Annotated in this window: 55 protein-coding genes, 1 other RNA gene and 1 pseudogene (2 of these 57 running past the window's edge); 31 read left to right on the forward strand and 26 right to left on the reverse strand. The window is 66.1% G+C overall.

Annotated features, from left to right (window positions below):
- From cobC to DSM43276_RS08540, 6 genes are all read left to right on the forward strand, one after another.
- Positions 1-105: the 3' end of an Rv2231c family histidinol phosphate aminotransferase CobC gene (gene cobC / locus DSM43276_RS08515; protein ID WP_078329274.1), read on the forward strand. Its footprint begins 912 nt before the window's first position; the window shows 105 of its 1,017 coding nt (coding positions 913-1,017); the start codon falls outside the window, past its left edge; its stop codon occupies positions 103-105.
- A complete protein-coding gene (locus DSM43276_RS08520; RefSeq protein WP_078329273.1) occupies positions 105-1,256 on the forward strand; it encodes a Nif3-like dinuclear metal center hexameric protein in 1,152 nt (383 codons plus the stop codon). The genes cobC and DSM43276_RS08520 overlap by 1 nt, the downstream gene beginning before the upstream one ends.
- A complete protein-coding gene (locus DSM43276_RS08525; RefSeq protein ID WP_078329272.1) occupies positions 1,253-1,975 on the forward strand; it encodes a zinc ribbon domain-containing protein in 723 nt (240 codons plus the stop codon). Before DSM43276_RS08520 ends, DSM43276_RS08525 begins: the two co-directional genes overlap by 4 nt.
- Complete coding sequence (locus tag DSM43276_RS08530) at positions 1,972-3,102, forward strand: bifunctional RNase H/acid phosphatase (RefSeq protein ID WP_078329271.1); 1,131 nt, start codon at positions 1,972-1,974, stop codon at positions 3,100-3,102. Before DSM43276_RS08525 ends, DSM43276_RS08530 begins: the two co-directional genes overlap by 4 nt.
- A 9-nt stretch (positions 3,103-3,111) precedes the next feature.
- The gene (locus DSM43276_RS08535; RefSeq protein WP_078329270.1) at positions 3,112-3,915 is read left to right on the forward strand and encodes a HugZ family pyridoxamine 5'-phosphate oxidase; all 804 of its coding nucleotides are present in this window, start codon (positions 3,112-3,114) and stop codon (positions 3,913-3,915) included.
- A gap of 124 nt (positions 3,916-4,039) precedes the next feature.
- A complete protein-coding gene (locus tag DSM43276_RS08540; RefSeq protein WP_078329269.1) occupies positions 4,040-5,209 on the forward strand; it encodes an HNH endonuclease in 1,170 nt (389 codons plus the stop codon).
- On the opposite strand, the gene DSM43276_RS08545 is transcribed toward DSM43276_RS08540, so the two are convergent.
- From DSM43276_RS08545 to DSM43276_RS08570, 6 genes are read right to left on the reverse strand one after another with little or no spacing between them, the layout of a single operon-like run.
- The gene (locus DSM43276_RS08545) at positions 5,157-5,486 is read right to left on the reverse strand and encodes a hypothetical protein (RefSeq protein WP_078329268.1); all 330 of its coding nucleotides are present in this window, start codon (positions 5,484-5,486) and stop codon (positions 5,157-5,159) included. The genes DSM43276_RS08540 and DSM43276_RS08545 overlap by 53 nt on opposite strands.
- A complete protein-coding gene (locus DSM43276_RS08550) occupies positions 5,483-6,712 on the reverse strand; it encodes a DUF58 domain-containing protein (RefSeq protein WP_078329267.1) in 1,230 nt (409 codons plus the stop codon). The genes DSM43276_RS08545 and DSM43276_RS08550 overlap by 4 nt, the downstream gene beginning before the upstream one ends.
- Positions 6,709-7,671, reverse strand: a complete 963-nt coding sequence (locus DSM43276_RS08555; RefSeq protein ID WP_078329266.1) for an AAA family ATPase — start codon at positions 7,669-7,671, stop codon at positions 6,709-6,711. The genes DSM43276_RS08550 and DSM43276_RS08555 overlap by 4 nt, the downstream gene beginning before the upstream one ends.
- Complete coding sequence (locus DSM43276_RS08560; RefSeq protein WP_078329265.1) at positions 7,668-8,153, reverse strand: hypothetical protein; 486 nt, start codon at positions 8,151-8,153, stop codon at positions 7,668-7,670. Before DSM43276_RS08560 ends, DSM43276_RS08555 begins: the two co-directional genes overlap by 4 nt.
- Entirely contained in the window at positions 8,150-9,073 is a 924-nt protein-coding gene (locus DSM43276_RS08565; protein WP_078329264.1) for a DUF4129 domain-containing protein, read from the reverse strand. The genes DSM43276_RS08560 and DSM43276_RS08565 overlap by 4 nt, the downstream gene beginning before the upstream one ends.
- Positions 9,074-9,116: 43 nt before the next feature.
- Positions 9,117-9,500: a VOC family protein gene (locus DSM43276_RS08570; RefSeq protein ID WP_078329263.1), complete on the reverse strand. Its 384-nt coding sequence runs from the start codon at positions 9,498-9,500 to the stop codon at positions 9,117-9,119.
- A 37-nt stretch (positions 9,501-9,537) separates the two neighbouring features.
- Here DSM43276_RS08570 and rnpB point away from each other — a divergent pair.
- Together rnpB and DSM43276_RS08580 are read left to right on the forward strand one after the other, a co-directional pair.
- Positions 9,538-9,958: RNase P RNA component class A (rnpB, locus tag DSM43276_RS08575), an RNA gene on the forward strand.
- 27 nt (positions 9,959-9,985) lie between these two features.
- Entirely contained in the window at positions 9,986-11,410 is a 1,425-nt protein-coding gene (locus DSM43276_RS08580; RefSeq protein ID WP_078329262.1) for an RNB domain-containing ribonuclease, read from the forward strand.
- Here the strand turns inward: DSM43276_RS08580 and DSM43276_RS08585 are convergent, their stop codons facing one another.
- Positions 11,411-12,898, reverse strand: a complete 1,488-nt coding sequence (locus DSM43276_RS08585) for a CYTH and CHAD domain-containing protein (RefSeq protein ID WP_078329261.1) — start codon at positions 12,896-12,898, stop codon at positions 11,411-11,413.
- 271 nt (positions 12,899-13,169) lie between these two features.
- On the opposite strand from DSM43276_RS08585, the gene DSM43276_RS08590 reads away from it, so the two are divergent.
- Positions 13,170-15,002, forward strand: coding sequence for a fatty acyl-AMP ligase (locus tag DSM43276_RS08590; protein WP_078329260.1), 1,833 nt, complete (start codon positions 13,170-13,172; stop codon positions 15,000-15,002).
- A 4-nt stretch (positions 15,003-15,006) separates the two neighbouring features.
- On the opposite strand, the gene panB is transcribed toward DSM43276_RS08590, so the two are convergent.
- Positions 15,007-15,852, reverse strand: coding sequence for a 3-methyl-2-oxobutanoate hydroxymethyltransferase (gene panB, locus DSM43276_RS08595; RefSeq protein WP_078329259.1), 846 nt, complete (start codon positions 15,850-15,852; stop codon positions 15,007-15,009).
- A gap of 173 nt (positions 15,853-16,025) precedes the next feature.
- Between panB and DSM43276_RS08600 the strand changes: the two genes are divergently transcribed.
- From DSM43276_RS08600 to DSM43276_RS08640, 9 genes are all read left to right on the forward strand, one after another.
- A complete protein-coding gene (locus DSM43276_RS08600) occupies positions 16,026-17,399 on the forward strand; it encodes a WS/DGAT/MGAT family O-acyltransferase (protein WP_078329258.1) in 1,374 nt (457 codons plus the stop codon).
- Between the two features lie 25 nt (positions 17,400-17,424).
- A complete protein-coding gene (locus tag DSM43276_RS08605; protein ID WP_169053097.1) occupies positions 17,425-18,942 on the forward strand; it encodes an alpha/beta hydrolase in 1,518 nt (505 codons plus the stop codon).
- A 35-nt stretch (positions 18,943-18,977) separates the two neighbouring features.
- On the forward strand, positions 18,978-20,507 hold the full coding sequence (locus DSM43276_RS08610; protein WP_078329256.1) for an alpha/beta hydrolase: 1,530 nt from the start codon (positions 18,978-18,980) through the stop codon (positions 20,505-20,507).
- Positions 20,508-20,548: 41 nt separating this feature from the next.
- Positions 20,549-21,889 carry a type I glutamate--ammonia ligase gene (glnA, locus tag DSM43276_RS08615; protein ID WP_078329255.1) on the forward strand — a complete coding sequence of 447 codons (1,341 nt, stop codon included), beginning with the start codon at positions 20,549-20,551 and terminating at the stop codon, positions 21,887-21,889.
- Between the two features lie 33 nt (positions 21,890-21,922).
- Positions 21,923-24,904, forward strand: a complete 2,982-nt coding sequence (locus tag DSM43276_RS08620) for a bifunctional [glutamine synthetase] adenylyltransferase/[glutamine synthetase]-adenylyl-L-tyrosine phosphorylase (RefSeq protein WP_078329254.1) — start codon at positions 21,923-21,925, stop codon at positions 24,902-24,904.
- Positions 24,905-24,958: 54 nt separating this feature from the next.
- A complete protein-coding gene (locus DSM43276_RS08625; protein ID WP_078329253.1) occupies positions 24,959-25,291 on the forward strand; it encodes a hemophore-related protein in 333 nt (110 codons plus the stop codon).
- Positions 25,292-25,435: 144 nt separating this feature from the next.
- A complete protein-coding gene (locus DSM43276_RS08630) occupies positions 25,436-25,993 on the forward strand; it encodes a hemophore-related protein (protein ID WP_078329252.1) in 558 nt (185 codons plus the stop codon).
- Positions 25,994-26,028: 35 nt separating this feature from the next.
- Positions 26,029-26,739, forward strand: a complete 711-nt coding sequence (locus DSM43276_RS08635) for a response regulator transcription factor (RefSeq protein WP_078326486.1) — start codon at positions 26,029-26,031, stop codon at positions 26,737-26,739.
- Complete coding sequence (locus DSM43276_RS08640) at positions 26,736-28,025, forward strand: sensor histidine kinase (protein WP_078329251.1); 1,290 nt, start codon at positions 26,736-26,738, stop codon at positions 28,023-28,025. Before DSM43276_RS08635 ends, DSM43276_RS08640 begins: the two co-directional genes overlap by 4 nt.
- 9 nt (positions 28,026-28,034) lie before the next feature.
- On the opposite strand, the gene DSM43276_RS08645 is transcribed toward DSM43276_RS08640, so the two are convergent.
- Positions 28,035-28,538 (reverse strand): nuclear transport factor 2 family protein, encoded by a 504-nt coding sequence (locus tag DSM43276_RS08645; protein WP_078329250.1) that lies wholly within the window; start codon positions 28,536-28,538, stop codon positions 28,035-28,037.
- 52 nt (positions 28,539-28,590) lie between these two features.
- Here DSM43276_RS08645 and DSM43276_RS08650 point away from each other — a divergent pair, with 52 nt between their 5' ends.
- Positions 28,591-29,529: an endonuclease/exonuclease/phosphatase family protein gene (locus DSM43276_RS08650; RefSeq protein ID WP_078329249.1), complete on the forward strand. Its 939-nt coding sequence runs from the start codon at positions 28,591-28,593 to the stop codon at positions 29,527-29,529.
- Here DSM43276_RS08650 and DSM43276_RS08655 read toward each other — a convergent pair.
- The 3 genes from DSM43276_RS08655 to glnA (DSM43276_RS08665) all read right to left on the reverse strand — a co-directional run bounded on the left by DSM43276_RS08655 (position 29,516) and on the right by glnA (DSM43276_RS08665) (position 31,988).
- Positions 29,516-29,935: a DoxX family protein gene (locus DSM43276_RS08655; protein ID WP_078329248.1), complete on the reverse strand. Its 420-nt coding sequence runs from the start codon at positions 29,933-29,935 to the stop codon at positions 29,516-29,518. The genes DSM43276_RS08650 and DSM43276_RS08655 overlap by 14 nt on opposite strands.
- A gap of 34 nt (positions 29,936-29,969) precedes the next feature.
- Positions 29,970-30,380, reverse strand: a complete 411-nt coding sequence (locus DSM43276_RS08660; protein ID WP_078329247.1) for a DoxX family protein — start codon at positions 30,378-30,380, stop codon at positions 29,970-29,972.
- A 171-nt stretch (positions 30,381-30,551) separates the two neighbouring features.
- Positions 30,552-31,988, reverse strand: coding sequence for a type I glutamate--ammonia ligase (gene glnA, locus DSM43276_RS08665; RefSeq protein WP_078301401.1), 1,437 nt, complete (start codon positions 31,986-31,988; stop codon positions 30,552-30,554).
- A gap of 144 nt (positions 31,989-32,132) precedes the next feature.
- On the opposite strand from glnA (DSM43276_RS08665), the gene DSM43276_RS08670 reads away from it, so the two are divergent.
- The 4 genes from DSM43276_RS08670 (at position 32,133) to DSM43276_RS08685 (ending at position 36,230) form a co-directional block, all read left to right on the forward strand.
- The gene (locus tag DSM43276_RS08670; RefSeq protein WP_078329246.1) at positions 32,133-32,597 is read left to right on the forward strand and encodes an RDD family protein; all 465 of its coding nucleotides are present in this window, start codon (positions 32,133-32,135) and stop codon (positions 32,595-32,597) included.
- Between the two features lie 32 nt (positions 32,598-32,629).
- Complete coding sequence (locus DSM43276_RS08675; RefSeq protein WP_078329245.1) at positions 32,630-34,024, forward strand: MFS transporter; 1,395 nt, start codon at positions 32,630-32,632, stop codon at positions 34,022-34,024.
- 90 nt (positions 34,025-34,114) lie between these two features.
- Positions 34,115-34,951 (forward strand): GNAT family N-acetyltransferase, encoded by an 837-nt coding sequence (locus DSM43276_RS08680; RefSeq protein ID WP_078329244.1) that lies wholly within the window; start codon positions 34,115-34,117, stop codon positions 34,949-34,951.
- A gap of 16 nt (positions 34,952-34,967) precedes the next feature.
- Positions 34,968-36,230 carry a lysine N(6)-hydroxylase/L-ornithine N(5)-oxygenase family protein gene (locus tag DSM43276_RS08685; protein WP_078329243.1) on the forward strand — a complete coding sequence of 421 codons (1,263 nt, stop codon included), beginning with the start codon at positions 34,968-34,970 and terminating at the stop codon, positions 36,228-36,230.
- Here the strand turns inward: DSM43276_RS08685 and DSM43276_RS08690 are convergent.
- Positions 36,113-36,637: a TetR/AcrR family transcriptional regulator gene (locus DSM43276_RS08690; RefSeq protein WP_234803004.1), complete on the reverse strand. Its 525-nt coding sequence runs from the start codon at positions 36,635-36,637 to the stop codon at positions 36,113-36,115. The two genes, DSM43276_RS08685 and DSM43276_RS08690, sit on opposite strands and share 118 nt — an antisense overlap.
- Here DSM43276_RS08690 and DSM43276_RS23800 point away from each other — a divergent pair.
- Positions 36,522-36,758: pseudogene (locus tag DSM43276_RS23800) on the forward strand (hypothetical protein); the annotation flags it as partial. The gene DSM43276_RS08690 and the pseudogene DSM43276_RS23800 sit on opposite strands and share 116 nt — an antisense overlap.
- A 167-nt stretch (positions 36,759-36,925) precedes the next feature.
- Entirely contained in the window at positions 36,926-38,155 is a 1,230-nt protein-coding gene (locus DSM43276_RS08695) for a cytochrome P450 (RefSeq protein WP_078329241.1), read from the forward strand.
- Here the strand turns inward: DSM43276_RS08695 and DSM43276_RS08700 are convergent.
- From DSM43276_RS08700 to sucB, 5 genes are read right to left on the reverse strand one after another with little or no spacing between them, the layout of a single operon-like run.
- Complete coding sequence (locus tag DSM43276_RS08700) at positions 38,142-38,894, reverse strand: DUF4191 domain-containing protein (protein WP_078326475.1); 753 nt, start codon at positions 38,892-38,894, stop codon at positions 38,142-38,144. The two genes, DSM43276_RS08695 and DSM43276_RS08700, sit on opposite strands and share 14 nt — an antisense overlap.
- A gap of 16 nt (positions 38,895-38,910) precedes the next feature.
- On the reverse strand, positions 38,911-39,903 hold the full coding sequence (gene lipA / locus DSM43276_RS08705; protein ID WP_078326474.1) for a lipoyl synthase: 993 nt from the start codon (positions 39,901-39,903) through the stop codon (positions 38,911-38,913).
- A complete protein-coding gene (lipB, locus tag DSM43276_RS08710) occupies positions 39,900-40,595 on the reverse strand; it encodes a lipoyl(octanoyl) transferase LipB (protein WP_078329240.1) in 696 nt (231 codons plus the stop codon). The genes lipA and lipB overlap by 4 nt, the downstream gene beginning before the upstream one ends.
- Before the next feature lie 4 nt (positions 40,596-40,599).
- A complete protein-coding gene (locus tag DSM43276_RS08715) occupies positions 40,600-41,502 on the reverse strand; it encodes a TIGR01777 family oxidoreductase (RefSeq protein ID WP_078329239.1) in 903 nt (300 codons plus the stop codon).
- A gap of 3 nt (positions 41,503-41,505) precedes the next feature.
- Positions 41,506-43,236, reverse strand: coding sequence for a 2-oxoglutarate dehydrogenase, E2 component, dihydrolipoamide succinyltransferase (gene sucB / locus DSM43276_RS08720; protein ID WP_078329290.1), 1,731 nt, complete (start codon positions 43,234-43,236; stop codon positions 41,506-41,508).
- A 135-nt stretch (positions 43,237-43,371) separates the two neighbouring features.
- On the opposite strand from sucB, the gene DSM43276_RS08725 reads away from it, so the two are divergent.
- Entirely contained in the window at positions 43,372-43,602 is a 231-nt protein-coding gene (locus DSM43276_RS08725; protein ID WP_078329238.1) for a DUF167 domain-containing protein, read from the forward strand.
- Here DSM43276_RS08725 and DSM43276_RS08730 read toward each other — a convergent pair.
- Positions 43,599-44,222 carry a TetR/AcrR family transcriptional regulator gene (locus DSM43276_RS08730; protein WP_078329237.1) on the reverse strand — a complete coding sequence of 208 codons (624 nt, stop codon included), beginning with the start codon at positions 44,220-44,222 and terminating at the stop codon, positions 43,599-43,601. The genes DSM43276_RS08725 and DSM43276_RS08730 overlap by 4 nt on opposite strands.
- Complete coding sequence (locus tag DSM43276_RS08735) at positions 44,219-45,238, reverse strand: NAD-dependent epimerase/dehydratase family protein (RefSeq protein WP_078329236.1); 1,020 nt, start codon at positions 45,236-45,238, stop codon at positions 44,219-44,221. The genes DSM43276_RS08730 and DSM43276_RS08735 overlap by 4 nt, the downstream gene beginning before the upstream one ends.
- Positions 45,239-45,352: 114 nt before the next feature.
- Here DSM43276_RS08735 and DSM43276_RS08740 point away from each other — a divergent pair, with 114 nt between their 5' ends.
- Complete coding sequence (locus DSM43276_RS08740) at positions 45,353-45,694, forward strand: oxidoreductase (protein WP_078326470.1); 342 nt, start codon at positions 45,353-45,355, stop codon at positions 45,692-45,694.
- Between the two features lie 6 nt (positions 45,695-45,700).
- Here the strand turns inward: DSM43276_RS08740 and DSM43276_RS08745 are convergent, their stop codons facing one another.
- Complete coding sequence (locus tag DSM43276_RS08745; protein WP_078329235.1) at positions 45,701-47,209, reverse strand: leucyl aminopeptidase; 1,509 nt, start codon at positions 47,207-47,209, stop codon at positions 45,701-45,703.
- A gap of 50 nt (positions 47,210-47,259) precedes the next feature.
- Between DSM43276_RS08745 and gcvT the strand changes: the two genes are divergently transcribed.
- Together gcvT and DSM43276_RS08755 are read left to right on the forward strand one after the other, a co-directional pair.
- Positions 47,260-48,354 (forward strand): glycine cleavage system aminomethyltransferase GcvT, encoded by a 1,095-nt coding sequence (gene gcvT, locus DSM43276_RS08750; RefSeq protein ID WP_078329289.1) that lies wholly within the window; start codon positions 47,260-47,262, stop codon positions 48,352-48,354.
- 42 nt (positions 48,355-48,396) lie between these two features.
- Positions 48,397-49,500 (forward strand): branched-chain amino acid aminotransferase, encoded by a 1,104-nt coding sequence (locus DSM43276_RS08755; RefSeq protein ID WP_078329234.1) that lies wholly within the window; start codon positions 48,397-48,399, stop codon positions 49,498-49,500.
- On the opposite strand, the gene DSM43276_RS08760 is transcribed toward DSM43276_RS08755, so the two are convergent.
- From DSM43276_RS08760 to DSM43276_RS08780, 5 genes are all read right to left on the reverse strand, one after another.
- On the reverse strand, positions 49,497-51,209 hold the full coding sequence (locus tag DSM43276_RS08760) for a metallophosphoesterase family protein (RefSeq protein WP_078329233.1): 1,713 nt from the start codon (positions 51,207-51,209) through the stop codon (positions 49,497-49,499). The two genes, DSM43276_RS08755 and DSM43276_RS08760, sit on opposite strands and share 4 nt — an antisense overlap.
- A gap of 88 nt (positions 51,210-51,297) precedes the next feature.
- The gene (locus tag DSM43276_RS08765) at positions 51,298-52,056 is read right to left on the reverse strand and encodes an adenosylcobinamide-GDP ribazoletransferase (protein ID WP_078329232.1); all 759 of its coding nucleotides are present in this window, start codon (positions 52,054-52,056) and stop codon (positions 51,298-51,300) included.
- The gene (gene cobT / locus DSM43276_RS08770) at positions 52,053-53,117 is read right to left on the reverse strand and encodes a nicotinate-nucleotide--dimethylbenzimidazole phosphoribosyltransferase (protein WP_078329231.1); all 1,065 of its coding nucleotides are present in this window, start codon (positions 53,115-53,117) and stop codon (positions 52,053-52,055) included. The genes DSM43276_RS08765 and cobT overlap by 4 nt, the downstream gene beginning before the upstream one ends.
- Positions 53,114-53,653: a bifunctional adenosylcobinamide kinase/adenosylcobinamide-phosphate guanylyltransferase gene (locus DSM43276_RS08775; protein WP_078329230.1), complete on the reverse strand. Its 540-nt coding sequence runs from the start codon at positions 53,651-53,653 to the stop codon at positions 53,114-53,116. The genes cobT and DSM43276_RS08775 overlap by 4 nt, the downstream gene beginning before the upstream one ends.
- 7 nt (positions 53,654-53,660) lie before the next feature.
- Positions 53,661-54,335 carry a DUF3043 domain-containing protein gene (locus DSM43276_RS08780; RefSeq protein WP_078326463.1) on the reverse strand — a complete coding sequence of 225 codons (675 nt, stop codon included), beginning with the start codon at positions 54,333-54,335 and terminating at the stop codon, positions 53,661-53,663.
- Between the two features lie 22 nt (positions 54,336-54,357).
- On the opposite strand from DSM43276_RS08780, the gene DSM43276_RS08785 reads away from it, so the two are divergent.
- Both DSM43276_RS08785 and DSM43276_RS08790 read left to right on the forward strand, forming a co-directional pair.
- Positions 54,358-55,419: a glycerate kinase family protein gene (locus DSM43276_RS08785; RefSeq protein WP_078329229.1), complete on the forward strand. Its 1,062-nt coding sequence runs from the start codon at positions 54,358-54,360 to the stop codon at positions 55,417-55,419.
- 102 nt (positions 55,420-55,521) lie between these two features.
- A protein-coding gene (locus DSM43276_RS08790) for a HesB/IscA family protein (protein ID WP_078329228.1) crosses the window boundary here: on the forward strand, positions 55,522-55,560 show its start. The gene runs 327 nt beyond the window's last position; only the first 39 of its 366 coding nucleotides appear in the window; it begins with the start codon at positions 55,522-55,524; the stop codon falls past the right edge of the window.

The raw sequence follows: 55,560 nt of genomic DNA on the forward strand, positions 1-55,560 counted from the left end.
GTCCGCCGCTGCGACACCTTCGTGGGGCTGGGCGGAGATTATCTGCGGGTGGCGGTGCGACCCGAATGGCCGGAGCTGGTGCAAGCGATGAAGGAGATTCTGTAGTGGGTGTGCGGCTCGCGGACATCATCGGTGTGCTTGACGCGGCGTATCCGCCCGCCCTCGCCGAATCGTGGGACTCGGTGGGCTTGGTCTGCGGTGACCCCGAACAGCAGATCGACGCGGTGACCGTCGCCGTCGACGCCACAACGTCGGTGCTCGACGAGATGGACAGTGCTGGTTCGCATGCCGGCTCGCATCTGCTGTTGGCGCACCACCCGCTGCTGCTGCGCGGGGTGGACACCGTGGCGGCCAGTACGCCGAAGGGTGCGCTGATCCATCGCCTCATCCGTTCGGGCGGTGCGTTGTTCACGGCGCATACCAACGCCGACTCGGCGAGCCCCGGTGTGTCCGACGCTCTCGCCGAAGCCCTTGGGCTGCAGGTGACCTCGGTGCTCTCCCCGCAGTTCGCCGACTACGACAAATGGGTGGTGTTTGTGCCCACCGAATCCGCGGAGGTGGTGCGCCGCGCCATGTTCGACGCGGGCGCCGGACAGCTCGGTGCCTACTCGGACTGCTCGTGGAGCGCCACCGGTACCGGGCAGTTCCGCCCGCTGGAGGGTTCGGACCCCACAATCGGCGTGCACGGTGTCGTGGAGCAGGTTGTCGAGGACAGGGTGGAGATGGTCGCCCCATCCCCGCTACGCTGCGCGCTGTTCGCGGCGATTCACGCAGCTCATCCCTATGAAGTGCCGGCCATCGATGTGCTGCCCATGGCGCCGGTGCCGGCGGGCACCGGTCTGGGGCGTGTGGGTGTGCTGCCCGAACCTGAGCTCCTCCGTGACTTCGTATCGCGCGTCGGAGCCGCCCTGCCGGAAACGGTGTGGGGAACCCGGGCCGCCGGTGATCCGGATGCGCTGATTCAGACCGTCGCAGTCTGCGGTGGTGCGGGTGATTCGCTGTTGAGCGCCGCGGTCGGATCCGGGGTCGACGCGTACGTCACCGCCGATCTGCGGCACCATCCCGCCGACGAGCATGCCCGGGCAAGTAGCGTTGCACTTGTCGACGTCGCCCACTGGGCCAGCGAGTTCCCGTGGTGCGCGCAGGCAGCGCGGGTGCTCGACACCGAATTCGGGGAGAAGCTGACGACACGCGTCTCACCCGTTCGCACAGACCCTTGGACCCTGGGTGGTCCAGAGAAAGAAGAACGAGCATGAAAGCCGATGTGGCACAACAGCGTCTCCTGGTAGATCTGGCGTCCGTGGATGCCGAATTGACGCGCCTTACGCACCGGCGCGCGAATCCGCCGGAACGCCAGGAACACGGGGAGTTGCAAGCGCAGCAGCGGAAGATTCTCGGCGACGTGAGCGCACTCGGTCTCGCGCTGGAAGACCTGGACGTTCAGGTGGCGAAGCTGGACACCGAGGTGACCGCCGTGCGTCAACGGGAGGATCGCGACCGTTCCCTGCTGGCCTCGGGCAGCGTGAACCCGAAGGAACTCGTCGATATTCAGCATGAGCTCGACACCCTGGAGCGCCGCCAGTCCAGCCTCGAGGACTCCGAGCTGGAGCTGATGGAGCGTCGCGAGGAGCTCCAGGCCCAACAGGCTTCGTCTCAGGCCAGTGCCGACAAGATCGCCGAACGGATAGCGGAAATCGAGCGGCTCCAGCGTGCGATTTCCATCGACACCGATGCCGAGGAGAACCAGATTCGGCAGCGTCGTGACGGCCTGTCGTCCTCCATCGAGGGATCGCTGCTGGAAGCCTACGAACGGCAGCGCCGCTCGGGAGGTCCGGGGGCGGGGTTATTGCAAGGCAACAAGTGCGGTGCGTGCCGTATCGAGTTGGACCGCGGTGAGCTGTCCCGGATCTCGGCCGCCGCCGCCGACGAGGTGCTGCGGTGCCCCGAGTGCAGTGCGATCCTGGTGCGCCTGTGAGAGTTCTTGTCGAAGCCGATGGTGGTTCGCGCGGTAACCCCGGGCTGGCCGGATATGGCGCAGTGGTGTTCGCCCCGGATCATGAGACGGTGTTGGGGGAGGCCTGCGAGGCGATCGGTCATGCCACCAACAATGTGGCCGAATACCGTGGTCTGATAGCGGGATTGGCGGAGGCGGCGCGGCTGGGTGCCACTGCGGTAAGCGTATCGATGGACTCCAAACTCGTCGTCGAGCAGATGTCCGGCCGATGGAAGGTCAAACATCCCGACCTCATCACGCTGTACCGGCAGGCCGTCACCGCCGCGATGCAGTTCGAAACCGTCGACTACAAGTGGATTCCGCGGGAACGCAATAAGCACGCCGACCGGCTGGCCAACGAGGCGATGGACCGCGCCAGTGGCATCGAACCCAAGGCTCCAAAGAAGCCCAAGGAAACCAAAGAAACCAAAGAAGCCAAGGAAGCCAAGGAGCCCAAGCCTGCCGACACTGCGCCGGGCTGGACCGGCGCGCGCGGCAAGCCCACCCGAATGCTGTTGCTTCGCCACGGGCAGACCGAACTTTCGGTGCAGCGGCGTTACTCCGGGCGCGGGAATCCCGAGCTGACCGAACTGGGCCGCGATCAGGCTGCGAGGGCGGCGCGTTACCTCGCGAGCCGCGGCGGCATCGCGGCCGTCGTCAGCTCGCCGCTGGGCCGAGCCAAGCAGACCGCCACCGCGGCTGCCGACGCACTGGGAGTGCCCCTGATCGTCGATGACGATCTGATCGAAACCGACTTCGGCACGTGGGAGGGGCTGACGTTTTCCGAGGCTTCCCAGCGTGATCCGCAGCTACACGCCCAGTGGCTCAGCGATACGTCGGTGACTCCGCCGGAGGGGGAGAGCTTCGATACCGTGCACCACCGGGTGCGCCGTGCCCGCAATCGGATCATCGCCGAGTACGGCGACGCAACGGTTTTGGTGGTATCCCATGTGACGCCCATCAAGACGCTGCTGCGCCTGGCGCTGGATGCGGGACCGGGCCTGCTGTATCGGCTGCACCTGGATCTGGCCTCGCTGAGCATCGCCGAGTTCTACTCGGACGGGCCCGCGTCGGTGCGACTCGTCAATGAGACGTCATACCTGACTTAGGCTGTCGCCATGGCTTCTCGCGATCACGGCGATCCGGGCGATGCGCCCACCATTGCCCCACCCCTGGCAGATGTCGCCAACCCGGCTCGGCCGTCGGCCGCGGAGGAGGCCAGAACGGTCGCGGCGTCGACGAACATCGCGACACTGGCCAGCCTATCGGCTGAGGGAGAGCCATGGGCTTCGCTGGTCACCTACGGTTTGCTGGGTGGGTCGCCGGTGCTGTGCGTATCGAAGATGGCCGAGCACGGACGCAACCTGATACGCGACCCCCGAGCGAGCGTTTCCATCGTGGCGCCCGACGCCCCCGAGGATCCCTTGGCCAATACGCGGATCACCCTCGCCGGGAAGGTCCGCCGCCCCAGTGCGGAGGAGCTGCCGGCGGCTCGGGAGGCGCACATCGCGGCGGTGCCCGCGGCCCGCTATTACATTGACTACAGCGATTTCTCCGTCTGGATCCTGGATGTCGAACGTGTGCGCTGGGTGGGCGGTTACGGGCGCATGGACTCAGCCAGCGGCGCCGATTATGACTCGGCCGCACCAGATCCCGTCTCGACCAAGGCTGATCGGGCGGTCACTCACCTCAACGACGATCACGGGCAGGCGTTGCTTGCGATGGCGCAACGACTGGGTGGGTACCCGGACGCCACCGCGGCTCGTTGTGAAGGGGCAGACCGATACGGGCTGGATATCCGGGTGAGCACGCCACGGGGCTGGTCCGTGACCCGAGTCGGCTACGTCGACCCGATCGATTCGATCGATGAGCTCCGGGGTGCGACCGTGCAGCTGGCACGGCTGGCCGACCCGGGCGCTTAGCGCACGCAGGCTTGAAACTCCACTAATCGAGAAGATTGTGGATAACTCGGATCGTGATCGAATAGCTGTGGACAACAACAGAAGTCAACGCTACTCGAACTGATGTTCGAGTAGCGTTAATGAGGTGGTCCCGACAGATTCAGCCGCCCGCGCGGCGCGGCTCGTCGAAAGAATCGCCGAGCTGGAGCGAGTGAAGGCTGCCGCCGCGGCGGAGCAGGCACATGCCGCGGTGCTGCTTGATCGCGCACGCCGCGAGGACGAGGCCGCCAACGGTGTGCCTCGACGACGGCAAGGGGCGGGCGTCGCCACCGAGATCGCCTTGGCGCGGCAAGATTCGCCGGCCCGTGGCGGTCGTCATCTCGGCTTCGCGAAGGCGCTGGTGAACGAAATGCCCCACACGCTTGCGGCATTGGTGTGCGGCGCGCTGAATGAATGGCGCGCGACGATTCTGGTGCGCGAAACCGCATACCTTGCCGTCGAGGATCGGCAGAAGATCGACGTCGAGATATGCGCGGATCCGTCTCGGCTGCGCGGGATGGGCGACGCCCGGCTCACGGCGGAGGCGAAACGTCTGGCGTATCGACTCGATGCGGAGGCCGTGGTGCGCCGCGCATGCCGGGCCGAGAACGAACGTCGGGTATCCATCCGTCCCGCGCCAGACACCATGACGTACCTGACGGCGTTACTTCCGGTGAAACAGGGGGTGGCGGTCTACGCGGCTCTCAAGCGAGCCGCCGACGCGTCGATGGATCCCGTTCGTGGCCAAGGGCAGATCATGGCCGACACCCTCGTGGAGCGGGTGGCCGGAGTGCCATCCGCCGAGGCTGTTCCTCTGGGCGTGAACATCACGATCTCCGATGAGGCGCTACTGGGCGGAGGTATCGAGCCCGCGATGATCGCGGGTCACGGACCCGTCCCGGCCGCAGTGGCGCGCAGGCTCATATCCGACGGGGTCAGCGCCGGTGCGAAGGTCTTGGTGCGGCGGTTGTATCGACGCTTCGGTACGGGCGCACTGGTGGGCGCGGAGTCGCGAAGTCGGTTGTTTTCCAAGGGATTAGCGGAGCTGATCGACCTGCGTGACCAAACGTGTCGGACGCCGTACTGCGATGCCCCGATCCGCCACCACGACCACATCGTGGGCAGTGCACGAGGCGGCGCTACGTCGTTCGATAACGGTCAGGGTCTCTGCGAGCGATGCAATTACGTGAAGGAGTCGCCAGGGTGGAGGCATACCGTCGTAGTCACGACGCCGACCGGGTCGGTCTATCACTCGACGGCCCCTCCGCTCCTCTGAACAAAGGCCACAGGGCGAGAACATAAATGGTGACAACAGCGACCGGAGCGACGAAGGGCAGCCAGGACGACAGTCCGGTGGGTATCGCCGTTGCCAGTAGAGCCGCGGAACCGAACAGCAGTGCGGGAAGGACTTCGGATGGCCAATGCCGGTTGTACGCGGCCGACAGAGATATCACGGCGGCCAGGCCGGAGAGCATCGCGACCAACGGGGACGTATCGGCACGCGCCAAGACGCCGATGACGAACAGCACGCCGACGATCACACCCGCTTTCATCGGCGTCGTCTTACTCGCGGGCGCTGCGGCATCAGGTGCATCGCGTGGTTGAGTCCCGAGTCGTGATTCCAACCAATCACGTCGACCCCCGTCACGGAGATATTGCGATACATCCGTGAACGTTCCAACCGCCACCAGCGGGCAACGATTGGATCGGGTTCTTCACGGAAGGGCGAGCGATCGAGCACATCGACCACCAGGACCGGGTGCCCACGCCGCCGAAGGTCGGTAAGCGCGAGACCAAAATCGGCGTTCATCAGCGTGGAAAACGCCACCACGATCGCGTTGGGCGGCATCGCGGCGCGCGGCGCCAGCGCGCTACTGCTGTGTGAATGCCATTCCCCGGCATCCAGAACGGCGTCAAGCAGGCGATAAAACTGATGGCGGCCGATATCGGGGGCAAGCCAGCGTGGAGCACTGCCCAACAGGACCACGCCCGCCCGATCTCCACGCTGCAACACCGACTGCACCAGCTGGGCCGCGCCGCGTGCGGATCGCTCCGTTGCCGTTGTCGCCGGGCCCGACGGCTGCGGATAGGTGTCGATCAGAACGACAACATCGGCGGCCCGATCGGTCAGCCGGTCGGTGACGTGCAACCTTCCCCGCCGCGCGCTGACCCGCCAATTGACTGTTCGCAGTGAGTCACCCGGGACGTACTCACGGATATCCGCGTACTCGACGCCCGGTCCGTGGTGTCGCGTCAGGTGTGTGCCGATCCGGTCGGGTAGGTCGGCGGGCGGCAGCCTGACGTCTTGTGGGTCTGCCAACGGGTAGACGCGCAGCTCCGCCGTGGGCAGCGTCACCGGAGCGCCAGCCCACAGGCCGGACGTCGACACCGTGTGAACCTGAACCGCAATGGTGTATCGGCCCCAGCGTTCCGCTGACACCCGCATGGTGATCTGGTTTGGCGCCGTTGCCTTGTCCATCTCGACGTGCAGACCATCCATGGGCGCCGGGAGCAGCCGACAGACCACGGCTGGCTCTGCCGATTCGACGGACGTGGTGATGGTGACCGTCTCAGACTCCAAGCACCGTAACGGTTCTGACTCACCGGAAACCCATACTCGACCGCCCTGGGGACGTCTGGAGGCACCGACGAGTACGCCGATGAAGGGTGCCGCGAATACCACCAGCTGCCACCGGCCCGTCACCAACGCAAGCGTCAACGCGGTGCCGGCGCAGGCAGCCAGCGCCGATGTCAGCGGGGACGCGCGCCAACTGATCATCCGGATGCTCGCGGTACCGGTAGCCGGTGCAGCAGCTCGTCGACTACATGCGCGCCGGTGATACGGCGTACCCACATCTCGGGACGCAGACTGATCCGGTGTGCGATGGCGGGCACCGCGAGCGCTTTGACGTCCTCGGGTATCACAAAGTCGCGGCCGAGCAGCATGGCCCGAGCCCGCGACATCTGCACCAGGTCGAGCTCGGCGCGCGGACTGGCACCGACCTCGACATGTGAGTGGGCGCGCGTCGCGGCGGCCAGCGCGACAATGTAGCGAAGAACATCCGGATGCACCGAGACGTTTTCCACCGCTTCCCGCATCATCACAAGGTCTTCGGAGGCGATCACCTGCGACACCGTCGGCTGGGCTGACCCGCGGCTCAATCGCCGCTGCAGCATTTCGATCTCGAGGTCCTCGCTCAGATATCCCAATTGCAGCCGGATCGCGAACCGGTCCAGCTGGGCCTCCGGTAGTGGATACGTTCCCTCATACTCAATGGGATTGTCCGTTGCCAGTACCACGAATGGTGCTGGCAGTCTGCGAGTTTCACCGTCGATGCTGACCTGTCCCTCCGCCATCGCCTCCAGCAGCGCCGATTGCGTCTTGGGTGGAGTTCGGTTGATCTCATCGGCCAGTAGGAGATTCGTGAAGATCGGCCCGGTCCGGAACTCGAAAAGTCCGGAAGACATGTCGTAGACCGTGGAGCCCAGCAGATCGGCGGGCAGTAGATCGGGGGTGAACTGCACCCGGACGAAGTCGAGCCCCAGCGCGGCGGCGAATGACCGGGCGATCAGTGTCTTGCCCAGGCCCGGTAGATCCTCGATGAGGACATGCCCGCGTGCGAGTATCGTCAGCAGAATCAGTTGTAGTGCACCACGTTTTCCGACAACAACCCGTTCGATCTCGCTCAGCACCGCATCCGCGTACTGGGTCGCGACGGCAACCGGAAGTGTGGTCACATCTGCTCCAATCGTTCAAGTATCGATTGCAGTACGTCGCGGCCTGGCGCGGGCTCGGCGCGGTCCTCATGCGACGCGCCGTTCGGGTCGACCCAAGGCCACAGCTCGGGGCCGAACATCATGCGGCCGGTCGCGGCAAGCGCGGCCCGATCCTTTGACTGTCGATGACCTGCCGCCGTCTCGAAATCGGCTGCTATCAGCGGCCGCAGATGTCGATCCCAGTCTCCGCGGGTCCGTTCGGCCCAACTGATCCTCGCCTCGGCGCGGGCAAGCCATCGGTGCAACGTCTCGTCCGCCGGAAGGCCGGCCGGGGGCAACGCCCTCGGTTCAGGCGGACTTCGCAGCTGTCGCCAGAGTAGGTACAGGGCGACGGCGACCACCGCGCCGGTGATCGGGAGCGTGAGGGAGCGCAGCGGACTGGCAGCCACACAGGCTTCAGCCAAGATCACCACCAGCAGCACGGCCGGCACGAACCATTTCATCGCCTACTCCGAAGGTCGTCCAATACGTTCTGCAGCCATCGCACGGCGGACTCGCGATCGGTCTGAGTCATCTGGTGTGGGCTAAAACGAGCCTCGGAGAAGAGCGAGACGAGCTCAGTACCCGCCTGCGAGTGGAGGGCGCCGATATGGACCGCCCGCTGCAAGACTTCCGACGGGGTATCCGAGGCAAGTGGCGCCGCCTCGGGCGCCGTCGTGAGTCCCTGCTCCATGGCCGCGTAGCAGGCAATGATCGACGCGCGCGGATCTCGGCCCGGTTCGGCGACCTCGGCGAGGCCGAGTTCAACGAGATGGGCGAGGGACCCGGATGTCGCTTCGGCGCCTTCGGATTCCGCGGATTGGTCGCCAGTGGCATCCAAGGAGTCCGGAATGTCGCGCCTCAGCACGAAGATCGTGACGGCGATGCCGATCAACACCACGCCGAGGATCACGATGGGCGCGCCGGATTCTTCCCGTCCTGGTGTGTTGCCCGGCGTTCTATGGGGCGCGGCCTCGTCGGCCGGCCGCGGTTCGGAGGTGCCCGGGGCAGGCTCGCGCACCGGGGAATCACCCGTGGGCCTGGTCAGGTAGAGCGACATCCACACCGCACTCACCAGGAGGAGAACACTGGCGGCGGCGATGAGCGCCTCGCGCCGGGTCAATCCCCGTAACCGCAAATACGACGGGCTTTCGCTCCCCACTGGCATTCCGGGGCGCCGCCGACGCAGGCTCAATAGGATGAGAATGGCTACGACACCACACAGCAAGAGCTGCAAGGCTATTGAACGAGGCTCAGCGCGAGGTTCCTCGGGCCGGGGGAGAATCGCTGGGTCCGGCAGATAGCTGCGCAGTGCGACAACCAGCAGCGCGACGAGGACAATGAGCCCGGCCGCTCGAACGAACAGCTTGTTTGCACTGTTCATGCCTCATCGTCACATGTGGACGGCCGTTCGCGTCAGTAGACGGTCATGAATAGGTGCCCTCGGGGATGAGGTTGGTGATGCAGAACGGGTGGCCGGCCGGATCGATCAGCACCCGCCATCCGCCCGGATTCGGCTGGGTTTCGGCCTTGGTCGCTCCGAGGCCCAGGATGCGCGCTTCTTCGGCGTCCAGGTCCGCCGCCGCGAGCTCGAGGTGTAGCTGTTTCGGTACGACACCGGCCGGCCACTGGGGCGGCTGATGGTCTGCCACGCGCTGAAAGGTCAGCAGTACGGCGGCGCCCTTCAACGCGGCCATATCGGGACTCTCGAAAAGTAACTCCAGGTCAAGGACCTGCTGGTAGAACCGAGCCAGTGCTGCCGGATCCGAACAGTCGATCGATATCGCGCCCAGTCGAGCCGTTGTCGTCATGGAGACGAGCTTGTCACGAGTACGATGACCGCGCGGACGAGTTGGCCGGGCGGCTGCGGGCCGTGGGAGAAATCCCGCGGTTCGAGGAAAGTCCGGACTTCACAGAGCAGGGTGATTGCTAACGGCAATCCGAGGTGACTCGCGGGACAGTGCCACAGAAAACAGACCGCCACCACTGAGTCTTTCGGGAATCAGCGGTGGTAAGGGTGAAACGGTGCGGTAAGAGCGCACCAGCGGACCGGGTGACCGGTCCGGCTCGGTAAACCCCACCCGAAGCAAGGCCAAAAGGCTGTGCTTGCACAGCTGCGGAAGTGTTCGAGGGCTGCTCGCCCGAGCTTCCGGGTAGGCCGCTTGAGGTACCCGGCGACGGTGTGCCCAGATGGATGGTCGCCGCTGCGCGGCCGCGGCAAGCCCGCGGCTGCGTGGAACAGGATCCGGCTTACAGGCCAACTCGTCCGCCTCCCGACCTGGATTAGTCTGGATTGGTGACGTTGAAGCGCTTGGTCGCCCGTGACCTCAGCTTCGACGGCATCCGTGCGGAGTTCGCGCTCCCCACCGAATTCGGTCCCGACGCGCAGCGCGACGCCGCCCGGGCCGTCGATCATCACCACGGGGAACGCATCGACCGCACCGATTTGGAGTTGGTCACCATCGACCCGCCCGGATCGCGCGATCTGGATCAGGCCGTACACCTGGAACGCACCGGCAGCGGTTACCTGCTGCACTACGCCATCGCCGACGTCGCCGCGCAGATCGAACCCGGCAGTGCCCTGGACGGCGAAGCCCGCACGCGCGGTGAGACCATCTATTTGCCCGACGGTTCGGTGCCGCTGCACCCCTTGGTGTTCTCCGAGGGATCGGCGAGCTTGTTGCCCAACGAGGTTCGGCCGGCCGCGCTATGGCGCATCGAAACCGATGGCGATACCAACCCGGTCAGCTGGAGCGTTCAGCGTGCCCAGGTGAAATCCATACGGCAGCTGACCTATCGGGAGGCCCAGGACGCGGCGGATGCCGGTGACCCGCATCCCTCGATCGCGGTGCTGCCTGAATTCGGGCGCAAGAGAAGAGATCTCGGGTTGGCCAGGGGAGCCATCGAGTTGAACCTGCCCGCGCAGGAAGTAGTGCGCGGCCCGAGTGGTGACTGGGAGCTCGGCATCGAGGCACGCACCGAAACCGACGGCTGGAACGCGCAGATATCGCTGCTCACCGGGATCTGCGCGGCGCAGATCATGCTCGACGGCGGCATCGGCATCCTCCGCACCCTGCCGCCCGCGGACGGCGATGTGCGCCGATGGATCCGTCGCACCGCCGATGCGCTGGGGCTGCCCTGGGCAAGTGATACCCCGATCGGCGCGCAGCTGGCCGCGCTGGACCCCTGCACTACAACAACATTGGCGATGATGACCCAGGCGACCACGCTCCTGCGGGGCGCTTCCTACTTGGTCTTCGACGGAGAACGCCCGGACGACCAGGTGGCGGGGCATGCGGGTATCGCCGCTCCCTACGCGCACGTGACCGCACCGCTGCGCCGGCTGGGCGACCGGTTCGCCACCGAAATCTGCCTGGCGCTGTCGGCGGGCACGCCGGTGCCGCAGTGGGCACGCGACGGCTTGGCAGGCGTCAGATCGTCGCTGCTGACCTCGAATGCGTTGGCCAACAAGGTGGAGCAGGCGTGTGTGGACCTCACCGAGGCCACCGTGCTTGCCCCACAGAAGGGTCAGACCTTCGATTCGGCAGTGCTACGGGGCGCCGAGAAGAAGCGAGCCGCCGAGGTTTTCGTGACAGATCCGCCGATTCTTGCCCGCTGCGAGGGCAATCCGCCTGAGGGGCAGCGCGCCAAACTTACGCTGCGTGAAGCGAATCCGGATACCCGGACCGTGCTGTTCGGCTTCCCGGCCGACGGCAGCTGACTACTTCTTGTGCCGCACGGCCTGACGGAGCGCCTTGAGTGTTGCCTCGACCTGGTGGCGTGCGGTCTCGGCGGCGTCGTGCTCACGCTGGTACAGCACCCCGTACGTGAAGGTGTCCTCGCCGGCGGTGTGCGCCTCGGCCGCCTGCGTGGCCAGGTACGCGCGACTTACCGTGCTGTCCTGATGCTCACCCAACAGCTCCTGGATGTCCTTGGCCGCTTGCGAGACTCGCTTGGCCCCCTCGGCGCTGGCCACATAGCGCAACCGCTTGGCCGACTTGCGGATCCGATGCAGGGCCTCATCGCGATACTCGCCCTCGGCGCGCGCAGCCGCCCGCGCCGCACGGCGCACCTTGCGGTACGCGGCATCAAGCGTTCCGCCCTCGTCCGAGTGGTGGGTGTCCGATGGCGGCCCGGCGGAAGCGACCAGCGCGTCCAGGGAATCGAGCAGCCGAAAGTAGCGATGACTGCGCATGGCCGCGAACGAGCGGCGTAACCCATTGTCGTAGTGCTGTCTGGCCGCATCCACCAGACGTTCGTGCACCGGGCCCCGGATGAGTGGTTCGGGAAGCTCGGTCAGCGCCGCGGCGTAGCGCTGCGCCAGCACCTCGGCATCACGCGCCCCCCCGAGGATGTTGGCCAGCAGACGGAGCTCGTCGAGTGGCTCGGTGTTCGTGTCCACGCCGAAGCGCTCCGGATTGGACTGCAACAGACTGCGGATCCGCCGAATCGTGACGCGCATCTGGTGCACCGAATCATCGGTATCCACCCTTACCGCGCGGTCCCAGCCGAGCAGCTGATCCAGCTGCTCCAGGAGGGCGCGTTGGATCGGATCCTTACCGGAGGGGCGTGCGCGCTCGGGCACATCAAGAACGCGAGCCAATTTGGAGCCGTGCCCGGCAGGGGCGGCCCCGGCGTCCAGCAGGCGAGCGGTGACCCGGTCGAACAGTGCGGTGTCGCCGAATGCCGATAGCTCCAGCTCCCATTCCCGCCAGCTCTGCACGGCGCCTTCCTCGCCGGAGTCCTGGCCGGTCAGCCGAGTGGCGGTCACCTGGTCATCGCAGAATTCGGCGAGCTGCTCACCCTCGGTGCCGATCAGCGTGGACAGAGTGCGCACAGTGCTGATGCGGGCCACCGGAGCCAGCACGTCCTCGCGCACCACCGCGAGCACGGTGTCCCGGAGCTCCTCCGGGACCACCAGGGAATCGGCTTCCTCGCCTTCGTCGAGGGGGAGTCGCAGCTCGGTTCGGGTGTCCGGCCCCGCGGGCAACTTCAGATGCCATCCCGCGTCCGTGCCGCCCGTGCGACGCCGCAACGTGATGCGCTGGTAGGCCAGCCGTTGATCGGGCGTGTCAAAGTACACCGCGTCCAATTCTTGCTGGGGTTGCTGCTCCACATGCGCGACAGCGGAAATCCCGTCGAATGATGGATTGATGGTCGCGTCGGTGACGTCGAACTTCCGCTCGACCTCGACGTGCTGAGATGGCATGAGGGGTGTGCCCTGACGGTCGAAGGGACGGGATGCTCGGCGTGCGCGGGCTTGGGCGAGTATGAGACACGGTGCCACATTCAGGTAAACAATGGTCACGACTTGTCACGGGGTAATCTAAGATTCTCTTAGGATTCTCATAAGGTTGGGGTATCGGATTGGGCAGCCGTATTCGTTTCGCACCGCGTGTGGTGCCGAGTGTTGGTGTTGTGTGGTCGGTATCGTCCCCTTATGGGGCGCCAGCCGTATCCACAGCTAGACCGAGGTCGACATGAAGTTACGTGTTGAGGAGTACTTGGACGGCAAAGGTGCGATCACCTTGCCAGACGGTTACACCGTCAACTACTACCTAGAACGTGCCGTGGCCGAGCTGGGCGACACCTTGGCGTACCGGTACCTGGACTTCAACGCCAACTCCGACGGCGAACCCAACGATCTCAACTGGACACAGCTTGGCCAGCGCTCTCAGGCAGTCGCGGCCCGTCTTCAGCAAGTCACCAAGCCCGGCGATCGGGTCGCGATCCTTGCCCCGCAGGGTATCGACTACGTAGTCGGTTTCTATGCCGCCATCGAGGCCGGGAACATCGCTGTTCCATTGTTTGCTCCGGAGCTTCCCGGCCACTCCGAACGACTCGATTCGGTGCTCACCGATGCGCAGCCGACCGTGGTCCTGACCAACAATGCCGCCGCCGAGTCTGTCAGCCGATTCGTCCGCGGCCTGCCCCGGGAACGGCGGCCCCGTGTGGTCGCCGTCGACAGCGTGCCCGATTCGGTGGCCGCCACCTACGTCAAGGTGACCCCGGATACCGACGACATCGCGTACCTGCAATACACCTCGGGATCCACTCGGGTGCCCGCCGGTGTCGAGATCACCCACCGCGCGGTGATGACCAACGTGCTGCAGATGATCATTTCGGTGGGTCTGGACGACGATATCCGCAGCGTCAGCTGGCTGCCGCTGTACCACGACATGGGTCTGCTGATGATCGTGTTCCCGCTGTGCGGCGGCCGGATCACCCTGATGTCTCCGGTGTCGTTCGTACGTAGGCCAGGGCGGTGGATCAAGGAACTTGCCGCCGAGGCGCACCTGGGCCGAACCTTCGCCGCCGCACCGAACTTCGCCTTCGAGCTGGCTGCCGAGCGTGGCCTGCCCAAGGACGGCGAGGAGCTCGACCTCAGCAATGTCGTGGGTCTGATCAATGGATCCGAGCCGGTCAGCATCTCCTCCATTCGCAAGTTCAATGGCGCTTTCGGGCCCTATGGGCTGCCGCCGACCACCATCAAGCCCTCCTACGGCATGGCCGAGGCGACGCTGTTCGTCTCCACCATCGATGCCGAGGCCGAGGCCTCGGTGGTGTATCTCGACCGTGCACAGCTCGGCGACGGGCGTGCCGTACGGGTCGGAGCCGACCACGAGAACGCGGTCCCGCAGGTGTCCTGCGGCAAGATTTCGCGCAGCCAGTGGGCGGTCATCGTCAACCCGAACGCGGACACCGAATTGCCCGACGGTGAAGTCGGCGAGATCTGGTTGCACGGCGACAACATCGGCCGCGGCTATTGGGGCAGGCCCAAGGAAACTGACTTCTCGTTCCGCAACAAGCTGCAGGCCCGGCTCGATCAAGGCAGCCATGCCGGAGGTACCGAGCCCGGTGCCACCTGGTTCCGCACCGGAGACCTGGGCGTCTACCTGGATGGTGAGCTCTTCATCACCGGAAGGGTCAAGGACCTGGTCATCATCGACGGCCGCAACCACTACCCGCAGGACATCGAGGCCACCGTCGAGGAGGCCTCACCCGCGGTGCGGCATGGTTTTGTGGCAGCCTTCTCGACGCCCGCGAGCGAGCTGCCGGCCGGCGTCGATCGTGGCAACGGCACGGGGGAGCGGTTGGTCATCGTGGCCGAGCGCGCTGCCGGCGCGGGCCGTGCCGAACCGGAACCCATCATCGATGCCATTCGCGCGGCCGTCTCGCGGCGGCATAACTTGCCTATCGCGGATGTGCAGCTGGTTCAGGCCGGTGCGATTCCGCGTACCACCAGCGGAAAGCTTGCACGCCGAGCCTGCCGCCAGGAATACCTGGACAACAAGCTCGGCGTGCGCGCCTGAGCTATCAGTAGCTGTGTTCGGGAGCGGGGAACACCCCGCGAGCCACCTCATCGGCATACTGCTCGGCGGCCTTGCGTAGCTCCGCGCCGACCTGACCGAACTGCTTGACGAACTTGGCGGTCTTGCCGCTGGTCATTCCGGCCATGTCCTGCCACACCAACACCTGGGCGTCGCATTCCCGCCCCGCGCCGATACCGACAGTGGGGATGGTGAGCTTGCCGGTGATCTGCGTCGCCAGGTCGGCGGGCACCATCTCCATCACCACGGCGATGGCTCCGGCCTCCTGGACCGCGATGGCATCGTGGATGAGCTGTGCGGCGGCATCGTCGCGCCCCTGAACTCGATACCCGCCAAGGCCGTTCACGCTCTGTGGGGTGAACCCGATGTGTGCCACCACCGGAATCCCGGCAGCGGTCAGCATGGCGATCTGATCGGCAACTCGTTCTCCGCCTTCGAGTTTGACGGCGTGCGTGCCGGCTTCCTTCATGAAGCGGGTGGCACTGGCGAGAGCCTGAGCGGCCCCGCCTTCGTACGAGCCGAACGGCAGGTCGGCGACCACCAGCGCCTCTGGTGCGCCGCGAACCACGCCGCGCACCAACGGAATCAGCTCGTCAATGGTGATCGGCACGGTGGTGTCATATCCGTAGACCACGTTCGCGGCCGAATCTCCGACCAGCAGAACGGGAATCCCGGCGTCGTTGAACACACGCGCGGTGGAGTAGTCGTACGCGGTAAGCATTGACCACTTGTGCCCCTCGGCCTTCCACTTCTGCAAGTGGTGCACGCGGGTCTTGGTGCGAGGCTTGGAGGAAGTCTCGGAAGCAGCGCCGTACAAAGCAGATTCGGACATCAGTGTCGCCTTCGTTTATCTCCTCAAGGCCCGTTCGGGTCCCTGGGTTACCAACGATGTTCAGTCTGCCACCGGGCGGCGATGAGATGAATATCCGAACGCGTGGACTTGGTCACACCTGGGTCGCCGCATTTGGGCACGGGGGGCTACCCGGCTCGCCTAGCATCTGCGGCATGCAGCGGCTTTCCGGACTTGACGCCAGTTTTCTCTATCTCGAAACACCCACCCAACCCATGCACGTGTGCGGGGTACTGGAATTAGACACCACAACCATTCCCGGTGGCTACTCGTTCGAGAAACTGCGGACCAAGCTGGTCGAGCGCGTCGAGGGAATCTCGTCCTTCACGGAGAAGCTCGCCGACAGCCGCCTGAACCTGGACCACCCGGTGTGGGTCGACGACGACGACTTCGACATCGACCGGCACCTGCATCACGTCGGGCTGCCCGCGCCCGGAGGCAAGGCCGAGATCGCCGACATGTGCGGACACATCGCCTCGCTGCCCTTGGATCGCGCCCGGCCGCTGTGGGAAATGTGGGTCATCGAGACAGGCGACACGAACCGCCTGGTGGTCATGACCAAGATGCATCACGCCTCGGTCGACGGTGTCACCGGCGCCAACCTGATGTCGGCGCTCTGTGGTGTGGAACCCGATGCCGAAGCACCCGAACCCGCCCCGGGTGTCGGCGGCGCCAACAGCCTGGAGATCGCCGTTACCGGAGCCCTCAAATGGGCCTCGCGGCCGCTGAAGTTCGCCAAGCTGCTGCCCTCGACTCTCGGAGTCATCCCGGCCTGGCTGGAACGCTCCAAGCGCGGCGAGGCCATGACGGCGCCGTTCTCGGCGCCGCGGACCTCGTTCAACTCCACCATCACCAGCCGCCGCAACGTCGGCTACGCCCAACTGGACCTGGAGGATGTTCGCGCGGTCAAGAACCGCTTCGGCGTCAAGGTCAACGATGTCGTGATGGCCATCTGCGCCGGCGCGCTGCGCAAGTACCTGGACGATCGCGGTGAGCTTCCGGAGAGCTCCTTGGTGGCCATGGTTCCGGTGTCGGTGCATGAGAAGTCCGATCGCCCGGGCCGTAATCAGGTGTCGGGAATGTTCTCCCGCCTGGAGACCAATATTGAAGATCCAGTGGACCGTCTGTTGGCCATCGCCGAGGCCAACAACATCGCGAAGGAACACACGGCCGTGTTGGGCGCGACGCTGCTGCAGGACTGGAGTCAGTTCGCGGCGCCCGCGGTGTTCGGCACCGCGATGCGGGTCTACTCGCGCATCCGGCTGGCCGACCGCCATCCGGTGATCCACAACCTGGTGGTCTCCAATGTGCCGGGACCCCAAGTGCCGCTGTACTTCTTAGGCGCCCAGGTCGTTGGGATGTACCCGCTGGGACCGATCTTCCACGGCGCCGCGCTCACCGTCACGGTGATGTCGCTGGACGGCAAACTCAACGTGGGCCTGATCTCCTGCCCCGATCTGATGCCCGATCTGTCCACGCTGACCGACGATTTCGGCGTGGCGCTCCAGGAGCTGAAGGCCCGGATCTAGTCTCTTCTGGCACCATGGCTGAATGATGTTTCGTGGTCGGCGGGTTGCTGCCGTATTGGCTCTTGCCTCGGTGGTAGCCGTCGTCTCTGGTTGTGTGCGGTCAGTTGAAGGTCAGGCGACGGCGGCGCGACCGTCGGAAACCGCCCTCAGTTGGGGGGACTGTGACGGCTTCACGCCGGAAAACACGACGGTGCCCGCGAGCACGGTGTGCTCGGAGCTCGAGGTGCCTGTCGACTACGCCAAACCCGACGGCGCCAAGGCGCGCCTGGCGATCATCAAGTACCCGGCAAAGGGCAACAAGATCGGGTCGCTGCTGATGAACCCCGGCGGGCCGGGCCAATCGGGCATCGAGGCCGCGACCGCCATCGTCAAGCAGGTGCCCAAGGAGATCCGCGACAGCTTCGACTTCATCGGATTCGACCCGCGTGGTGTGGGATCGTCCACCCCGGCCGTCGAATGCAACTCGGACCAAGACGTGGACCGCTTGCGCGCGCAGAACGACACCGACTACAGCCCCGAGGGTGTCGCCCGCATGGAGCAGGACTCCAAGGACTTCGTGAAGCGCTGCGTCGACAAGGTGGGGCTGGAGTTCCTCGCCAATGTCGGCACCGTGAACGTGGCCAAGGATATGGATCGGCTTCGTGCCGCACTCGGTGACGACAAGCTGACCTACCTGGGCTACTCGTACGGCACCCGGATCGGCACCACGTACGCCGAGCAGTTCCCCCAAAATGTGCGGGCCCTCATCCTCGATGGGGTGATCGACCCCAATGCCGATCCCACCCAGGCCGATATCGACCAGATCGCTGGATTCCAAAAGGCTTTCGACAACTATGCGGCCGACTGCGCCAAGAGCCCGAGCTGCCCGCTGGGTACCGATCCCGCGCAGGCGACCGCGCGTTATCGGGCCATGATCGATCCGTTGGTCGAGCATCCGGCCAAGACCAAGGACGGCCGCGGCCTGTCCCACGGTGATGCCATCATCGGCACCATCATGGTGATGTACTCGCCCACGCTGTGGGAGGCGTTCACCAAGGCGCTACGCCAGCTCAGCGAGGGATCGGGTGACATCCTGCAGTTGCTCGCCGACGCGTACATGAAGCGCGACGAAGAGGGGCATTACAGCCACGCGCAGGACGCGCAGACCGCCATCAACTGTGTGGACGAACCGCCACAGACGGACCGCGCCAAGACCGTTGAGAAGGACCGGCGCATCCGTGAGGTGGCCCCGTTCCAGGACTTCGGCGCATTCACCGGCAATGCGCCGCTGGGGGTGTGCGCGTTCTGGCCGGTACCGCCGACGAGCAAGCCGCACCCCATCAACGTGCCTGGCCTGCCCAAGTTGCTGGTGGTGTCCACCACCTTTGATCCGGCGACCCCGTACCAGGCGGGCGTTGAGCTGGCCAAACAGCTCGGCGGCGGCCTGCTTACCTACGAGGGGACCAAGCACACCATCGTGTTCGACGGGAATCAGTGCGTCGACAAAGCGGCGGAGACATATCTCATCAAGGTCACGACTCCGGCCGAAGGCGCCCGCTGCTGATCCCTTTTGGCATCCGACATGGCACGATGTGGCCCATGATGCGGATGCGCCGAGCGTTGCCGGTGATTCTTTTGATGTTCTCGGCGGCCCTTCCTGCCATCCCTGCGGCCGCCGCGCCGCTGCCGGCACCGAGCCCGTCGTTGCAGGCGTTCTACGACCAGAAGGTCACCTGGGGCAGTTGCGACGGCTTCGTCGGTGACACCAGCCGCATCCCGACGGCCCGGTGCGCCAAGGTGAAGGTGCCCGTCAGCTACGACAAGCTGATGGGTGCGGTGGCAGAGCTCGCCGTCCTCAAGGTGCCCGCCACCGGCAAGCGCATCGGCGCACTGCTGGTCAACCCGGGCGGGCCCGGGGGATCGGGCGTGGACCTCGCGGCCGGTATGGGCGCCAAGCTCGGCGACAGCGCGGTCGGGCAGAGCTTCGACATCGTCGGGTTCGATCCGCGCGGTGTCGGCGGCTCGACCCCGACCCTGCGGTGCCGCACCGACGCCCAGTTCGACGCCTTCCGTAAGGAGCCTCTAGCCGACTACAGCCAGGCCGGGGTCGCCCACATCGAGGACGTGTACCGCCAGTACGTCAACGACTGCGCTAGCCGGATGGGGCTGGACTTCCTTGCCAATGCCGGAACCGCCTCGGCGGCAAGGGATATGGATATCGTCAGAGCGGCAGTCGGCGACAACAAGCTGAACTACCTGGGTTACTCCTACGGCACCGAACTCGGCACCCAGTACGCCGAGTACTTCCCGCAGAATGTGCGCACGATGGTCCTGGACGGCGCGATTGACCCGACCATCGATCCGGTGGAATCCAACGTCCGGCAGATGACCGGCTTCCAGGTGGCGTTCAACGACTACGCGGCCGACTGCGCCAAGGACCCCAAGTGCCCATTGGGCACCGACCCGTCGCAGGCCGTGAAGCGTTTCCACCAACTGATCGATCCGTTGGTCGCCAAGCCCGCGAAGACCAACGACCCGCGTGGCCTGGGCTACCAGGATGCCATCACCGGCACCATCCAGGCGATGTACACACCCCGGTACTGGAAGTACCTGACCTCCGGGTTGGCCGGCTTGGTCGATGGCAGCGGACCCGACGACCTGCTGTGGCTGGCCGACCAGTACCAGGAGCGCGACGACCAGGGGCACTACGACAACCTGCAGGACGCCTTCAATTCGATTCGATGCGTCGACGGGCCGACCCCGCGGGACTCCGCCCCCTGGGTGGTCGCCGACAAACGACTGCGCGAGCAGGCGCCGTTCTCGAGCTATGGCACGTTCACCGGATACGCCCCGCGCGATTTGTGCGCCTTCTGGCCGGTGGCGCCGACGTCGGCACCGCACACCCCGTCGACTCCCGGACTGCCGCCGGTGGTGGTCATCTCCACGACCCACGACCCGGCAACCCCCTATGAGGCGGGTGTGGCGCTGGCGCAGCAATTGAACGGATCGCTCATCAGCTACGAGGGCACCCAGCACACCGTCGCGTTCAACGGAGAGGCATGTGTCGACGAGGCGGTTACGCGTTACTTCGTCGACGGCACCGTGCCTCCCCGGGACGTGCGGTGCTGAGCATCCGTGCCCGTGTACGCCGGATGTAATAGCCTCTGACCATGGATCGTCAGAAGGAATTCGTGCTGCGCACGCTGGAAGAACGCGATATCCGTTTTGTCCGGCTGTGGTTCACCGATGTGCTCGGCTACCTCAAGAGCGTGTCCATCGCGCCGGCCGAACTCGAAGGCGCCTTCGAGGAGGGCATCGGCTTCGACGGATCCTCCATCGAGGGCTTCGCCCGTGTCTCCGAATCGGACACCGTCGCCCACCCCGACCCGTCGACATTCCAGGTGCTGCCCTGGACCACCAGTGCCGGCAAGCACCACTCCGCGCGCATGTTCTGCGATATCAAGCTGCCGGACGGATCGCCGTCCTGGTCGGATCCGCGGCATGTGCTGCGTCGCCAGCTCGCCAAGGCAAGCGATTTGGGCTTCTCCTGCTACGTGCACCCGGAGATCGAGTTCTTCCTGCTGAAGAACTTGCCCGACGACGGTTCGGCGCCAATCCCGGCCGATGACGCGGGGTACTTCGACCAGGCCGTGCACGAGGCGGCACCGAACTTCCGTCGGCACGCCATCGATGCGCTCGAATCCATGGGCATCTCCGTGGAATTCAGCCACCACGAGGGCGCGCCCGGCCAGCAGGAGATCGACCTGCGCTACGCCGACGCCCTTTCCATGGCGGACAACGTGATGACCTTCCGCAATGTGGTCAAGGAAGTGGCAATCATCGACGGCGTGCATGCCACGTTCATGCCCAAGCCGTACAGCGAGCACCCCGGTAGTGCGATGCACACCCACATGAGCCTGTTCGAGGGCGATACCAACGCATTCCACAACCCCGACGACCCGCTGCAGCTCTCCAGCGTCGGTAAGTCGTTCATCGCGGGAATCCTGGAGCACGCCAACGAGATCAGCGCTGTCACCAACCAGTGGGTGAACTCCTACAAGCGCCTGGTGCACGGCGGCGAGGCGCCGACGGCGGCATCGTGGGGCGCGGCCAACCGCTCGGCGCTGGTGCGGGTTCCGATGTACACGCCCAACAAGTCGTCCTCGCGCCGCATCGAGGTGCGCAGCCCCGACTCGGCCTGCAATCCCTATCTGACGTACGCGGTGCTGCTGGCCGCCGGATTGCGCGGCGTGGAGCAGGGATACACGCTGGGGCCCGAGGCCGAGGACGATGTGTGGCAGCTGACTGCCGCGGAGCGTCAGGCCATGGGTTACAAGGAGCTGCCCAGCACGCTGGAGAATGCGCTCATCGCCATGGAGCGTTCCGAGCTGGTCGCCGAAGCCCTGGGAGAGCATGTCTTCGACTTCTTCCTCCGGAACAAGCGGGCCGAGTGGGCGCGCTACCGCAGCAATGTGACCCCGTTCGAGCTGCGGGCCTACTTGGGTCTCTGATGAGCCGTTCGCGCGAAGAACATTGGGTCTGAGGTGACTCGAGCCTCCACCGAGCGTTCGAAGGTTCCCAGTGTCGGGAGGCTGGGGCTTGTCGATGCGCGGGCCGCGTCGCTGCTCGAAGAGCTGGGTTGGACCACCGAGGCGCACGTCCCGCTGTTGTGGTCGTTGTCGAGGTCGCCCGATGCGGACGCCGCGCTGCTCACCCTGATCCGGCTGCACGAGGAGATGGACGCCGACTGGGCGGCGCTGGATCGGGAGCTGAGCGCGGACACTGCCCTGCGTGGGCGGCTGTTGTCGGTGATCGGGTCTTCGTTGGCACTCGGCGATCACCTGGTAGCGCATCCGGACCGATGGCAGCTGCTGGTCGGGGATATTGAGCTTGAGTCCAAAGAGGCTCTGCAAGAACGATTCTTGACGGCCGTCGGCGCAGTCGGGGGACGCGCCTCGGTATCCGAGGGCACTGCGATCTCGGCGTTGCGTGACGCCTATCGGGACCGGCTGCTGGTGCTCGCCGCACTCGATCTTGCGGCCACCGTCGAGAACGAGCCGGTGTTGCCGTTCCCGCTGGTGGGCCAACACCTGTCCGATCTGGCCGATGCCGCGCTGACGGCGGCACTGGCCGTCGCGGTGTCGCTGGTGGTGCCGGACGGGCAGGACCCGCCCCGGCTCGCCGTCATCGCGATGGGCAAATGCGGTGCGCGCGAACTCAACTACGTCAGCGATGTCGACGTCATCTTCGTGGCCGAGGAGGCCGATTCACTGACCACCCGCGTCGCCGGGGAGATGATGCGCATCGGCTCAAGCACCTTCTTCGAGGTGGACGCGGCTCTGCGCCCGGAGGGTAAAGCCGGGGCACTGGTGCGCACCCTGGATTCTCATGTGGCCTACTACCGGCGCTGGGCCAAGACCTGGGAGTTCCAGGCGCTACTCAAGGCGCGGCCCGCCGTCGGCGATCCCGAGCTGGGCAAGGCGTATATGGACGCACTCATGCCTATGGTGTGGACCGCTTGCGAGCGTGAGGATTTCGTCTCCGAAGTGCAGGCCATGCGCCGCCGGGTGGAATCGCTGGTGCCGGCAGACCTGCGCGAGCGTGAGATCAAACTGGGCACCGGCGGGCTGCGTGACGTCGAATTCGCGGTGCAGCTGCTGCAGCTGGTGCACGGCCGAGTGGATGAGTCGCTGCACGTCGCCTCGACCATCGATGCCCTGGCCGCACTGAGCGCGGGCGGCTATATCGGGCGCGACGACAGTGCGAATCTGACTGCCTCCTATGAGTTCTTGCGGCTACTGGAACACCGACTGCAGCTGCAGCGGCTCAAGCGCACCCACACCCTGCCCGCACCGGAGGACACCGAGGCGATGCGCTGGCTGGCCCGGGCCGCCCACGTGCGCCCCGACGGGCAGAACGACGCGCTAGGGGTGCTGCGCGCCGAGATCAAGCGGCAGGCGGTGCGGGTGTCTCGCCTGCACACCAAGCTGTTCTACCAACCGCTGCTGGAATCGGTCACCGAGTTCGACAAGGAAGCGCTGGGGCTGTCCAACGAGGCGGCGGTGCGTCAGCTCGCGGCCCTGGGTTACCAGCAGCCTCAGCACGCGCTGAGCCACCTGTCCGCGCTGACCAAGGAGGGCGGGCGCCGCGGACGCATCCAGACAATCCTGCTGCCAACGCTTTTGGATTGGCTGGCAGACACTCCCGATCCTGATGCCGGACTGTTGGCCTATCGCCGGGTGAGCGAGGCGCTGGTCGACCAGACGTGGTACCTGCGCACGCTGCGTGACGAGGGCGCGGTGGCCAAGCGCCTCATGCAGATCCTGGGAACCTCCGCCTATGTGCCGGACCTCATCATGCGCGCGCCCGAGGTCATCCAGCTGTACGCCGACGGGCCTAATGGCCCCAAACTTCTTGAGGCAGAACCTGTCTCGGTGGCGGGAGCGCTCATTGCGTCCTCGGCGCGGCATGCGGATCCGGAGCGTGCGATCGGGGCGGCACGATCGTTGCGGCGCCGGGAGTTGGCGCGGGTGGCCTCGGCAGATCTGTTGGGTCTGCTGGACGTGGTCGATGTCTGTGGCGCGCTGACCTCGGTGTGGGTGGCGGTGCTGCAGGCGGCCCTGGACGCCCTGATCAAGGGGAATGTTCCCGAGGGCGAAGAGGCTCCCGCGAGCATCGCCGTCATCGGGATGGGCCGGCTGGGCGGCGGCGAGCTGGGCTATGGATCCGATGCCGACGTGCTGTACGTGTGCGAGGCGCGCGATGGTGCCAGTGACGACGAGGCCGTCCGTTGGTCGGCGACGATCGCGGAGAATCTGGGCAAGCTGCTCGGTGCCCCGAGCACCGATCCGCCGCTACAGGTCGATACCGGGCTGCGTCCGGAGGGGCGCAATGGGCCGATGGTGCGCACCCTGGCGGCCTACGAGACCTATTACGCGCAGTGGGCGCAGCCGTGGGAGGTGCAGGCACTGCTGCGCGCGCACAGCGTCGCCGGAGATGCCGACCTGGGTCTGCGGTTTCTGCACCTGATCGACAAGACGCGATACCCGGCCGGTGGTATCGCCCTGGATGCGGTGCGCGAGATCCGCCGGATCAAGGCGCGGGTGGATGCCGAGCGGCTGCCCCGCGGCGCCGACCCGAATACCAACACCAAGCTGGGACGCGGCGGGCTGGCCGACGTGGAGTGGACCGTGCAGCTGCTGCAGCTGCGCTACGCCCACGAACATCCGTCCCTGCACAGCACCTCGACCCTGCAGACGCTGCACGCCGCGGCGGAGGCCGGGCTCATCGAGGCCGAGGATGCCGAGCTGCTGCGCCAGGCATGGCTGACTGCCACCAACGCGCGTAACGCGCTGGTGCTGGCGCGCGGCAAGCCCACCGACCAATTGCCCGGCCCCGGGCGGCTGCTCAACACCGTGGCCGCGGCCGCGGGCTGGCCGGACACCGACGGTGGCGAGTTTCTGGACAACTATTTGCGGGTGACCAGGCGCGCGAAAGCGGTCGTACAGCGCGTCTTTGGGGAGTAGCTTCTTGCGGATCACGATCCCATTCCGCGGATCTCAGTCCGGCAAGGAGCGGCCATGAAGTACACATCGATCGTCGTGGGTCTTGGTGTTGTCGCCGGTGCTCTCGGTATGGCGGCGCCCGCCGCGGCGAAGCCGGGCGACTGCACCGTCTCCGAGGAGGCGCGGCTCGATGTGGTGGAGGCGACCAAGCGCGCGGAGTATCTGGAACGCCATCCCGACGTCAACGCGGGGATCAGCGATGCCCTCAAGAACACCCCCGGCGACGGGGGCGCCAAGCATGAGGCCGTGCAGGCGTATCTCACGGCGAATCCGGCGGCCAGGGCGGACTTGGACGCGATCCGTCAGCCCGTCCAGGACTTCAAGAACCGCTGCTGGCCCGACGGCTAGGGCTCGACGAACCTCACGAATGTAATTTTCGCCGCGCTTCTCATGGTTTCTTAACGTTCAGGCCATGACCGTCCAACCAACGCTCGATAGCGTCCCGGACGAGCCGGCACGTCGTCGGCTGTAACGCTGAACAAGGAGTACTCCATGAAGTTCACCTCTGCTGTACTCAGCGGTGTCGTTGGTGCCGGTGCGGTCGCCAGCGCCCTAGCCTTCGCGGGTGCCGCTGGCGCGGCCCCCGGCCAGTGCACTGCTGCCGAGTTCGCCCGGACCCACTCGACGGTGTCGAGCCAGGTCGCGAGCTACCTAGACAAGAACCCGACGATCAACGACGGCATCACCAAGGCCGCCAAGGGCGCGCCCGAGGGCGAGCGCCGTGAAGCCATCAAGACCTACCTCGATGGTCAGCCCGCCGCCAAGGCCGAGCTCGAGAAGATCCGTCAGCCGCTGACGGGCCTGAAGAACAGCTGTGGCGCGGACACCGATGACGCGGCCCCGGCCGCTCCCGCCGGACTGGTGGGCCAGCCCGCTGCGCCTGCTACCGAGAACGCCCCCGCTGACCAGCCGCAGCAGCCGTGGAACCCCTTCGCGCCGCAGCAGCAGCCGGCTCAGGAAGTCGCGGAAACCGCCAACACGCAGCAGGCCGCGCCGGCCAAGCCGGCATCGCCTGCCGTCACCGCGGTGGTCGATCAGCAGGACGCCTAACAACACTTAGACGGGCGGCCTAGCCTTAGGCAGCAATGACTCAGGAAACTCCCGCCCGTTACAAGGTGTTGATGGTCGACGACGACCCGGACGTTCGGAACTCGGTAGCCCGCGGGCTACGTCATTCGGGTTTCGACGTCCGGGTCGCCGTCGATGGCCGTGATGCGCTTACCCAGCTCGCGGCTGACGAACCCGACGCTCTGGTGCTCGATGTGCAGATGCCCGAGCTGGACGGGGTGGCGGTGGTTACCGCACTGCGGGCCCTGGGTAACGACATCCCCATCTGCGTCCTCAGCGCGCGGGACACTGTCAACGACCGGATCGCTGGCCTGGAGGCCGGTGCCGACGACTATCTGACGAAGCCCTTCGATCTCGGCGAGCTGGTGGCGCGCCTGCGCGCGCTCCTGCGACGTCGCGGCGCCGGTGGCGGTGGCCTGGCCGCCTCCGCTATCACCGTCGGACAGATCACCGTGGACGTATCGCGAAGGCTGGTCTTCGCCGCCGGAGAACGCGTCGAGTTGAGTAAGCGCGAGTTCGATCTACTGGTGGTGCTGGCCGAAAACACCGGTGTGGTGCTCAGTCGCTCCCGGCTGCTGGAACTGGTGTGGGGGTATGACTTTGATGTCGAGACCAATGTCGCCGACGTCTTTGTGAGCTATCTGCGTCGCAAACTGGAAACCGGAGGGGCACCGCGTGTCATCCACACCGTCAGAGGTGTGGGGTACGTGATGAGGGAAGAGCCGTGAAACGCTCACTCTCCCTGCGCACCAGGGTCGCGGTAGCGGCCTTCCTGGCTGCCGGCCTGGTTGTTGCCCTCATCGGCATCGTTGCTGGTATTGCCTTGGTGCGCAACGATACTCGTCAGCTCGACCGACGTCTCGACATGCTGACAGATGCGGTGCAGGCCACCACCCGTCACGGCGAAACCACGTTTGTGCTGACCGTACGGGACACCACAAGCGGTGGGCTGGTGATCTTCCGGGGCGTTGAGCTACCGCAGCTGCCGTTGGGGACACGGAATGTGACTGTCGGCGGGGTGAACTACCGGGTGCGGACTATCGAGAACCCGGAAGAACAGACGGTGATTTCGCTGGGAACGCGGTCGGACACCGTGTTGGTCAACCACCGTGGAATTCCGGCGTTCATCGCCCTTGGTGTGCTCTCGATGCTGCTGGCCGGCGGCTTTGCATGGTTGTTCGCCGGACGGGCGGTGCGACCGCTGCGTCAGCTCACCGAGCAGACCAGGCAGCTCGACACCGACGGCCTGCAGGTCGCCGCGGTGCGCGGTGCCCGGGAGTCCGAAGAACTTGGCGACGCCATGGCCGCCATGCTGGGCCGGGTCTCGGCGGCGCAGTCCGAAACCACCAAATCGCTTCTGGCGGCGCGTGATTTCGCCGCCAGTGCCGCCCATGAGCTACGCACCCCGCTGACCGCGATGCGCGCGGACCTGGATACCTTGCGCGCACATGACCTCTCGCATGAAGAACGTACCGAGGTGATTGGCGACCTGCAGCGCGCGCAACGACGTGTCGAGGCCACCATTACGGCATTGGGTCAACTGGCCTCGGGAGACCTCGCCCGGCGTGAGGACCGCGAGCTGGTGGACATTGCCGACCTGCTGGACCGGGTGGCAGCGGATGCGTTGATGCACCGTGCCGCCACACCGGAGATCACCGTCAACTCCGACGACTGTGGCGTGGTGCTGGGCTGGCCCGACGGGCTGCGGCTGGCCGTCGACAACCTGGTGCGCAACGCCATCAACCATGGCGACGCCAAACACGTTGTGCTTTCCGCTAATCGGGCCGATGGCAGGCTGGTCATCGAGGTCGACGACGACGGCACCGGCCTACCCGAGGCGGATCGGGAACGGGTGCTCGGGCGGTTTGAACGTGGACCCGGCGCCAAGCCCGGCGGGCTGGGGCTGGGCCTGGCGCTTGTCGCGCAGCAGGCCGCGTTGCACGGGGGAGACGTGGTGCTGTCGGCAAGCCCGCTGGGCGGCCTGCGGGCGACGCTGACGCTTGTGGCCGAATAGAACTGACGACTAGTTCTTGCGGGATCCGTACTTGTCGAGCCATGCGCGGGCTTCCCCGGGCAGGTTCCCGGAAGCCTCGGCGGTCTTGCACCAACGGCGCACCATTGTGACCATGTTGGCGGGGTTGTAGGCGTCCTCCTGTTGCGACCACAGTCCGTCTCCGGCGTAGTGCAGCACGGTCAGGTTCGGCTCGCCCCAATGCTGGCCGTCACCGGGATCGCTCATCACATTGTCGATTTCGCAGACCACCCAACCCTTTTCGGGGTCGAAGACGGTCCAGGTGGCGGGCAGGCTGGGCATGTGGTTACCCGGGAACGCGCCCATGACCGCGGTGATGTACTGCCGGATGGCCTCCTTGCCGTGCAGGCGACCCACCACGTGCTCGATGTAGAGGGCGTCCTCGGTGTACATCTCGGCGTAGGGATTCCAGTCGCCGGTTTCGATGCAGCGATGGACGGTGGCCTGGTGTTGCGCGAACGCTTCCTCGAGTTCGGCGCGGCTAAACGATGGCATGGCTAAGAGAGTGCCATAAGGTACCGTCCCTGAGGTGCGAGGACGGAGCGCCGTGGGGGCATTGGGTTGGCTGCTGACCATCGTCGCGATGCTGGCCATCGCATCCCGGTGGGTGCGGTCGAGCTGGTCGCCCCTGATCGGCCTGACCGCCGGCTGGCCCGTCACGTGTCTGCTGATGATCCTGGGGTTGTTGCTGTTCCTCGCGGTACGGCAGTGGTGGGGTGTGTTGACGGCGACCGTGGTGATCGCGTTGCAGGTGCTTGCCATCGCACCGCTGTACCTGCCCGACAGTCATCCGCGGGGAACGACCGTCACGGTGCTGCAGACCAACCTGCGTTTCGGTGCCGGTGATGCCGGGGCAGTGGTGGCAGCGATTCACGAGCACGACGTGGGCGTGGTGACCGTTGACGAGCTCACACCGGAAGCCCGAACGAAACTCGTTGCCGCGGGAATTGATTCGGTGCTTCCGTATTCGTACACCATCGCCGAACCGAAGGCCGCGGGCACCGGAATCTGGAGCCGATATCCGTTGACCCCGGTGCATCAGGACGACCAGAGCTTTGCCATGAGGCAGATCTGGGCGGAGGCCGAGATACCCGGGGTGGGGCCGGTCATGCTCATCGCGGTGCACACCCGCCCGCCGGAGAAGGACATGAGTTCACCGGGCTGGCTCACCGAGTTGGACGCCCTTGACCGTCAGTTGCAGGCATTGCGTCCGGATGTGAAAGTGATTGTCGGCGGCGACTTTAACGCGACCTACGACCATTTCGTGTTCCGGCAGATCCTCACGGGCGGTTTCGCCGATGCGGTGGATCAGGCCGGGGCCGGTTGGCTGCCGACGTGGCGCGAAGGGCGCTGGTACACCAGGCTGATTGGGATCGACCACGTACTGACCCGCGGGGCGGCCGCCACCTCGGTGAGCACCCAGGAGATCTATGGCACCGACCACCGGGCGCTCATCGCCACGGTGGTGGTGCCTAGCTCTTCTTGAGCGCCGCGTCGATCGAGAGCGATCCGCCGCCGGTAAACACCAAGAGGAAAAAGCCCCAGGAGAACAGGGCCGCCAGCTCGCCATTGTTCTCAATGGGAAGCAATCCGGCGGACTGGTGCTGGGTGAAGTAGGCGACCGCCATCGTGCCCGACGCGATGAAGGCCGCTATCCGGGTTCCGGCGCCGAACAGAATCGCGACGCCGGTGAGGAACTCGACGGCACCTGCCCACCATCCCAATGACCACGACTCGACCGGCGGCATCGAAGCCAGGTCGGGCCAGCGGAACAGGATGGCGGTGCCGTGGACGGTGAAGAGGAATCCGAAAACGATCCGGAACAACGACAGCGCAACGGGCGTGGCGCCGTCGAGCTTGGCGACTGAGCTGGAGGTGCTGGAGGAGGCCATGGCCAGGATGCTAAACCAATTCGCGCGTAACGACTTAGCGCTTAGCGCGGGTAATGAATCGGTCGAGGGACAGCGACCCACCCCCGGTGAACACGAGCAGCAGGAAGATCCAGCTGTAGAGAGCGGCGCCCTCGCCATTGTTCTGGATCGGCAACAGTCCCTCGGGCTGGTGGTAGGTGAAGTAGGCGACTGCCATCGCACCCGATGACACGAACGCGGCCAACCTGGTACCGAGGCCGAGGATGATTGCCGCTCCACCAACGAATTCGATGACGCCGGCCCACCAGGGCAGAGCCCCGACGGGCTGCAGGTATGAGGCGAGCGGCCAACCGAATAGATGAGAGGTGCCGTGCAGGAAGAACAGGAACCCGACCACGATCCGGAATGCCGACAGGGCAACCGGGGTCAGGCCGGTGAGCTTGTTTTCGATATCAGCGAGAGCCATGCGTCTAACAATAGGACCATAGTCCGCTTTATTCCTGTCTACTTGCCGGCGACCGCGTTCACCAGCGTCTCTGCCGCCAGAAGGCCGCTCCTCGAGCTATCCCGTGCCGCACAAATGACAAGGCCCCCGGGAAGATCCCGGGGGCCTTGACGATGTGCGGATTACACGGCTCTACACATCAAAGTAGAGGGCTACCTCGTACGGGTGAGGACGGATGTTGATCGGCTCGATCTCGTTCTCGCGCTTGAACGCGATCCAGGTCTCGATCAGATCGGAGGTGAAAACGCCACCCTCGGTGAGGTACTCGTGATCCTTCTCAAGGTTGTCGATCACGGTGGCCAGGTTGGTCGGGGCCTGCGGAATGTTGGCGGCCTCCTCAGGAGGCAGCTCGTACAGGTCCTTGTCGACGGGCGCCAGCGGCTCGATCTTGTTCTTGATGCCGTCGATACCGGCCATCAGCATGGCCGCGAACGCCAGGTACGGGTTACCCGAGCTGTCCGGGCAGCGGAACTCGAGGCGCTTGGCCTTCGGGTTGTTACCGGTGATCGGGATGCGCACGCACGCCGACCGGTTGCGCTGGCTGTAGACCAGGTTGATCGGGGCCTCGTAGCCCGGCACCAGCCGCTTGTAGGAGTTCACCGTCGGGTTGGTGAACGCCAGCAGTGACGGGGCGTGGTGCAGGATGCCGCCGATGTAGTGGCGGGCCACATCCGAGAGCCCGGCGTACCCGGCCTCATCGTGGAACAGCGGCTTGCCGTCCTTCCACAGGGACATGTGGGCGTGCATGCCCGATCCGTTGTCACCGAACAGCGGCTTGGGCATGAAGGTGACGGTCTTGCCATTGGCCCATGCGGTGTTCTTGATGATGTATTTGAACAACAGCACGTCGTCGGCCGCGGCCAGCAGCGTGTTGAACTTGTAGTTGATCTCGGCCTGCCCGCCGGTGCCCACCTCGTGGTGACCGCGCTCCAGAGTGAATCCGGAGTTGATCAGGTTGGTGGTCATCTCGTCGCGCAGGTCGACGAAGTGGTCGTACGGGGCCACGGGGAAGTAGCCACCCTTGGGGCGCACCTTGTAGCCGCGGTTCGGGCTGCCGTCCTCCTCGTAAGGCTCGCCGGTGTTCCACCAGCCGGCCTCCGAGTCGATCTCGTAGAAGGTGCCGTTGATCTTCGAGTCGAAGCTGACCGAGTCGAAGATGTAGAACTCGGCCTCGGCGCCGAAGTAACAGGTGTCGGCGATACCGGTGCTGGTGAGGTACTGCTCGGCCTTGCGGGCCACGTTGCGCGGGTCACGCGAGTAGGCCTCGCGGGTGAACGGGTCATGCACGAAGAAGTTGACGTTCAGCGTCTTTGCGGCGCGGAACGGGTCGATCTTGGCCGTCGAGATATCGGGCAGCAGGAGCATGTCGGATTCGTGGATCGACTGGAATCCGCGAACCGAGGACCCGTCGAAGCCGAGACCGTCTTCGAAGACGCTGGCATCGAAAGCAGATGCGGGGATGGAGAAGTGCTGCACGACGCCCGGCAGGTCACAGAACCTGACGTCCACGTACTCGACCTTCTCGTCGGCAATGAACTTGAATACCTCGTCGGGGCTACTGAACGCCATGCTTCTCCTTGTTTTTTCCTCTTGGGTCCACTGAAACCATGACCGCGCGACTGAACCTATGAAGCTGGTGTTGCCCGCCGGTCAACCATATGTTGCGCGGATGTTACGCGTAACCATGAATTGGTTGGCCTTTACGCTGTGAGTATGGCGCGAGACCTGGGTTCATGGTTGTCGGGGCTTGGTTCGGTGCAGGGCGCGGGCAACTCTCGGTATCCCGGAGAGCAGCTCGGCCTGCCCGAGATCGGTCCCGGATCAGCGGCACCGATGGCGCGGCGGCTGCTGGCACTGCTACTCGACTGGCTCATCGCCGGCGGTCTGGCCTTGCTGTTCGTCAAGGGAAATCTCCTGTCGCCCACGTTGTCCTCGGCGCAGCTGCTGACCTGGCTCGTCATCGGTGTGGTGGCGGTGCGGCTGTGGCGATTTACCCCCGGCCAGTACCTGGCGGGCGTACAGATAGCGCCCGCCGATGGAACGAACTCGGTGGGCATCGGCCGCGCGTTTGTCAGGAATCTGCTGATCGCGGTGATCGTGCCGCCGCTCATCACCGATGTTGACGGTCGCGGTCTGCACGACCGGGTGACCCGCACCGTCGTGATTCGTGTGCGATGAGCCGCTTGCGCGAAGAGCGTAGGCAGCGCTAGATGGTTCTGCTCGCCGTCTGTTTGGCGGTGTTCATGCTGCTGCTCGACATGACGATTGTGTCGAGTGCGCTGGCGGACCTGCAGGTGTCGTTGGGGGCCGACCTTGCCGATCTGCAGTGGGTGATCGATGCCTACGCGCTGCCGATGGCTGGACTGCTGCTCACCGCCGCCACCCTGGGCGATCGCCTGGGCCGTCGACGGCTCTACCTGCTGGGCATGGTGCTGTTCACCGCGGCCTCGCTGGGCTGCGCGTTGTCGAGCAGTGCGCCCATGCTGATCGGAGTGCGTGCGGTCCAGGGCATCGGCGGGGCGATCCTGCTGGCGGTATCGCTGCCGATCATCGCCGCGGCGTACCCGCAGGAGCGCCGTGGTGCCCCTATCGCGATCTACGGCGCGGTGATGGGTGCGGGCAGCGCCGCCGGTCCGCTGCTGGGCGGGTTCCTCGTCACACACTTCGGATGGCCGTCAATTTTCCTGGTCAACCTGCCGGTGGGTGTGATCGCGCTGGTGATCGCCGTGCGCCACCTGCCGGAGACCCGCGGAGACGCGCTGCGACCCGTCGACTGGGTGGGCACGATGCTGCTCACCTTCGGGCTGATTGTGGGTGTCTTCTCGGTGATCTCCCTGCACGACGGGGGGATTGGCGCCACAACATCGGGCTCATTGGCGGTTGGCGCCGTACTGGCTCTGGTGCTGTTCTTCTGGTGGGAGAGCCGTGCGCCTGCGCCCATGCTGAGCCTGCGGCTGGTCGCCTCGCCCGGTTTCGCCGGGGTGTGGGTGGCCGCGGCCGCGGCGTCCGGCACGCTCATCGCGGCCACCAATTATTTGGCGTTGTACTTCATGAATACCCTGGGTTACAACGCTTTTGAGACCGGTCTGCGTGCTGGCCCGCTGACGCTCGCGACCATTGTGGGGGCACCGTTGGGGATTCTGGTGGGCAGGAGGCTGCCCACCATGGTCACCATCCCCGGCGGTGTGGCGCTGGTGGCGGTTGGATTATGGGCCGCGACGGGAGCCCACGCCGATACGGTCTGGACCCACTTCATTGTCGGCTCCACGCTGGCCGGGCTGGGGCTGGGAGCGCTCTCGGCGATGACATCCGATGCTGCACTGCGGTTTGTGCCGTTGGACGACGCCGGGATGGCGACCGGGTCAGTGAGCACGGGCCGTCAGATCGGCATCCTTCTGGGCGTAGCTGGCATGGGTGTGGCATTCGGGCATGCCGCCGCCGGTCAGACCGGGGCCCGGGCCGCCGGAGCCGCGGGCATCGACAGTGTGCTGTCGCTGGGGGCGCTTGCGGCGGCCTGCGCGGCGCTCGTTTCGCTGATTCTGCTCGCTGTGGCTACGATGAGTCGCTCGCACGATCCGGCCACCGGAGAGTCGCTAGCTATCTAGCCATCGGTGATCGCGCCTGCCTGTACGGATGCCCACGGGTATTTGTGCATTGCGGTGGTGAGCCGTAGACAGAGGGAGTAGCTTTCGATCATGGAGAGCGCGGCGGTTCTCATCGCAGCGCCCGGTGTCGGTTCCGATCGGGGGACGGACGCGAACCCGCGGCCGCGGTACAGCATTGTCCTGTCGTCTGATCCGGCTGAAGTTGAAGCCGCACAACGGCTTCGGTATCAGGCGTTCGCCGACGAAATGGGTGCGCCATTGCCGCACGCCGTTCGTGGGCCGATCACGGGCGAGATGATCGATGTGGACAAGCTGGATCCTTATTGCGATCACCTACTGGCGCGCGACGAGGACACCGGAGCCATCATCGGCTGTTGCCGGCTGCTCCCGCCCGAGGGATACCAGGCGGCGGGGGAGACGTTTACCGACTCGATGTTCGACGCGTCGGCGCTTGACCCCCTGCGGCCCAAACTGGTTGAAATCGGCAGGGTTACCGTCGCGCCCGAACATCGCAACGGTGCCGTCATGGGGATCTTGTGGGCCGGGATTTTCCGTTACCAGCAGATGACCGAGCACCAGTACGCGATTGGCTGTCTGTCGGTCCGGATGGAGGGCGGCGGGCCGCGGGGATCGTTGGTGCGCTCGGTGCATGATTTCGCGCAACGGTTCGCCGCCCCCGGCGAGTATCGGGTTGTACCCAGAAATCCGGTCGTTGTCGACGGCGTGCCGCTGGAGGAGATCGCGCCCCAGGAAAAGGCGAAGATCCCACCGCTGCTGCACGGATGCCTGCGCATCGGCGGACGTATCTGCGGACCGCCTTCCTTCGATCCCGAGTTCGACATGGCGGACTTCTTGGTATTGGTCACCAAGGAAACTGCACGGCAACGTTATTTGGAGCGTCTGGAGCGGTCCCTTGCCCTCGGATAGCCATGCTTCTTGCGATGTGCTCGGGGTCGGATTCGGGCCGTCCAACCTCGCGCTCGCGATAGCGCTCGCCGAGCATCCACACCGGGTATCGGCGAAGTTTGTCGATACCCAGGCTCAATTCGGGTGGCATCGCGGCATGCTCATCCCGGGCGCGCGGATGCAGGTCGCCTTTCTCAAAGATCTTGTGACCCTGCGTAATCCCAAGAGCCACTACACCTTTGTCAACTATTTGACGGAGCGTGGGCGGCTGCCGGACTTCATCAACCAGCAGAGTTTCTTTCCAACCCGGGAAGAGTTTCACGACTATCTGGATTGGGCACAGCAGGCGCTCGAAGCGGATGTCAGCTACTCCTCGCGGATGATCGGAATTCAGGCGGCCTCCGACGGATTTCAGGTGCGGTTGCAGGACAGCACCGAGCGGTCACCGGATCGTTTGATGCATACCCGGGCGCTCGTTCTGGGCTGCGGAACGTTCCCGGCGATGCCGTCCGGAATCAATCCCACTGCACGGCAATGGCATAGCAGCCAGCTGTTGACCAGGCTCGACGCGCTGAAGGGCTCGCCCACTCGAGTCGCGGTGGTGGGTGCCGGGCAGAGTGCCGCGGAGGCGGTGGCGTACCTGCACAACAGGTATCCCGATGCCCAGGTGCATGCCATTTTTGCGCGCTACGGATACAGCCCGGCCGACGACAGTCCCTACGCGAACAGGATTTTCGATCCGGCGGCGGTGGACGACTTCTACCGTGCGCCCGCCGAGGTGCGCCGCCAGCTGGTCGATTATCACCGCGACACCAACTATGCCGCGGTCGATTCTCCGCTGATCGCCGATCTGTACGACCGCGAATACCGGGAACGGGTCAGCGGGCAGCGGCGACTGTGGATGCATAACGCCTCGAAAATCGCTGCCGTCGACGAGGCTCCGGAACGGGTACGTCTCGCCGTGACGCATCTGCCCACATCCTCGACCGAGCTGCTCGACTGCGATTTGGTGGTGTACGCCACCGGATACCGGCCGTTGGACGTGCGAGCGTTCCTGGGAGCGCTGGCCTCGTGTTATGAATTCGACGCGGATGGCCTGCCGGTTGTCGAACGCGATTACCGGCTACGGGCGCGGGCGGATGCCCCGGGGGATATTTACCTCAACGGATCGGTGGAGCACAGTCACGGACTGTCTTCCTCGTTACTGTCCAATGTCGCGGTGCGGGCCGGAGAGATCGTGGATTCGCTGGCCGCCGAGGCGGAGACCCGCGACGCCGTGGCATCTTTCAAGACCGGGTAGACGAAGCGCTCGATCATCTCTGATTCCAGGGCTGGATCTGTTGCGGGCCAGAACAGGAATGCCATCACCACGCGTGAAATCCATTGCGCGGCAGTTTCGTCAGCAAGTCCGGTGAATGTCGACGCCGAACGCGGGATTTCGGAGGACGGGGTCAGATAGGACCCGAGCGAGGCCGGAGACATCGTTGCGACCATCGCGCTGACGACCGGATCGTTGCGGATGGCGGCCAACGACGCGGTGATCGCGGTGACCGCACGCCGCCGCGCATCCGCGGACTCGACCGCCCGCTGAATGTCTGCGGTGACGCTCGCGATGTTTCGGGCCAACACGGCATCGACGATGGCCGTCTTGCCGCCGATGTGGCGATACACCGTCGCGCGGGAGCACCCCGCCTCGCGGGCCACCATATCGAGGCTCAGCCGGTCCAACCCATGGCGCGCGATCTGCTTGGCCGCGACCGACACGATGCGATCGGTGGCCGCGCCATGGCGGTCACCCGGGTGTAGCCAGTCCGAGTACGGTGACATTGGCCCTTGAATCTATCTCAATATGAGACAAAATTCTCAATAATTCTCATCATGTATGCAGGTGGAACGGCTGCCGTGAGACGCCGTGGATCATAGCTCTGAACAGGTGCTTCTCAGTTTTACGAATGTCTTGACGTGCGGTTTTCCGGTCTGTCAGCCTCGTAGGTGATGAGCACAGTGGAATTGTTCGACCCGCAGGTCCTGGAGGATCCCTATCCGTTCTATCGGCGGCTGCGCGAGACGGCGCCGGTGTGGCCTGTTGGTGATTCCGGCTTCTACTTCGTCTCGCGCTGGGATCTTGTGGTCGAGGCCACCGAGCGCACCGGGGACTTCTCGTCCAACCTCACCGCCGCGCTCATGAAATCCCAGGACGCCGATGGCGGCACGACGGTTGCCGCGATGGGGCCGGTCGCCGACCCGACCCATGTCCTGGCCACCGGCGACGATCCGGTCCATCACGCGCATCGCAAACTGGTACTGCCGACATTGGTCGCCAAGCGGATCACCGCGCTGGAACCCGTCATGGCCGCGACCGGGACGCGGTTGTGGGAACGCGGATGCGGCGGCGACGGCATCGACTGGATGGCTGCGATGGGCGATGCGCTGCCGATGACGATGGTGGCCCGGCTGATCGGCCTGCCTGATGAGGATGTACCGCAACTGGTGCAGTGGGGTTACTCCAGCACCGAGATGCTCGGCGGGCTCAACTCCGAGCAACGGCAGGCCGAGGTCGTCACGGACACCATGTACCTCATCCTCTACCTGCGCGAACACCTGGAGAAGGAGCTGGCCGCGCCCGGCGCGGACCTGCTCGGATACCTGGCACAGGCCTGTAATCGGGGAGATATCTCGCTGGATATCGGCGTGATGATCCTGGTGCAGCTGGTCGGCGCCGGCGGTGAGTCCACCGCCGGATTGATGGGCAACGCGGTGCGCATCCTCGGTGAGAACCCCGAACTGCAGCAGCGCATCCGAGACGACCGCGCGCTGTTGCCGACCTTCCTGGAAGAGGCCCTGCGACTGGAGTCGCCGTTCCGCGGGCATCACCGCCATGTGGTGGCAGACACCTCGCTCGGCGGGGTCGAGCTGCCCGCGGGCAGCCACCTCACCCTGATGTGGGGCGCGGCCAACCGAGATCCGGCGATCTTCGAGGACCCTGACACGCTGCGCCTCGACCGGCCGAGCCCCCGCAGTCACATCACCTTTGGCAAGGGACTGCACTTCTGCGTGGGGGCAGCGCTGGCGCGCTTGGAGGCACGTGCCGCGATCAACCTGTTGCTTGATCGCACACGCGAGTTCGCGATCAAACCCGGCGGTGCCCAGTGGGTCCCGAGCATCATGGTGCGTCGGCACCACAAGCTCGAGCTGGAGCTCAGCCTGGGAGCTATCGGCGCCTGATGGTGCGCTGCATCCCGCCGCGCGCCTTCGCCTGACCACCGGGCATCGGGCCCTTCGGCATGGCCGCCGCGCGTGAACCCAGCGCCGACAGCCGCGACTCCAGCGAGTCCATCTGCTTGGCGGTGATGTTGGCGGGAAGCTTGGTGAGGTGGCGCTCCAGCTTGGACAGCGGCACCTGACCGTCCTCGTTGCCGACGATGACGTCATAGATTGGTGTATCGCCGACGACGCGGGCGGTGCGCTTCTTCTCCTGAGCCAGGAGCGGGCCCAGGCGGCCGGGAGAACCTTCTGCGACGAAGATGATGCCGGGCCGGCCGATGACACGGTGGACGACGTCGAGCTGTGTCGTACCCGCGACCGCGGTGGTGACCCGCCACTTTCCGCGCATATTGTCCAGCGCCCAGCCGGCGGCACCCTTTTGGCCCTCGGCCTTGGTGAACACCGATTTCTGCACGCGCCGGCCGAAGATGATGAACGCCACCAGCACGCCGAGCACCACACCCAGGATCGGGAACATGAACACGCTGATCCCGCCCGCGAAGTACCCCGCGACCGCGAACACCGCGACGATCAGCACGAAAGCGCCGATCATGTACGGCAGGAGACGCTTGTCTTCCTTGCGCTGAATCTGGAAGGCCTGCCACATCTGGGCGCGGCGCGCCTTTGATTCGGCCTTGCGGCGCGCCTTTGCCTCGGCCTTGGCGGCCTTGGCCTCGGCGGGACTCAGTGATTTAGGCATGCACCGAGTCTAAGTCTCAGCGCGCGATGAGATTCACTGCCTCCTGGGCAGCCGACCCGGCCGACGCCAGGTGCACCAGCTCCGCGGGCAGCGGGCGTCCGTGGTGGGCCATGGCCTGCGCGTACAGCCGCCCGGCCCGGTAGGAGGAACGCACCAGCGGTCCGGCCATCACACCGGCGAAGCCCAGGCCCTCCGCGAATTCCGAAAGCTCCACGAATTCTTGCGGTTTGACCCAGCGATCAACCGGATGATGCCGCGGCGAGGGGCGCAGATATTGGGTGATGGTGATGATGTCGCAGCCCGCCTCGTGCAGCGCGACAAGTGCTTCGCGAATCTCGTCGTTGGTCTCGCCCATGCCCAGAATCAGGTTGCTCTTGGTCACCAGCTGCGCCTCACGCGCGGCGGTGATCACCGACAGGCTTCGCTCATAGCTGAACGCGGGCCGGATGCGACGGAACACCCGCGGCACCGTCTCCAGGTTGTGCGCCAGTACCTCGGGCCGCGATGCGAACACCTCGTCGAGCTGCTCGGGGACGGCGTTGAAGTCCGGGATGAGCAGCTCCACACCCGTGGCCGGATTGAGCTCCTTGATGTACCGCACGGTTTCGGCGTACAGCCAGGCGCCGCCGTCGGGCAGGTCGTCCCGTGCCACCCCGGTGACCGTCGAGTACCGCAGGCCCATGGTGTGCACGCTCTCGGCCACTCGCCGAGGCTCGTCGCGGTCCAGGTCGGCGGGCTTACCGGTGTCGATCTGGCAGAAATCGCAGCGACGGGTGCACTGCTCACCGCCGATGAGGAAGGTGGCCTCGCGGTCTTCCCAGCATTCGAAGATGTTGGGGCATCCGGCTTCCTCACACACAGTGTGTAACCCGCCGGTGCGCACCAGCGCTTTGAGTTCCTTGTACTCGGGGCCCATCTTGGCGCGGGTGCGGATCCAGTCCGGCTTGCGCTCGATGGGGGTTTGGGCGTTGCGAACTTCCAGTCGCAGCAGCTTGCGGGGTTCGGTCATGCTCCCACCGCCCCGACGGCCAGCCGTCCCTCGAGTGCGTCGACCACCGAGGAAATGACCTGGTCATGAATCTCGTCGATGGTGACTTCCCGGTCCAGTTCGGCGGACAAGGTCGTCACACCGGCGTCGCTGATGCCGCAGGCAACGATCGGTAGGTACGCGTCCAGGCTGTTATTGCAGTTGAGGGAGAAGCCGTGCATGGTGACGCCGCGCTGTACGCGAACCCCGATAGCGGCGATCTTGCGTTCCGGCTTCCCGCCGCCCGCGGCTAGCCACACGCCAGAGCGGCCATCGACGCGCTTGGTCTGCACGCCCAGTTGTGCGCACACCGCGATGATCGATTCTTCTAGGCGCCGAACGTAGTTCACCACGTCGATGGGCTCGGCCAATCGCACGATCGGATAGCCGACCAGCTGGCCCGGCCCGTGCCAGGTGATCTTGCCGCCGCGGTCGGTGTCGATGACGGGTGCGCCATCGATCGGCCGTTCCTGCGGTTCGGTGCGCCGGCCCGCGGTGTAGACCGCCGGATGCTGCAGGGTCAGCAGCGTGTCGGGTCCGCCGGCGACGCGGGCCTCGACGAGGTCGCGTTGCAGCTCCCAGGCCGTCCCATAGTCGATCATGCCCAGGTCCCGCACGAATACGGGATCTGCGCTGGATCGGATGGATCCATGAGTGCGGTGCACGGGTTCCATTATCTCACTTCATCGGTCGACTGTTGTTGGCGTAGGCCAGCGCCTCGCCGATGGTGTGATGCTCGAACTCGAATCCGTGCCGTTCCAGGACGGCGGGGATGACGCGCATACTGCGGGTCAGTTCGGCATCGGCGAACTCGCCGAAGATGGCGCGCAGCGCGAATTGTGGCGCCACCAGCAGTGTCGGGCGATGCAGCGTCCGGGCCAGGGCGGCGGTGAACTCGGCGTTGGTCACCGGGGCCGGCCCGGTCAGGTTCACCGCGCCCGAGAGCGCCGATTCGGTCAACGCGAACTCGAGCGCGCGGATCTGGTCTTCGAGGCTGATCCAGGGCATGTACCAGCGTCCGTTGCCCAGGCGCGCACCCAGGCCGAGGGAGAACAGCGGGCGCGACCTGCCGAAGAGTCCACCGGCGGGGGACAGCACCAGCCCGGTACGGACGATCACCACCCTGGTTCCGGCTTGCGCGGCCTCCTCGGTCGCTGCCTCCCAGTCGACACATACGCGCGCTAGGAAACCTGTACCGCTGGAGGCGGTTTCGTCGATGACGCGGTCGCCGCTGTCGCCGTAGTAGCCGACCGCGGAGGCGTTGATCAATACCGGTATGCCGGCGTCGGCGACGGCACCGGCCAGCACCTCCGTAGGGATGACGCGGCTGTCGTAGATCTCCTGTTTGTATGCGCCCGACCACCGTTTGTCGCCGACGCCGACACCACACATGTTGACGACGGCATCGGCATCGTCCAGAGCGCCGGGTTCTATCTGCCCGCTCGCCGGATCCCAGCGCTGTTCGTCGGGGCCCATCGGGTCGCGGCGAACCAGTCGGACCACGGTGTGATCTGCGGCACGCAGTGACGCGACGAGCGCCGACCCGATCACCCCCGAGGAGCCGGCGATGACGATGCGCATGAGCTACAGACCCAGGTCCGCCTCGAAAGCCCCCTCTTCCAGGCGATGTTTGATCGTGGTGAGGAACCGCCCCGCGTCGGCTCCGTCGATCAGGCGGTGATCGTACGTCAGTGGCAGGTAGCAGACCGACCGGATGCCGATCGACTCGTTGCCCGCATCGTCACGGATAACCCTGGGACGCTTCACGATTGCACCGGTGCCGAGCATGGCGGCCTGCGGCGGCACCAGGATCGGGGTATCGAACAGCGCACCCTGGCTGCCGATGTTGGTGATGGTGAAGGTGCCACCGGCGAGCTCGTCGGGCTTGAGGTTCCCCGAGCGTGCGCGACCGGCGATATCGGCGATGGCGCGGGCCAGCCCGGCCAGCGATAGGTCACCGGCATTGTGGATCACCGGAGACAGCAGCCCCTGATCGGTGTCGACCGCGATGCCCAGGTGCTCGGCGTCGAAGTAGGTGATCTCCTTGGTGTCTTCGTTGTAGCTCGCGTTGACGTTCGGGTGCGCCTTGAGCGCCTCGACCGCGGCCTTGGCGAAGAAGGGCAGGAACGTCAGGTTCACGCCCTCGCGCTCGGCGAAGGTCGCCTTGGCGCGCGCACGCAGTGCCGTGATCTTGGTGACATCGACCTCGTGGGTCTGGGTCAGCTGGGCGGTCTGCTGCAGCGATTCGCGCGTCTTCTTGGCGGTCAGCTGACGAATCCGGTTGGCCTTCTGCGTGGTTCCGCGCAGATGTGCCAGCGCGGCCGGAGCCGCCGGAGCAGGGGCCGTGGGAGCAGCTGCCGCCGGGGCGGGAGCCTTGGCGGCATCGGCGGCAGCCAGGACGTCCTGCTTACGGATGCGTCCACCCACACCGCTGCCGGTCAGCGCGGACAGGTCCACGTTGTTCTCGGCGGCAAGCTTGCGCACCAGCGGCGTGACGTACGGGTTATCGCTTGCGCCGTCAACGGCGACGGGCGCCGGCGTGGCAGGAGCGGGTGCCGGAGCTGCCGCGGGAGCAGCGGCGGGTGCCGGGGGTGCGGCAGGAGCCGGTGTAGGAGCAGGAGGCGCGGGTGGTGCCGGCGGAGCTGCCGCGGGTTCGGGGGTAGGCGCGGGTGCGGGCGCCGCGGCGGGAGCAGCACCAGCGGCCCCGACAACGGCGAGTTCGCCACCCACAGCGACGGTGTCGTCCTCGTTGGCCGAGATGCTCAGCAGCACACCAGCGACCGGTGACGGAATCTCCGTATCGACCTTGTCCGTGGATACCTCGACGAGCGGCTCGTCCACCCCGACCTCGTCGCCGACCTTCTTGAGCCAGCGGGTCACGGTGCCCTCGGTGACAGACTCACCGAGCTCGGGCATCGTGACCGAGGTGCCGGGGCCCGCGGGAGCGGCGGCCGCGGGTGCCGGAGCGGCGGGTTCAGGAGCAGCGGCCGGCTCGGGTTCCGGTGCGGGAGCGGGCGTGGGCTCTGGGGCCGGTGCGGCCGCGGGCGCTGCCTCTGCCGGGGCAGACGCCGCTTCTCCAGCCTCGCTGATCACACCCAATTCGCCACCGATCTCGACGGTGTCGTCCTCATGGGCGCTGATCTTGGTCAGCACACCCGAAGTGGGAGCGGGGATCTCGGTGTCCACCTTGTCGGTGGAGACCTCGAGCAGTGGCTCGTCGACTTGGACCGTGTCGCCCTCTTGCTTGAGCCACCGTGTCACCGTCCCTTCGGTCACGCTCTCACCGAGGGCGGGCATCTGGACGGAGAAGGCCATGGTTTCCACTCCTGAAAAAGTTCCGATAGCGGCTCACACAATGTGGACATATCTGGCTTACCACAGCGACGTGGCCAGCGGGTCAATCCTGTCACTGAGTGGAACGGCGCGCCTGCCCGGGTCCAAGATCGAAGGGTGAGTGTGCGCACAGTCGTCTGCGTCATCAAGCCCGGCAGCCGCAAGGGGCCCGCTGTCGAGGTTGCCGACGACGGCGCGTTGACCCTCTTTGTGCGGGAGCCGGCGATCGACGGCAAGGCCAACAAGGCTGCCGTCGCATTGCTTGCCGAGCATTTGGATGTGCCGAAATCGACGGTGCGGCTCGTTGCCGGGCAGACCAGCAGACGGAAGCGATTCTCGGTCGGCTAGGGACGCCGGTCCCGGTTGGCGGCGGTGAGATCGTCGAGCGAGGACACGCGCGGTGCGGGCACCGGAAGCGGGGGAGCGTGAACGGCCCGTAGGCCGTCGAACATGAGTGTGAGATATCGGCGCCAGGCCTGTTGGCCCATCGGATACACGGGGCCCAGCATGGTCAGGATTGCGCCGACGTCTTCCGGTTGGGCGTCGGCTCGGATGACTCCGGCCGACCGCGCTCGCTCGACGAGCTGCGTCACCGCCTGCACGATCTGCGGCCAGATCCGTACTTTGTCCTCGGTGCGGCCCTTGCCGGACAGTGCCTCGTAGAGTCCGCGGTTGGCGGCGTGGCGGGCCCCGATACGCTCGCAGAACGTGGCGAGTGCTTGCCAGGGGTCTGCGATGGTCAGCGCCGCGCGAGCGTCCTTGGCGATCTGCTCGGTGGCTTCACTCAACACCTCCGACGCCAACGCGTGCTTGTCGCGGAAATGTCGATAGGCGGTGCCCGTTCCGAGTCCCGCGCGCGCCGCGATGTCGTCGAGCGTCGCATCGAGACCCCGTTCGGAAAACGCCTCGCGGGCCGCGGTGATCAATCGTTCGCGGTTGGCCAATGCGTCCTTGCGCGGCACGCTCACACCAGCCCTTGTGTGAGGAGATCTCGCGCACAATCGGTGACGGTCTCCGCGCCGGATCTGGGGGACCAGCCGAGTATTTGCTCGGCCTTGGCCGTCGAGTGCCGATTGCGGCGCCCGAGCCCGGGTGCGATTGCCCGCAGATCGGAGTTCAGGAGCGCAAGCGCCCGCACGACGATGTTCGGCAGTACACGCGTCGGTACCTTCGCCGCACCGGGTCCCAACCGTTCGCGGAGCACGGCGGCGATATCACTCATCCACATGAATTCACCTGTGCCCAAGAATCTTTCACCGGCAGCGCGGGGCGACGTCATGGCTCTCAGATGCAAGTCCACGAGATCGCGGACATCAACGACTTCGAGGCCGATGCGCGGCGTTCCGGGCATGGCGCCCGAAAGTAGTCGCCCGATGACCTGAACGGAACCGCTGTCGTCCGCTCCCAGGACGGGCCCGAAAACAGCGCCCGGCAATACCGTGGTCAGCTCGGTCGGGCCGTCGTACGTCGTCATGAAGTCCCAGGCCGTACGTTCCGCGACCGTCTTGGAGCGACGGTATGCGGGGAGCCCGGGCTGGTCGGGATTGGTCCACAGGGTTTCGTCGGTGACGCCGTCTTCGGTGTAGGAGGAGGGGCTGGACGCGTTGGCGGCCGAGGTCATGACCACGCGGCGCACTCCCGCGGCGGTGGCCGCGCGCAACACGTTGAGGGTGCCCTCGCGCGCCGGGGTGAGTAGTGCATCGGGGTCCCGGGGGCTATCGGGTGTCAACGGCGAGGCGATGTGGAGCACGTAGTCGCATCCGTCGACGGCATCGGCCCACCCCTCCGGACGCGTCAGATCGGCATGCGTGATCTCGAGGCCGTCCGCCCGATCGGTCGCTCGGGTGACGGCGGTGCGGACCAATTCATCCTTGGTGGAACTGCGAACCGTGGTGCGCACCCGATATCCACGCTGGAGAAGTTCGACGATCGACCACCGTGCGATGAATCCGTTGCCCCCAGTGACCAGCACTGTTTCACGCATGTTGCTCCTCGTTGAAACGGAATATTTCCTCCGCTTCTAGCCACGCTACCACTAATCGGAGAATTATCTCCGTTTGTTTAGCGTGATCTCAGGATTAGCTGGCACCATGGTCGAATGGCATGGATCGACGCCTTTCGAAGCAAACGCGGGGGGCGGACCACACAGGGCACGAATGACGACGTGCGCTACCTCGCGACCTGGGCCGCGGCGCGCACCGGCGTGGAGGCCTACGTCGAACCGCAAACCAACTTCTCCGACGTCACCGTGATACTCATCGCGGGTGATGGCGAGTGGACTCGCCGCCGCGTCGGCGGGGTAGCGGGCGCACGGCGAATCTCCGAGAGACTCAAGATCCCCGTGTACGACGTACATCGCACCGGGTACCCGCAGCGCAAACGTGATTACGACGCCCGGCAGCGAATTCTCAAGCGCCGCGCGGCCGAGGAAGGCGCCTAGCGGCGTCTACCCGTTCTCGACGATGTCTTCCAGCACCCCGAAGATGGTCCGTACCGGCACGCCGGTGCTGCCCTTGGGTGTGTAGCCCCACGGTCCGCCGGTGTTGAACGCCGGGCCCGCGACGTCGATATGTGCCCACTGCACGCCGTCGGCGACGAACTCCCGCAGGTACAGCCCGGCCGCCAGCATGCCGCCGTTGCGGTGATTGGTGACGTTCGCCAGGTCGGCCACCCGGGACTTGAGATCGTCGCGCAGCTCCTCGGGGAGTGGCATGGACCAGCCGTTCTCGCCCACGGACCGCGAGATCGAGGACACCCGGTCCCGGAACTCGTCGGTGCCCATCACGCCGGGGGTGCGGGTACCCAGGGCCACCACCTGCGCACCGGTCAGCGTCGCGGTGTCGATCAGGTAGTCGGGCTCGTCCTGGCAGGCCCGCACGATCGCGTCCGCGAGGATCAGACGGCCCTCGGCGTCGGTGTTGATCACCTCGACGGTGGTGCCGTCCAGATGGGTCAACACGTCACCGGGACGCTGCGCCGTCGACGACGGCATGTTCTCGGCCATGGGCACCGTCGCGATCACGTCGATCGGCAGCTGTTGGCGGGCCGCCAGCAGGGTGACCGCGATAACCGCTGCCGCCCCACCCATATCGGAGGTCATGTTCTCCATACCGCCGGCCGGCTTGATCGAGATGCCGCCGGTGTCGAAGGTGATGCCCTTGCCCACCAGCGCGACCGTCTTGGCCTTCTTGCCCTTGGCGCCGCGATAGGTCAAGCGCACCAGGCGCGGCTGGCGCGAGGACCCCTTGCCCACTCCCACGATGCCGCCGTAGCCGCCCTTGGCCAGTTCCTTCTCGTCGAGGACCTCGACCTCGATGCCCTCGGCCGTCGCCAACGTCTTTGCGCGCTTGGCGAATTCGGCCGGGAACAGGTGGCTGGGCGGGGTGTTCACAAAATCCCGGGCAATCACGACAGCAGAGGCGACGGCGGCACCACGCTCCATGGCGTCCTTCTGTGCGCGGCCCTTGTCGCCGACGAGCAACGTAACCTTCTGCAGCCCAGCATCCTTCGGTGCCGTCCTGGCGCTGCGGAATTCCGCGAAGCGGTACCCGCCCAGCACCAGCCCCTGCACGGTGGCGTCGACATCCTGCGCGGACAGCGTGGTCACCAGGGTTTCGACATTGTCGAGGGACCGTGCGGCGACCCCGGCGGCGCGACGGATCGTCTCGGCGGTGTCGGCCTTACCCAGTCCCACGGCGAGCACACTGGCCACCGGCAGCCCGTCCACGACCACCCGGGTGAGCTGCTCGGCCGAGCCGGTCGCCCCGACCGCCTTGAGCGCGGCCTCGATGGACTTGACGGCCGCCTTGTCCAGCAGCTGGGCGTCGACCACCGTGGGGCCCTTGTCGGATTCCTTCTCGCTGGGGCGCACGCCCACGAGCAGCACCGCGGCGGAGACCCCGCGCTGCGGAATGGATGTGGCCAGGGTGAACGAAGGTGCCGTGTATGCGCTCATAGGTTCACAGCCTAGTGAAAGCGAGCGATGTGCCAATTAGGGTGAACGCCATGACGGATCTCTTACTGGGCCCCCTTCACGATCGGCACGCCGCGCAGGGCGCCACCTTCGCTGAATTCGGCGGCTGGAACATGCCGGTGTCCTACGCCGGCACGGTGGGGGAGCACACCGCTACCCGCGAGGCTGTCGGCCTGTTCGACGTGAGCCACCTGGGCAAGGCGCTGGTGCGTGGACCGGGTGCCGCAGCCTTCATCAATACCTGTTTTACCAACGATCTCAACAAGATTGGACCGGGCAAGGCGCAGTACACCTTGTGTTGCACCGAGACCGGCGGTGTCGTGGACGATCTCATCGCCTACTACGTCTCCGATGACGAGATCTTCCTGGTGCCCAACGCCGCGAACACTGCGGCAGTGGTCGCCGCTCTGCAGGAGAAGGCCCCCGAGGACATCACCATCACCAACCAGCACCGCGACTACGCGGTGCTGGCCGTGCAGGGGCCTGCGTCGGCGGACGTGCTGCAAGGGCTCGGGCTGCCAACGGATATGGAATACATGGCCTACGCGGACGCGACGCTCGACGGTCAGCCGGTGCGCGTGTGCCGGACCGGCTACACCGGGGAACACGGCTACGAGCTACTGCCGTCCTGGAACTCTGCCGGTGCGGTGTTTGATGCGCTGCTGCCGGCGATCACCGCGGCAGGCGGTCAGCTTGCCGGTCTGGGCGCACGCGACACGCTGCGCACGGAGATGGGCTACCCGTTGCACGGGCATGAGCTCTCTGCCGATATCAGCCCGGTGCAGGCACGGGCCGGATGGGCCGTCGGCTGGAAGAAGGACGCGTTCTGGGGCCGCGACGCCCTTACCCAGGAGAAGGCGGAGGGCGCGCGCCGCACCCTGCGGGGCCTGCGTGCCACCGGGCGGGGCGTGCTGCGCCCCGATCTCACGGTGCTGTCCGACGGCCAACCGGTGGGAGTGACGACCTCGGGCACCTTCTCGCCGACCCTCAAGACCGGAATCGCCCTGGCCTTGCTGGACACCTCCGCGCAGATCGCGGACGGAGCGAGCGTCGTCGTGGACGTGCGTGGCCGGGGGATCGAATGCGAGGTCATCAAGCCGCCATTCGTGGACGTCAACGTCGGATAATGGGTTCGGATGTGGCGACATCGGACAGCTAGACTGCCGAGCATGAATCCGCTTCCCGAGTTCACCCGGCAACTCAACCCGTCACCGGCCAGCCCGGCTCGACGGGCTGAGGTACTGGCCGCGCCGGGATTCGGGAAGTACTTCACCGACCACATGGTGTCCATCGACTGGAACACCGAAAATGGTTGGCACAACGCACAAGTGGCGCCATACGGCCCCATCACTCTTGACCCGTCGGCCATCGTGCTGCACTACGCGCAAGAGGTCTTCGAGGGGCTCAAGGCCTACCGCCAACCCGACGGAACCATCGCCGCCTTCCGGCCCGAGGCTAACGGCGAGCGGATGATCCAGTCCTGCCGCCGCATTGCCATCCCCGAGCTGCCGCTGGAGCTGTTCATCGAGTCGCTGCGCCAGCTCATCGCGGTCGATGCCCAGTGGGTGCCGCCGGGCGGCGGCGAGGAGTCGCTCTACCTGCGGCCATTCATCATCGCCACCGAGGCCGGCCTCGGGGTGCGGCCCGCCACCGAATATCGGTACCTGCTCATCGCCTCACCGGCCGGCGCGTACTTCTCACAGGGCATCAAGCCGGTCAGCGTGTGGCTCTCGCACGAGTATGTGCGCGCCGCACCGGGCGGGATCGGCGCAGCCAAGACGGGTGGCAATTACGCCGCCTCTCTCGTGGCCCAGGCGCAGGCCGCCGAGGAGGGCTGCGATCAGGTGGTGTGGCTCGACGCGATTGAGCGCCGGTACATCGAGGAAATGGGCGGAATGAACCTGTTCTTCGTGTTCGGCCGCGATGGTGAGGCCCGCCTGGTGACTCCGGAACTGTCGGGCTCACTGTTGCCCGGTGTGACGCGGAAGTCCTTGTTGCAGCTGGCCTCCGACGCCGGTTTTGCCATCGAGGAACGCAAGATCGACGTCGACGAGCTGGAGAAGAAGGCGGCCTCCGGCGAGATCACCGAGGTGTTCGCCTGCGGCACCGCGGCGGTCATCACGCCGGTTGGTCGCGTCAAGCACTCAAGTGGCGAGTTCACCATCGGTGACGGGGAACCGGGTGAGGTGACCATGGCCTTGCGTGACACGTTGACCGGAATTCAGCGCGGCACCTTCGCCGATACGCACGGCTGGATCACCAAGCTCGGTTAGGGCGCCGCTGCGCGTACCTGGCGGCGATAGGTCACCGTGTCGAACGCGCGGCCGTACTCGTCGACGGCGGTGACGTCCATGTCGCTACTGAAGGTTCCGGGACGCACATCGACACGAATGAACGCGTAGTTGCGATAGCGCACCCGCGACCACGCGACCGCCTCCGCATGCTTACTGCCGTCGGGCGCCCAGACATAGCTGTTGGGAACCAGCGTGTCCGTGAGCTCGTGGCCACGGTATCCCTCGGGCTCGCCCGGCTGGAAGTCGTAACGGGGCCGGCCCGCCGAGCCCACCGTGTAATACACGGTGCCATCCGATTCCGGGTAGACGATCGAGTTGTCGCCGGCCTCCTTGGTCGGCCGCCCGGCACGAATGGGATCGGTGCGCTCGAAAACGTGGTTGTGCCCTTGGAGTACCAGGTCCACCTGATAGCGATCGAATAGCGCGCACCACGCGTCGCGGACGCCACCGTCGCTGGCATGCGAGAGGGTGGTCGAGTAAGCGCAGTGGTGAAAGAAGCAGACGATGAAGTCGATGTTCGCATTGGCGCGGTAGGCCGCCAAAGTTCTTCCCACCCAGCCAGTTTGAGCTCCACCCGAGTAGCCGGTGTTTGCCCGGATCTCATACGACACGTCATTGGCGTCCAGGGAGAGCACCGCGACATTGCCGTACGTGAACGAGTACGCGGAGGGGCATCCGGTGGGCCCGTTTCCGGGGAATCCGAGACGGGCCAGATGCCCGCCGTAGCCATGGCTGCCGTACGCGGCCTCCATGTCGTGGTTACCGGTCGCGAACATCCACGGTGTGATCGAGGCACTGGGTTCAATGGACGTCAGGTAGACATCCCAGACAAAGGGGTTGTACTTGTCGAAACCGGTTGCGGGCTTCGCGCCCGAGGGTACGAACTGGGGCTTTTTCCCCATTCCGGAGGGGTCCGCGTACGCGATATCCCCGGCCAGGATGTGGAAGTCAGGTCGGCACGCGACGATCTGATTCAGCACGTTCTGCGTATGTGATGCGCCCGGGTCATTGTCCGCGCTGTAGTAGCTGTCGTCGTATTCACCGGCGGCCAGGCCCGGTGGCTGGGAGGGAGTTTCGTCGGTGCCCTGATCGCCCATCATGGTGAAACGGAAGGGGGCGAGTGCGTTTCGCGAGGATGGCATGGCCGTCGCGGCCGAACGGATGTCGCTCAGGAACCCGTCGGCAGTGCGCCAGCGGTAAAAACGCTCCGCGCCCCCGCCGATCCCATGCACGGGCGCGTGGACGTAGAACTGTTCGGCCGCCAGCACGCCATGGTCGCTGGACGGGATCTGTGTCACCAGATTGCGGACCTCGGCGTGCAGGGAGGCGCCGAGTTCGGGGGTCGGGCCGTGATCGAGAAAGATCTTGGTGCCCTGTGGATTCCTGGACAGCTGCCCGGAAAAGCTGAGCTGGCTGGAGGAGTCGGCGCCGAACCCGACGCGCCTGCCGGCGACACTCAGCGGGGCATCGTCCGCATAGGCCCGGCGTCCAAACGGTGACACCCCCAGTGCGGCGACCGCAGCGGCGGCCGCCGACCCGCGGAGGAAGTTGCGACGTGACACCGCATGACGCCGCAGATATCCGCGATGCCACTCGTACTGCTCGGCCATCGACATCGACTGGGCCATCGACTGGGGGATCCCCATGTCCGGTGTCTCACCGTCAGGGTTCACAGGGTTACGCGGCATAGCTCCGAATGGTGGCTCACTGCACCAGGTAACGCGACCGCACAGGCCGCTTCGACCACAAATTTTTGATGAATCTTTCGTTGTCCCATCAGTACGCCGTGAAACCGAGCGCGGCCAGAGTCGTGGTTACCTCGATGCTTGCGCCCAACACGTCGCCGGTGATGCCACCGAACCTGCGCACGCAATGGCGCACCAACAGTGCGCCGGCCGCCAGGGCCACCACTACGGTGGCCGGGCCCTGCCAGGGCCGCCAGGGTTGCGCCAGAAGTCCGACGGCCATCGCCGCGAGCACCCATACTCCGACCAGCCACAGCGGCTGAGATCCCGCCACCCGGGCACCGAAGCCGCTGTGTGCGGCACCGGGTACCCCGCGACGGCACGCCACGACCGCGCTGACCCGCCCCACCGCGACCGCCAGCACGATGGCCAGCCACTCCTGTCGGGACGCCAGCACTCCGAACGACAACGCCTGCGCCAGTACGGTGATGACCACGGCCACCACTCCGAACGGCCCAGCCGAACCGTCGCGCATCACGGTGAGCGCGCGCTCCGGTGGTCCGTAGCAGCCCAGCCCGTCCGTCGTATCGGACAGTCCGTCGATGTGTAATCCACGTGTCGCGAGAATCATCACCGTGACCGCCGCCAGCCCGGCCAGTGGCGCCATGTACGCGAAGTGCATGATCCAGCTGACGGCTGCGGCCAGCGCGCCCAGTGCGGCGCCCACTACCGGCAGCGCTCCCAACACCGGACCCGAGAGTGACCCGGCGAGCCGCGCGGGAACCGGTGTCACGGTGGCGAATTCGAAGGCTCCGCCGACGGGCCGAAGAAGCCGCAGCAGCCGATTCACACGCCTGGCCCGTCGATCCGGGCCTCGTCGAAAGTCGCCATCTGGGCCAGCGTGCCCGCGGCGGCCTGCAACACGGGTAGTGCGACGAGCGCGCCGGAGCCCTCGCCCAGTCGCATCTGCAGATCCAGTATGGGATCCAGCCGAAGGCGTTGCAGGGCAAGAGAATGTGCGGGTTCTGTGGAGCGATGTCCGGCGAGCCACCACTGTCGCGCCCCCGGTGCCAGCTGTTCGGCCACCAGCGCTGCGGCGGTCACCACCAGCCCGTCGAGCAGTACGGGGGTGCGCCGCACCGCGGCGTGCGCCAGGAAACCGGTGATTGCCGCCAGATCGGCACCGCCTGCTCGAGACAGTAGTGCGACCGGGTCGGTGCGCACATCCTTGGTGCGGCGCAACGCATCGCGCACGGCCGCGGTCTTGCGTGCCCAACCGGCGTCGTTGACCCCGGTGCCGCGACCCACCACGGCCACCGGTTCGCTCGCGGTCAGTGCCGCCACCAATACCGTTGCCGGCGTGGTGTTACCGATGCCCATATCGCCCGCGATGAGCAGATCGGCTCCGCCATCGATCTCGGCGTCGGCCAAGGCGATCCCGGCGGCCAGCGCGGCGTGAGCCTGCTCGAGGGTGAGGGCGTCCTGCACCGCGATGTTGCCGCTGGAGCGGCGAATCTTGTGGGCGGCCAGGGGTTCGGTCAGTGAACCATCGGTGTCGACGGCAATGTCGACCACGCGCACGCTGGCCCCGGAGAGCGCGGCGAGCACGTTCACCGCGGCCCCGCCCGCTTCGATGTTCCGCACCATCTGGGCTGTCACCGACGAGGGGTAGGCCGACACGCCACCGGAGGCCACTCCGTGATCACCGGCGAAGACGACCACTCTCGGCCGTTGGAATGGCGTAGGGGGGCACTGATTCTGGCATGCCGATACCCAGACCGAGAGCTCCTCCAGCCGCCCCAGCGCGCCCTCCGGTTTGGTGAGTTGTCGTTGCCGGTCGCGCGCGGCGGCGGCGATATCCGGATCGGGTGCCGAGACCGGGGCGAATCGCGGTGCCTCGCCGCTGGTCACGCGGTAGCTCCCTTGATTGTCAGCGGCTGGCCGGCGACCACCAGGAACACGCACTGACAGCGCTGTGCCACTGCCTGATTCAGTGCTCCGAGCTGATCGGCGAACAGCCGCCCGGATGCGGTGGCGGGCACGATGGCCAACCCGACCTCCGGGCTCACGATCACCAGGTCGCTGGAGTAGGCGTCGATCGCATCGACCAGCGCGCCGATGTCGGCGGTGACGACCTCACCGCCACGTTCCCACGCGCCGCGGCTGTCCATCATCGCGGTCAGCCAACCTCCGAGATCGTCGATGAGGGTCGGCACCGCATCGCCCGTGCGCAGCTCGCCCGCGATATCCGCCGTCTCGGCCGTCGTCCAGTGAGTGGGACGCCGTGACCGGTGTGCGGCAACCCTGTGCGCCCATGCCGCGTCGTCGCGGACGGAGGATCCGGTTGCCAGGTATCGCACGGGTGCCGAGGCGGGCAGCAGAGACTCCGCGAAACGCGATTTTCCCGAGCGAATTCCGCCGAGCACAAGAGAGGTGGCCTCGGACACGGTGAGGCTAGACCGGCTCGCCGCGGTTCACCCGGGGACGTGGTGCGCGCATCTTGCGCAGCTGCGATGCACGGCTCGCCGCGTACCAGCCGAGTTTGAAGCCACCCTCGTCGCTGGTCGGGAAGCGTTCGAATACACGCTTGTTCACGAGTCTGCCGACGAAGACCCCGTCGACGATCATGACGATCATGAGAACGAGCATCGCCGGAGTCATCCACATCTGAACCTGGACGGACGGCACCGCGAACATGGAGAAGATCAGGAACAGTGCCAGGGGCATGAATAGTCCCAGCACATTGCGCCGGGAATCGACGATGTCGCGGGCGAAGGCGCGCACCGGACCCTTGTCTCGGGGCAGCAGATACGCCTCATCTCCGGCCATCATCTTTTCGCGGCTGTCGGCCACCCGGGACCGACGCTCGGCGTTCTCGACCTTGCGTTCCGCGCGCGACAGTTTCGGCCCGCGCAGGGACTTGCGACGCTGCCGGGCCTCGGAACTGGTCAACGGCGCCGGAGCGATAGGTCCACGACGCTTGCCGGCGTCCCGCTTCGGGGTGGGGCGGCCCTTTCCGGCCTGGGCCGCTGATGTGACGTCCGTCTCATCAGACGGCGACGAGGACGCACTGGCAGCGCTAACGGTGCCGTTTTCTGAGGTGGATTTCTTTCGGCCGAGCAGATTCACACGCCCAGATTATCCTGCGCGAATGAGTCAGATTCTGGTGGCGCCCGACAGCTTCGGAGACACGCTCACCGCCACCGAGGCGGCGACCGCCATCGCGCACGGCTGGAGGCGGGCTCGTCCCGACGACGTTCTCATCCTCAGCCCGCAATCTGACGGGGGTCCCGGCTTCGTCGACGTGCTGGCCGCACAGCTGCCGTCGGCGCACCGTTGCGCGGTGCGGGTGCGCGGTCCGCTGGACGAGGACGTCAATGCGGGGTGGTTGCTCGACGGAACGACCGCCTACATCGAGTGCGCGCAGGCCTGTGGGCTGCCGCTGCTGGGGCGCGTGCCGTCCGCCGACACCGCCTGGCGGGCGCACAGCACGGGGGTCGGGCAGCTGATCGTCGCGGCTCTCGATGGTGGGGCGACCCGGATCGTGGTGGGCCTCGGTGGCAGCAGCTGCACCGATGGGGGTGCCGGGCTCATCGAGGGCCTGGGCGGGATCGGCGAGGCCCGTCGGCGGCTGGCCGCCACGGAATTGGTGGTCGCCAGCGATGTCGAGCATCCGCTGCTGGGCGCCCGCGGTGCCGCCGCGGTGTTCGGCCCGCAAAAGGGAGCCGACCAGGAGACCGTCACCCGCCTGGAGGCAAGGCTGACCGGGTGGGTCACCGAGATGGAGGCCGGAACCGGCCGCTCCGTGCGCGATCTTGCCGGAGCGGGCGCCGCGGGCGGGATCGGGGCAGCGCTGCTCGCGCTTGGCGGGCGCCGCGAGTCGGGGGCGCGGATCGTCGCCGAGCACACCGGCCTCGAGGCCGCGATCGCCCGGGTTGAGCTGGTGATTACCGGTGAAGGCAAGTTCGACGACCAAACCCTGCATGGCAAGGTAGCCGGTGCGGTGGCGAGCCGCGCCGCGACATCCGGCATCCAGGTGCTGGTGCTGGCCGGGCAGGTGGCGCTCACGGCCGCTGAGTACGGGCAGGCGGGTATCACGCGGGCCGAATCGATCGCCCAGTTCGCGGGGTCAGTGCAGCTGGCCATGGAAGACGCGCCCGGACAACTGGCCGGGTTGGCGGCCCAGGTCGCACGTGACTGGTCACACGGCTAGGACATAGATGTAGGAATAGCCCCAGACGAGGTACCGTTGAGGTCACTAGACGTTTCCGATACGGACGTCCACCCGAGAGCTTCGACGTAGGGGAGATCCCACATGACTGTGCAAGACGAATCGACCGCCACCTCTACCGAG

The organism is Mycobacteroides salmoniphilum (assembly GCF_004924335.1).
Taxonomy (GTDB): domain Bacteria; phylum Actinomycetota; class Actinomycetes; order Mycobacteriales; family Mycobacteriaceae; genus Mycobacterium; species Mycobacterium salmoniphilum.

What these genes read in the sequence shown, in the direction of transcription:
- DSM43276_RS08760 (WP_078329233.1), bottom strand. Translation starts at nt 51,209, where the DNA reads ATGCCGCGTAACCCTGTGAACCCTGACGGTGAGACACCGGACATGGGG.
- DSM43276_RS08655 (WP_078329248.1), bottom strand. Translation starts at nt 29,935, where the DNA reads ATGGCCTCCTCCAGCACCTCCAGCTCAGTCGCCAAGCTCGACGGCGCC.
- DSM43276_RS08625 (WP_078329253.1), top strand. Translation starts at nt 24,959, where the DNA reads ATGAAGTACACATCGATCGTCGTGGGTCTTGGTGTTGTCGCCGGTGCT.
- DSM43276_RS08690 (WP_234803004.1), bottom strand. Translation starts at nt 36,637, where the DNA reads ATGGTGGCCCGCGAGGCGGGGTGCTCCCGCGCGACGGTGTATCGCCAC.
- DSM43276_RS08785 (WP_078329229.1), top strand. Translation starts at nt 54,358, where the DNA reads ATGAGTCAGATTCTGGTGGCGCCCGACAGCTTCGGAGACACGCTCACC.
- DSM43276_RS08735 (WP_078329236.1), bottom strand. Translation starts at nt 45,238, where the DNA reads ATGCGTGAAACAGTGCTGGTCACTGGGGGCAACGGATTCATCGCACGG.
- DSM43276_RS08680 (WP_078329244.1), top strand. Translation starts at nt 34,115, where the DNA reads ATGGAGAGCGCGGCGGTTCTCATCGCAGCGCCCGGTGTCGGTTCCGAT.
- DSM43276_RS08695 (WP_078329241.1), top strand. Translation starts at nt 36,926, where the DNA reads ATGAGCACAGTGGAATTGTTCGACCCGCAGGTCCTGGAGGATCCCTAT.
- DSM43276_RS08740 (WP_078326470.1), top strand. Translation starts at nt 45,353, where the DNA reads ATGGCATGGATCGACGCCTTTCGAAGCAAACGCGGGGGGCGGACCACA.
- DSM43276_RS08590 (WP_078329260.1), top strand. Translation starts at nt 13,170, where the DNA reads ATGAAGTTACGTGTTGAGGAGTACTTGGACGGCAAAGGTGCGATCACC.
- DSM43276_RS08585 (WP_078329261.1), bottom strand. Translation starts at nt 12,898, where the DNA reads ATGCCATCTCAGCACGTCGAGGTCGAGCGGAAGTTCGACGTCACCGAC.
- DSM43276_RS08755 (WP_078329234.1), top strand. Translation starts at nt 48,397, where the DNA reads ATGAATCCGCTTCCCGAGTTCACCCGGCAACTCAACCCGTCACCGGCC.
- DSM43276_RS08600 (WP_078329258.1), top strand. Translation starts at nt 16,026, where the DNA reads ATGCAGCGGCTTTCCGGACTTGACGCCAGTTTTCTCTATCTCGAAACA.
- glnA (WP_078301401.1), bottom strand. Translation starts at nt 31,988, where the DNA reads ATGGCGTTCAGTAGCCCCGACGAGGTATTCAAGTTCATTGCCGACGAG.
- DSM43276_RS08550 (WP_078329267.1), bottom strand. Translation starts at nt 6,712, where the DNA reads ATGATCAGTTGGCGCGCGTCCCCGCTGACATCGGCGCTGGCTGCCTGC.
- DSM43276_RS08630 (WP_078329252.1), top strand. Translation starts at nt 25,436, where the DNA reads ATGAAGTTCACCTCTGCTGTACTCAGCGGTGTCGTTGGTGCCGGTGCG.
- sucB (WP_078329290.1), bottom strand. Translation starts at nt 43,236, where the DNA reads ATGGCCTTCTCCGTCCAGATGCCCGCCCTCGGTGAGAGCGTGACCGAA.
- DSM43276_RS08635 (WP_078326486.1), top strand. Translation starts at nt 26,029, where the DNA reads ATGACTCAGGAAACTCCCGCCCGTTACAAGGTGTTGATGGTCGACGAC.
- DSM43276_RS08605 (WP_169053097.1), top strand. Translation starts at nt 17,425, where the DNA reads ATGTTTCGTGGTCGGCGGGTTGCTGCCGTATTGGCTCTTGCCTCGGTG.
- DSM43276_RS08570 (WP_078329263.1), bottom strand. Translation starts at nt 9,500, where the DNA reads ATGACGACAACGGCTCGACTGGGCGCGATATCGATCGACTGTTCGGAT.
- DSM43276_RS08745 (WP_078329235.1), bottom strand. Translation starts at nt 47,209, where the DNA reads ATGAGCGCATACACGGCACCTTCGTTCACCCTGGCCACATCCATTCCG.
- DSM43276_RS08645 (WP_078329250.1), bottom strand. Translation starts at nt 28,538, where the DNA reads ATGCCATCGTTTAGCCGCGCCGAACTCGAGGAAGCGTTCGCGCAACAC.
- DSM43276_RS08715 (WP_078329239.1), bottom strand. Translation starts at nt 41,502, where the DNA reads ATGCGCATCGTCATCGCCGGCTCCTCGGGGGTGATCGGGTCGGCGCTC.
- lipB (WP_078329240.1), bottom strand. Translation starts at nt 40,595, where the DNA reads ATGGAACCCGTGCACCGCACTCATGGATCCATCCGATCCAGCGCAGAT.
- DSM43276_RS08525 (WP_078329272.1), top strand. Translation starts at nt 1,253, where the DNA reads ATGAAAGCCGATGTGGCACAACAGCGTCTCCTGGTAGATCTGGCGTCC.
- DSM43276_RS08565 (WP_078329264.1), bottom strand. Translation starts at nt 9,073, where the DNA reads ATGAACAGTGCAAACAAGCTGTTCGTTCGAGCGGCCGGGCTCATTGTC.
- DSM43276_RS08675 (WP_078329245.1), top strand. Translation starts at nt 32,630, where the DNA reads ATGGTTCTGCTCGCCGTCTGTTTGGCGGTGTTCATGCTGCTGCTCGAC.
- DSM43276_RS08670 (WP_078329246.1), top strand. Translation starts at nt 32,133, where the DNA reads ATGGCGCGAGACCTGGGTTCATGGTTGTCGGGGCTTGGTTCGGTGCAG.
- DSM43276_RS08560 (WP_078329265.1), bottom strand. Translation starts at nt 8,153, where the DNA reads ATGAAATGGTTCGTGCCGGCCGTGCTGCTGGTGGTGATCTTGGCTGAA.
- lipA (WP_078326474.1), bottom strand. Translation starts at nt 39,903, where the DNA reads ATGACCGAACCCCGCAAGCTGCTGCGACTGGAAGTTCGCAACGCCCAA.
- panB (WP_078329259.1), bottom strand. Translation starts at nt 15,852, where the DNA reads ATGTCCGAATCTGCTTTGTACGGCGCTGCTTCCGAGACTTCCTCCAAG.
- DSM43276_RS08660 (WP_078329247.1), bottom strand. Translation starts at nt 30,380, where the DNA reads ATGGCTCTCGCTGATATCGAAAACAAGCTCACCGGCCTGACCCCGGTT.
- glnA (WP_078329255.1), top strand. Translation starts at nt 20,549, where the DNA reads ATGGATCGTCAGAAGGAATTCGTGCTGCGCACGCTGGAAGAACGCGAT.
- DSM43276_RS08535 (WP_078329270.1), top strand. Translation starts at nt 3,112, where the DNA reads ATGGCTTCTCGCGATCACGGCGATCCGGGCGATGCGCCCACCATTGCC.
- DSM43276_RS08545 (WP_078329268.1), bottom strand. Translation starts at nt 5,486, where the DNA reads ATGAAAGCGGGTGTGATCGTCGGCGTGCTGTTCGTCATCGGCGTCTTG.
- DSM43276_RS08610 (WP_078329256.1), top strand. Translation starts at nt 18,978, where the DNA reads ATGATGCGGATGCGCCGAGCGTTGCCGGTGATTCTTTTGATGTTCTCG.
- gcvT (WP_078329289.1), top strand. Translation starts at nt 47,260, where the DNA reads ATGACGGATCTCTTACTGGGCCCCCTTCACGATCGGCACGCCGCGCAG.
- DSM43276_RS08700 (WP_078326475.1), bottom strand. Translation starts at nt 38,894, where the DNA reads ATGCCTAAATCACTGAGTCCCGCCGAGGCCAAGGCCGCCAAGGCCGAG.